The 56,746-nt window shown below is 58.8% G+C and carries 51 protein-coding genes, 1 tRNA gene and 1 pseudogene (2 of these 53 only partly in view); 24 read left to right on the forward strand and 29 right to left on the reverse strand.

What is annotated here, in order from left to right; genetic code table 11:
• The 12 genes from bamA to ROI90_RS10995 all read right to left on the reverse strand — a co-directional run.
• Positions 1-350, reverse strand: the beginning of a protein-coding gene (gene bamA / locus ROI90_RS10940) for an outer membrane protein assembly factor BamA (RefSeq protein ID WP_315998382.1). The gene continues 2,182 nt to the left of window position 1, outside the view; only the first 350 of its 2,532 coding nucleotides appear in the window; the start codon lies at positions 348-350; its stop codon lies off the left edge, out of view.
• Between the two features lie 9 nt (positions 351-359).
• Positions 360-1,106: an isoprenyl transferase gene (locus ROI90_RS10945; protein WP_315998383.1), complete on the reverse strand. Its 747-nt coding sequence runs from the start codon at positions 1,104-1,106 to the stop codon at positions 360-362.
• Between the two features lie 146 nt (positions 1,107-1,252).
• Positions 1,253-2,044, reverse strand: coding sequence for a type IX secretion system protein PorG (gene porG, locus ROI90_RS10950; RefSeq protein ID WP_315998384.1), 792 nt, complete (start codon positions 2,042-2,044; stop codon positions 1,253-1,255).
• Between the two features lie 39 nt (positions 2,045-2,083).
• Positions 2,084-2,986 (reverse strand): DUF6089 family protein, encoded by a 903-nt coding sequence (locus tag ROI90_RS10955; protein WP_315998385.1) that lies wholly within the window; start codon positions 2,984-2,986, stop codon positions 2,084-2,086.
• 125 nt (positions 2,987-3,111) lie between these two features.
• Complete coding sequence (locus ROI90_RS10960; protein WP_315998386.1) at positions 3,112-4,005, reverse strand: NAD kinase; 894 nt, start codon at positions 4,003-4,005, stop codon at positions 3,112-3,114.
• A gap of 36 nt (positions 4,006-4,041) precedes the next feature.
• On the reverse strand, positions 4,042-5,511 hold the full coding sequence (locus tag ROI90_RS10965) for a POTRA domain-containing protein (protein ID WP_315998387.1): 1,470 nt from the start codon (positions 5,509-5,511) through the stop codon (positions 4,042-4,044).
• Positions 5,512-5,524: 13 nt separating this feature from the next.
• Complete coding sequence (locus ROI90_RS10970) at positions 5,525-6,202, reverse strand: CBS domain-containing protein (RefSeq protein WP_315998388.1); 678 nt, start codon at positions 6,200-6,202, stop codon at positions 5,525-5,527.
• Between the two features lie 153 nt (positions 6,203-6,355).
• Complete coding sequence (locus ROI90_RS10975) at positions 6,356-7,135, reverse strand: alpha/beta fold hydrolase (protein WP_315998389.1); 780 nt, start codon at positions 7,133-7,135, stop codon at positions 6,356-6,358.
• Positions 7,136-7,140: 5 nt separating this feature from the next.
• Positions 7,141-7,755, reverse strand: coding sequence for an anthranilate synthase component II (locus ROI90_RS10980; protein ID WP_315998390.1), 615 nt, complete (start codon positions 7,753-7,755; stop codon positions 7,141-7,143).
• A gap of 39 nt (positions 7,756-7,794) precedes the next feature.
• Positions 7,795-8,316, reverse strand: coding sequence for a CvpA family protein (locus tag ROI90_RS10985; RefSeq protein ID WP_315998391.1), 522 nt, complete (start codon positions 8,314-8,316; stop codon positions 7,795-7,797).
• 74 nt (positions 8,317-8,390) lie between these two features.
• On the reverse strand, positions 8,391-8,855 hold the full coding sequence (locus tag ROI90_RS10990) for a GatB/YqeY domain-containing protein (protein WP_315998392.1): 465 nt from the start codon (positions 8,853-8,855) through the stop codon (positions 8,391-8,393).
• Between the two features lie 29 nt (positions 8,856-8,884).
• Positions 8,885-9,940 carry a hypothetical protein gene (locus ROI90_RS10995; protein ID WP_315998393.1) on the reverse strand — a complete coding sequence of 352 codons (1,056 nt, stop codon included), beginning with the start codon at positions 9,938-9,940 and terminating at the stop codon, positions 8,885-8,887.
• Between the two features lie 82 nt (positions 9,941-10,022).
• Here ROI90_RS10995 and ROI90_RS11000 point away from each other — a divergent pair, with 82 nt between their 5' ends.
• From ROI90_RS11000 to ROI90_RS11035, 8 genes are all read left to right on the forward strand, one after another.
• Entirely contained in the window at positions 10,023-10,736 is a 714-nt protein-coding gene (locus ROI90_RS11000) for a pyridoxine 5'-phosphate synthase (protein WP_315998486.1), read from the forward strand.
• 112 nt (positions 10,737-10,848) lie between these two features.
• A complete protein-coding gene (gene mnmH, locus ROI90_RS11005) occupies positions 10,849-11,862 on the forward strand; it encodes a tRNA 2-selenouridine(34) synthase MnmH (protein WP_315998394.1) in 1,014 nt (337 codons plus the stop codon).
• 11 nt (positions 11,863-11,873) lie between these two features.
• Positions 11,874-12,263, forward strand: a complete 390-nt coding sequence (locus ROI90_RS11010; RefSeq protein ID WP_315998395.1) for a VOC family protein — start codon at positions 11,874-11,876, stop codon at positions 12,261-12,263.
• Positions 12,264-12,300: 37 nt separating this feature from the next.
• The gene (gene selD / locus ROI90_RS11015; RefSeq protein WP_315998396.1) at positions 12,301-13,359 is read left to right on the forward strand and encodes a selenide, water dikinase SelD; all 1,059 of its coding nucleotides are present in this window, start codon (positions 12,301-12,303) and stop codon (positions 13,357-13,359) included.
• Positions 13,360-13,573: 214 nt separating this feature from the next.
• Positions 13,574-14,167, forward strand: a complete 594-nt coding sequence (locus ROI90_RS11020; protein ID WP_315998397.1) for a hypothetical protein — start codon at positions 13,574-13,576, stop codon at positions 14,165-14,167.
• A gap of 329 nt (positions 14,168-14,496) precedes the next feature.
• Positions 14,497-16,395 carry an ATP-binding protein gene (locus ROI90_RS11025; protein ID WP_315998398.1) on the forward strand — a complete coding sequence of 633 codons (1,899 nt, stop codon included), beginning with the start codon at positions 14,497-14,499 and terminating at the stop codon, positions 16,393-16,395.
• A gap of 69 nt (positions 16,396-16,464) precedes the next feature.
• Positions 16,465-17,244 (forward strand): alpha/beta fold hydrolase, encoded by a 780-nt coding sequence (locus ROI90_RS11030; protein WP_315998399.1) that lies wholly within the window; start codon positions 16,465-16,467, stop codon positions 17,242-17,244.
• A gap of 64 nt (positions 17,245-17,308) precedes the next feature.
• Complete coding sequence (locus tag ROI90_RS11035; protein WP_315998400.1) at positions 17,309-18,016, forward strand: SAM-dependent methyltransferase; 708 nt, start codon at positions 17,309-17,311, stop codon at positions 18,014-18,016.
• 75 nt (positions 18,017-18,091) lie between these two features.
• Here the strand turns inward: ROI90_RS11035 and feoB are convergent, their stop codons facing one another.
• Both feoB and ROI90_RS11045 read right to left on the reverse strand, forming a co-directional pair.
• Entirely contained in the window at positions 18,092-20,275 is a 2,184-nt protein-coding gene (gene feoB, locus ROI90_RS11040; RefSeq protein ID WP_315998401.1) for a ferrous iron transport protein B, read from the reverse strand.
• Between the two features lie 10 nt (positions 20,276-20,285).
• On the reverse strand, positions 20,286-20,504 hold the full coding sequence (locus ROI90_RS11045; RefSeq protein WP_315998402.1) for a FeoA family protein: 219 nt from the start codon (positions 20,502-20,504) through the stop codon (positions 20,286-20,288).
• 264 nt (positions 20,505-20,768) lie between these two features.
• On the opposite strand from ROI90_RS11045, the gene ROI90_RS11050 reads away from it, so the two are divergent.
• Positions 20,769-21,665, forward strand: coding sequence for a carboxypeptidase-like regulatory domain-containing protein (locus ROI90_RS11050; protein ID WP_315998403.1), 897 nt, complete (start codon positions 20,769-20,771; stop codon positions 21,663-21,665).
• A 109-nt stretch (positions 21,666-21,774) separates the two neighbouring features.
• On the opposite strand, the gene ROI90_RS11055 is transcribed toward ROI90_RS11050, so the two are convergent.
• The 3 genes from ROI90_RS11055 to ROI90_RS11065 all read right to left on the reverse strand — a co-directional run bounded on the left by ROI90_RS11055 (position 21,775) and on the right by ROI90_RS11065 (position 25,574).
• Positions 21,775-22,170 carry a GxxExxY protein gene (locus ROI90_RS11055; RefSeq protein WP_315998404.1) on the reverse strand — a complete coding sequence of 132 codons (396 nt, stop codon included), beginning with the start codon at positions 22,168-22,170 and terminating at the stop codon, positions 21,775-21,777.
• Positions 22,171-22,316: 146 nt separating this feature from the next.
• A complete protein-coding gene (locus ROI90_RS11060; protein WP_315998405.1) occupies positions 22,317-22,967 on the reverse strand; it encodes an OmpA family protein in 651 nt (216 codons plus the stop codon).
• Positions 22,968-23,069: 102 nt separating this feature from the next.
• Positions 23,070-25,574: a bifunctional UDP-N-acetylmuramoyl-tripeptide:D-alanyl-D-alanine ligase/alanine racemase gene (locus tag ROI90_RS11065; RefSeq protein WP_315998406.1), complete on the reverse strand. Its 2,505-nt coding sequence runs from the start codon at positions 25,572-25,574 to the stop codon at positions 23,070-23,072.
• A gap of 161 nt (positions 25,575-25,735) precedes the next feature.
• Between ROI90_RS11065 and ROI90_RS11070 the strand changes: the two genes are divergently transcribed.
• From ROI90_RS11070 to ROI90_RS11080, 3 genes are all read left to right on the forward strand, one after another.
• Positions 25,736-26,626, forward strand: a complete 891-nt coding sequence (locus tag ROI90_RS11070; RefSeq protein WP_315998407.1) for an EamA family transporter — start codon at positions 25,736-25,738, stop codon at positions 26,624-26,626.
• A 291-nt stretch (positions 26,627-26,917) separates the two neighbouring features.
• The gene (locus tag ROI90_RS11075; RefSeq protein ID WP_315998408.1) at positions 26,918-29,491 is read left to right on the forward strand and encodes a YfhO family protein; all 2,574 of its coding nucleotides are present in this window, start codon (positions 26,918-26,920) and stop codon (positions 29,489-29,491) included.
• Positions 29,492-29,644: 153 nt separating this feature from the next.
• Positions 29,645-30,541 (forward strand): 1-aminocyclopropane-1-carboxylate deaminase/D-cysteine desulfhydrase, encoded by an 897-nt coding sequence (locus ROI90_RS11080; protein WP_315998409.1) that lies wholly within the window; start codon positions 29,645-29,647, stop codon positions 30,539-30,541.
• A 7-nt stretch (positions 30,542-30,548) separates the two neighbouring features.
• Here ROI90_RS11080 and ROI90_RS11085 read toward each other — a convergent pair whose 3' ends face one another.
• Positions 30,549-31,757, reverse strand: a complete 1,209-nt coding sequence (locus tag ROI90_RS11085; protein ID WP_315998410.1) for a hypothetical protein — start codon at positions 31,755-31,757, stop codon at positions 30,549-30,551.
• 214 nt (positions 31,758-31,971) lie between these two features.
• On the opposite strand from ROI90_RS11085, the gene ROI90_RS11090 reads away from it, so the two are divergent.
• Together ROI90_RS11090 and ROI90_RS11095 are read left to right on the forward strand one after the other, a co-directional pair.
• Positions 31,972-32,601 carry a DUF4230 domain-containing protein gene (locus tag ROI90_RS11090; RefSeq protein WP_315998411.1) on the forward strand — a complete coding sequence of 210 codons (630 nt, stop codon included), beginning with the start codon at positions 31,972-31,974 and terminating at the stop codon, positions 32,599-32,601.
• A gap of 11 nt (positions 32,602-32,612) precedes the next feature.
• Positions 32,613-33,020 (forward strand): hypothetical protein, encoded by a 408-nt coding sequence (locus tag ROI90_RS11095; protein WP_315998412.1) that lies wholly within the window; start codon positions 32,613-32,615, stop codon positions 33,018-33,020.
• A gap of 34 nt (positions 33,021-33,054) precedes the next feature.
• Here the strand turns inward: ROI90_RS11095 and ROI90_RS11100 are convergent, their stop codons facing one another.
• Entirely contained in the window at positions 33,055-33,555 is a 501-nt protein-coding gene (locus ROI90_RS11100; protein ID WP_315998413.1) for a regulatory protein RecX, read from the reverse strand.
• Positions 33,556-33,725: 170 nt separating this feature from the next.
• On the opposite strand from ROI90_RS11100, the gene ROI90_RS11105 reads away from it, so the two are divergent.
• The gene (locus tag ROI90_RS11105) at positions 33,726-36,377 is read left to right on the forward strand and encodes a DUF5686 and carboxypeptidase regulatory-like domain-containing protein (RefSeq protein WP_315998414.1); all 2,652 of its coding nucleotides are present in this window, start codon (positions 33,726-33,728) and stop codon (positions 36,375-36,377) included.
• Positions 36,378-36,445: 68 nt separating this feature from the next.
• Here ROI90_RS11105 and ROI90_RS11110 read toward each other — a convergent pair whose 3' ends face one another.
• The 3 genes from ROI90_RS11110 to ROI90_RS11120 are packed head-to-tail and all read right to left on the reverse strand — an operon-like array spanning position 36,446 to position 38,033.
• Positions 36,446-36,727: a DUF4834 family protein gene (locus tag ROI90_RS11110; protein ID WP_315998415.1), complete on the reverse strand. Its 282-nt coding sequence runs from the start codon at positions 36,725-36,727 to the stop codon at positions 36,446-36,448.
• Between the two features lie 24 nt (positions 36,728-36,751).
• Positions 36,752-37,504: an FkbM family methyltransferase gene (locus ROI90_RS11115; protein ID WP_315998416.1), complete on the reverse strand. Its 753-nt coding sequence runs from the start codon at positions 37,502-37,504 to the stop codon at positions 36,752-36,754.
• Between the two features lie 49 nt (positions 37,505-37,553).
• Positions 37,554-38,033 carry a hypothetical protein gene (locus ROI90_RS11120; RefSeq protein WP_315998417.1) on the reverse strand — a complete coding sequence of 160 codons (480 nt, stop codon included), beginning with the start codon at positions 38,031-38,033 and terminating at the stop codon, positions 37,554-37,556.
• A gap of 138 nt (positions 38,034-38,171) precedes the next feature.
• Here ROI90_RS11120 and ROI90_RS11125 point away from each other — a divergent pair.
• Positions 38,172-38,244: transfer RNA gene (locus ROI90_RS11125), tRNA-Thr, on the forward strand.
• 119 nt (positions 38,245-38,363) lie between these two features.
• On the opposite strand, the gene ROI90_RS11130 is transcribed toward ROI90_RS11125, so the two are convergent.
• Positions 38,364-38,840 carry a hypothetical protein gene (locus ROI90_RS11130; protein WP_315998418.1) on the reverse strand — a complete coding sequence of 159 codons (477 nt, stop codon included), beginning with the start codon at positions 38,838-38,840 and terminating at the stop codon, positions 38,364-38,366.
• 234 nt (positions 38,841-39,074) lie between these two features.
• On the opposite strand from ROI90_RS11130, the gene ROI90_RS11135 reads away from it, so the two are divergent.
• Positions 39,075-39,833, forward strand: coding sequence for an SDR family NAD(P)-dependent oxidoreductase (locus ROI90_RS11135; protein WP_315998419.1), 759 nt, complete (start codon positions 39,075-39,077; stop codon positions 39,831-39,833).
• 146 nt (positions 39,834-39,979) lie between these two features.
• On the opposite strand, the gene ROI90_RS11140 is transcribed toward ROI90_RS11135, so the two are convergent.
• Positions 39,980-40,345, reverse strand: a complete 366-nt coding sequence (locus tag ROI90_RS11140) for a hypothetical protein (protein WP_315998420.1) — start codon at positions 40,343-40,345, stop codon at positions 39,980-39,982.
• A gap of 317 nt (positions 40,346-40,662) precedes the next feature.
• On the opposite strand from ROI90_RS11140, the gene ROI90_RS11145 reads away from it, so the two are divergent.
• Both ROI90_RS11145 and ROI90_RS11150 read left to right on the forward strand, forming a co-directional pair.
• Positions 40,663-41,262: a C40 family peptidase gene (locus ROI90_RS11145; RefSeq protein WP_315998421.1), complete on the forward strand. Its 600-nt coding sequence runs from the start codon at positions 40,663-40,665 to the stop codon at positions 41,260-41,262.
• Between the two features lie 355 nt (positions 41,263-41,617).
• Positions 41,618-41,779, forward strand: a pseudogene (locus tag ROI90_RS11150) (YkvA family protein); the annotation flags it as partial.
• A gap of 408 nt (positions 41,780-42,187) precedes the next feature.
• Here the strand turns inward: ROI90_RS11150 and ROI90_RS11155 are convergent.
• From ROI90_RS11155 to ROI90_RS11175, 5 genes are all read right to left on the reverse strand, one after another.
• Positions 42,188-42,460, reverse strand: a complete 273-nt coding sequence (locus ROI90_RS11155; RefSeq protein WP_315998422.1) for an acyl carrier protein — start codon at positions 42,458-42,460, stop codon at positions 42,188-42,190.
• Between the two features lie 175 nt (positions 42,461-42,635).
• Complete coding sequence (locus ROI90_RS11160; protein ID WP_315998423.1) at positions 42,636-46,115, reverse strand: efflux RND transporter permease subunit; 3,480 nt, start codon at positions 46,113-46,115, stop codon at positions 42,636-42,638.
• A gap of 31 nt (positions 46,116-46,146) precedes the next feature.
• Positions 46,147-47,271 (reverse strand): efflux RND transporter periplasmic adaptor subunit, encoded by a 1,125-nt coding sequence (locus ROI90_RS11165; RefSeq protein WP_315998424.1) that lies wholly within the window; start codon positions 47,269-47,271, stop codon positions 46,147-46,149.
• A gap of 99 nt (positions 47,272-47,370) precedes the next feature.
• The gene (locus ROI90_RS11170; RefSeq protein ID WP_315998425.1) at positions 47,371-49,062 is read right to left on the reverse strand and encodes a TolC family protein; all 1,692 of its coding nucleotides are present in this window, start codon (positions 49,060-49,062) and stop codon (positions 47,371-47,373) included.
• A gap of 24 nt (positions 49,063-49,086) precedes the next feature.
• Positions 49,087-49,701, reverse strand: coding sequence for a TetR/AcrR family transcriptional regulator (locus ROI90_RS11175; protein ID WP_315998426.1), 615 nt, complete (start codon positions 49,699-49,701; stop codon positions 49,087-49,089).
• A gap of 214 nt (positions 49,702-49,915) precedes the next feature.
• Between ROI90_RS11175 and ispF the strand changes: the two genes are divergently transcribed.
• The 5 genes from ispF to ROI90_RS11200 form a co-directional block, all read left to right on the forward strand.
• Positions 49,916-50,392 (forward strand): 2-C-methyl-D-erythritol 2,4-cyclodiphosphate synthase, encoded by a 477-nt coding sequence (gene ispF, locus ROI90_RS11180; RefSeq protein WP_315998427.1) that lies wholly within the window; start codon positions 49,916-49,918, stop codon positions 50,390-50,392.
• Positions 50,393-50,509: 117 nt separating this feature from the next.
• Complete coding sequence (locus ROI90_RS11185; RefSeq protein WP_315998428.1) at positions 50,510-52,192, forward strand: M28 family peptidase; 1,683 nt, start codon at positions 50,510-50,512, stop codon at positions 52,190-52,192.
• Positions 52,193-52,367: 175 nt separating this feature from the next.
• Positions 52,368-53,768 carry a LutB/LldF family L-lactate oxidation iron-sulfur protein gene (locus ROI90_RS11190; protein WP_315998429.1) on the forward strand — a complete coding sequence of 467 codons (1,401 nt, stop codon included), beginning with the start codon at positions 52,368-52,370 and terminating at the stop codon, positions 53,766-53,768.
• A 119-nt stretch (positions 53,769-53,887) separates the two neighbouring features.
• Positions 53,888-54,925: a hypothetical protein gene (locus tag ROI90_RS11195; RefSeq protein WP_315998430.1), complete on the forward strand. Its 1,038-nt coding sequence runs from the start codon at positions 53,888-53,890 to the stop codon at positions 54,923-54,925.
• Between the two features lie 363 nt (positions 54,926-55,288).
• Positions 55,289-56,746: the 5' portion of a T9SS type A sorting domain-containing protein gene (locus ROI90_RS11200; RefSeq protein ID WP_315998431.1), read on the forward strand. It continues 576 nt past the right edge of the window; 1,458 of the gene's 2,034 nt are visible here — the first part of the coding sequence; its start codon is at positions 55,289-55,291; its stop codon lies off the right edge, out of view.

Consider the following 56,746-nt stretch of genomic DNA (forward strand, 5'->3'; position numbering starts at 1 on the left):
CGCTCTTTCAGGTTGAAGTCCAGGAATACCCGGTCACCTTCCACGCGGGCAATGCTTACGCTCACGTCGCCCAAGATGCCTTGGTCCCACAATTTCCGAATGGCCCGTCCAATTTCCTCGCCGGGAATGGTAATTGGGTCACCTATTTTCAGCCCCGTCAAGCCAATCAGGGTATTGGGGTCCAGGTAACGTGCGCCACTGATAGTGATGCCGCCCAGCGTATAACGCTGGCCCTGCTCGCCCTCAGCTGAGGGCGCTTGAGTCTGACTAAAGGCAGCTGGAGCCGAGGCAGTACCTAACGCTAAGGCTAGTGCAGTTGCCGGAAGTAACTTGTGATAAGAAGAACGCATGTTCTGGAATTACGAAACGGTTAGCTGCTCACTGGTTTTACCGAACCGACGCTCCCGCTGCTGGTACGCCCGCAGAGCATCATAAAAATGCTCCCGCCGAAAATCCGGCCACAGCAAATCGGTAATAAACAGTTCCGTATAGGCCAACTGCCACAATAGAAAATTACTGATGCGCTGCTCGCCACTAGTACGAATCAGCAGTTCAGGATCAGGAATACCCGCCGTCGATAGAAACCCAGCCACGGTAGCCTCCGTTACCTGCTCAGGCTGTAAGCGGCCCGCAGCTACCTCTACCGCTATCCGCTTTGTGGCCTGCGTAAGGTCCCAACGGCCGCTGTAGCTGAGGGCCAGCAGCAGCGTGGTGCGGGTACCGCCTTTCGTGAGCTCAATAGCCTCCGCTAACTCCTTCTGGCAGGAAGCCGGCAAGTTTTCAATCTGCCCGATGGACTGCAGCTTGATGCCATTCTTCAGCAATGTGGGCGTTTCCTGCCGAATGGTGTGTACCAGCAGTTGCATCAGGGCCATTACTTCATGCGCCGGCCTCGACCAGTTTTCGGTGGAAAAGGCGTAAAGCGTCAAGAAGCGCACCCCTACTTCAGCGGCAACTTCCACGGTTTCCCGCACGGCCGTAATGGCACTCTGGTGACCGAAGATGCGTAAACCGCCTTTCTTCTTCGCCCAACGACCATTGCCATCCATGATGACAGCTACGTGAGCGGGTATGTTCTGAGAATCAAGTTCGGACCGGACGGCCATTAGTACCTTTTGCGTAAAGAGGCCGCAAGTTACGCAAATGGTTGCATTCCCCTCTGCCTGATAAGTGCTTGCGCTATACCGGCTAAAATACGCACCGCCCCCCAACATTTAGTATGTTGGGGGCGGTGTAAATGGAGTGGCTGCGGCTAGCGACCCTTTTTCTTCTTCCCCTGACTCTCATCGGGGCAGCGGATTTTGTAGAAAGTGTAAGAAATACTTAGCCCATTATAGAAGTACCAATCCTGGTCGTGCGGGTTACCTATACGGTCATCCTGCCCACCCGATTTTCCATCAATATGGTCTAGGTTATCAGTAAGAGTTTTGCGGGCACCAGCTTCTAGGCCAAAATTCCAGTGCGTAGATAGTGCGTATTTGAAGCCCAGCCCCATTGGAACGGATAAATTAACGATGCTGCCTTCCTTGTTTATATTGTCCTGCAGCGTTTCATTTTGTTCTGCTGTTAGTCCTTCTACTTGAATCCTCGTTTTAGGATTTGCGAAGAACCCTGCCAGACCGACGAACACATATGGTGTAAAATGAACCTTGTCTTTCCGGTTATGATAATCGTAGAAGTTGTATTCTATACCGCCGCCCAGCTCTGCTAGATTGCCCTTCATACTGGCATCCCGATATGCGGCTTGGGGCGTAATTCCCCCATTCACTCCTTTCACGTTCCGGTCGTCGGCTCGTAGCATTCCAAATAGACCACTTGCCCGCAGTGTTATCGGGGCCGAAATATCCTTGCGGTAGAAGGCAGTTACTGCGGGTCGGTTATTGCGAAATTGGTAGGAAGGCGACAGTTCTCCTTTATAAGATAAACCTCCTAACCCGATACCTATTTCACTGGTATTCTGAGCGGCGGTGACATGGGCAAAAAAAATGCTCCCTATCGACACAGAGCCGATAAGGAGCATTTGAAAGGGAAACGACTTTGTCATTAGGCTGACTGTTGAGTAAAAGACAGTCAGCTAAACTGACTATCTGAATTTGGGGTTACGAACTCGGGGGGCGAGGATGTAGTTGACAGAGATACCCAACGTAGAGTACCAGTCTTTCTCGTTGCTTTTGCCACGCATTTCACCGCCTTGTTGCGCCTCTGTATAAGTGCCGGGCAGCTCACGGGTGATGTCCCAGCCAAAGTACTTAGAAGCATCCGACTGCAAAACGTCACGGCTGGCTACATAATTGCCACTTACGTCGTCAAGATAGTCGGTAAATGTTTTACGGAAGCCCAGCTCGATACCTACGTCAAAGCTTTTGTTGAGCTTATAGCGGGCACCCGCGCCGAAGGGAATAACGAATTGAGTAAGGCTGTAGCCTTCCGATTGACCTTCCGTTCTGAGCGGCTGCAGAGCAACGTATGAGCCGGAAGACAAGTTAGTAGCATCGCTGCCAACGAGGGCTTTGGGGTTGTGGCGAATCACGCCAACACCCCCAAATAGATAAGGAACGAAGTCTGGACGCTTGATGTAATTGTTCCGGTTCTCAATCAAATCAAAGATGCCGGTTGCTGAGAATTCCAGGATATCGTTGCGGAAGTTCATGTTCCGGTTGTAGCGAAACTTAGCATCTCCATCATTCTGGTCAGCTGCTTTGGCGTCGTCGCCGGTAATACGGCCATAGGCTAGTGCGGCACGAGCCGAAATACGGGGAGCGAACCGGCGAGTAATAGACAAGCCAACGTTCGGGCGGGTGGCACCTGGCCGGAAGCTTGGAATGCTGGGCTTGGGAGTAATATCGCCAAAATAGGCCATACCGTTCAGCGTCAGGCCAACCGAGTTGTACTGCTTCCGCTTACTAAACTGCTGTGCACTTGCCTCCGACGCTACCAGCGCGAGGACTAGCAACAAGGCCAAAGTGTGAGTCAAGAGTTGCTTCATATTGAGCGAGGGTTAAAAATATCGGTCTGAAAAAGGGCGAAGTAGCGGTATGGGCACGGTCGCAGTGAGTGACAAAAGTAGAAGATGCCGGGAACTTAAAAAAGGTTTAACAGAAAACTATATACCTAAACTGGTATTCCGGACGGATTCCGTCGGTCAAGGCCCCAGTTCAACTTACTGCGCAAGGTACTCAGGAAGTTAACGTGGTTAAGTTTTACCAGGCGAGCATTAAAGTTTTCACGGCGAACAGCAATCTGAATACTGGCTTCTACTGTTTTGGAACGAGAGTCAAGGGAGAGCAAAAAATTGTTACTGCGCCCTTCAATTTCAAAGGAAATCACACTCCGATCCGATACAATAAGGGGCCGTACGTTCAGATTGTGAGGGCATACGGGAGCAATGATAAAATTGTTTGTTTGCGGGAGCATCACGGGTCCGCCGCAGCTCAGAGAGTATCCGGTGGAGCCGGTAGGCGTGGATACGATAAGACCGTCGGCCCAATAAGAATTCAAGTACTCACCATCAATGTAAGTGTGCACTACAATCATGGAGGAAGTATCGCGCTTCAAAATACTGAACTCATTGAGTCCGAAGTTAATATCTCCAAAAGTATCAGGATCGGTATCTACCCGAATCAGGCTCCGGTCTTCCAGCACGAAGTGGCCTTTAAAGAGGGCGTCTATAGCTTGGGCAATCTTATCGGGGGAAATGGTGGCTAGAAAGCCCAACCGGCCAGTGTTGATACCTAGGATGGGAATCTGCAGTGGTCCTACGTAGGTGATGGTATCCAGAAGCGTTCCGTCGCCGCCAATACTGAGTACGAAGCGTGCTCCAGCGAGAGAGTCGCCGCGCCGGAAGGTGCTTATACCTTCAGGTAGCTGAATGTGCTGGCTTAGATACTCATGAAAGGATTCCAGGATACTTATGTCCGCTTGGCGGCGAATCAAGTCATCCATCATTTCCTGCATGAAAGCAGTTTGCTGCTCATCAAAGGGCTTTCCCAGAATGGCTATTTTCATAACAAAAACATAACCTGACTACCGCGCAAGAAGGGGTCAGATGGGAAACTGGGTGCGAAAGAAGAAGCCACCCTGTTGCTCCCGATTACGGGCGTATTCCAGCGTGAATACCCAATCGTAGTACGTAACCAGGTGAAGTGCAACGCCGGCGGATGCTAACAGGCGGTTAGGGAGTTGGTTGCCGCGTAATACGGCAGGCTGCCGGACGTATCCTGCATCGACAAAGGTATTTAAATAAAACGCCAGCGGGATGCCATTAAAACGGGAGCTGCGCAAGCTGCCTACCTGCAGCTTGCCAAGGTCGAAGAGGCGGTAAGTGATGCCCTGCTGCAACAGGCCCAGGTGTGGGCCCTCTATTACGTACGCATCGTAGCCACGTACCAGCACATCATATCCAAAGGCCCGGCTATCGGGATAAGCCAAAGCCCGCGCAAAACGAAGCTGGGCAGTAGCTCCTACGCTGTAGTAGAACGGGCCACCCAAGGCGACGTAACGAGCGTAGCGGCCGCGTAACGTCAGGATACCAGGGTTGCTGTTATCCAGAAATGCGCGGTACGAAATTCCCACTTGCGCATACTGCCCTGTGAGCGGGTAGGCGAAGGTGTTGCGTTGGTTGAGGGTGCTTATAAGGCTAACTTCCATGTACTGCCGCCGGGGCCCATGCAGAAAGTACCGAGGGTTGTAATACAGTACAGAATCTGACACCTGCTCCCGATGGTAGGAAACATCAAGGGCTGTTAGGTGCTGTACTGTTCGGCGCCACCGGATACCAGCCGTGGCATACTGACGCTCAATTGGAAAACCGCTTTGTTGGCGCAGGTTACGGAGCCGATCATCTATGGTGACGTAGTCGAGGGCACGGCTACGGTAGTAGGAGTAGCCGGCCCCAAAGCCAATCCGCCGTCGGCGGCCGTACCCGGGAGCCTCATAAAAGAGCTCATACTTGCGGTTGAAGCCCAGCTGCAAATTTCCCAGCAACTGCTCATTACGGCCCCGGAAATTGCGGTGCACTACATGTACGCCATAGTCGACCCGTTTTGCCCGGTCGGAGCGGTCAAGCCAGGAGCGAAAGTTACGGTCGGCCAGGGAGAAGATGGGAATGGGAAAAATGTACCACCGCTCCTGTACACTGTATAAAATTGTCAGCTCCCCGTCTCGGCAGACAGGTTGTACCAGCACTTGGTGGAACAACTGCAGATTGTACAGACGGCGGCGGTTAGTTTCGAGGCGGCGACTTAGGCTGGCAGAGCCTAGCGTATCGCCTTCCTCAAAATCAAGCTCAGCCCGCAAGACAACTTCTTTAGTTTTATTGTTGCCGACAAACAGAATGCGGCCGACCCGCAATGTGGAGTATCCAGCGCACTGTGCCTGGATTAGGCTATCGGCTGTGGACCGGCGAACAGAGTCAGGTAGTTGCACTGCGGACACAAGCCTCCGTGGTGGCTGCGTAACCGATGCGACATGGGAAATTTCTCCCAGCCCCAGAAACAATACGGACAGTAGCACCTCCCCTACCAGCTCAAATACTCAGGTAGCGCAGCAGGGCATTATAGCGCTCCTGCTCGTCTTCACTTACTTCGCCAGTACCGCTAAACTGGGCCGTGATGGAATAACCGAACCGTTCCAGCGTGGCAATAATGCGGGTAATATTGGGCGTATTGAGCTTGAGCGTAAGACGAATGCGGTAGGGGTCGTGCTCGTCCTGGGCTACGTGGGCGCTCATAATTTTGGCGTTATTCTCCTCTACGTACCGGCTGATTTGCGTGAGTGAGTAGTCTCGCTCCTCCATAGCCAGTACAATAATCCCTTGCTGACTGGTAGCTACCGGAACCTTACCAAAGGCGGCCAGCGTGTCGCTTACGGTTACCACACCTAAGTACTCATGCTGCGCATCCAGCACTGGCACCAACTGAACTTTGTTCTGGACGGCTAGCTCAATGATGTTGTAGAAATGCTGGTCGTGCTGCACATGCACATCGGTATAGTTGAGGGCCAAGCTCCCCAGCAGGCACTCCACTCCTTCCCGGTCCAGCAGGTCCGATTCCGTTACGAGGCCCCGGTACTGACGGTCATCGAGCACGGGAAGTTGGCCCACGTGAAATTCCTCCAGCCAGCGGGCAGCCTTTTCCGTTGAGTCCGTCACCTTCAGCGGCGGAATCATTTGATTCAGTAAATCTTCGGCGAGAATGGAATTCATCGGAGAATAGGCGAAAAGCGGGACGAAGCTCGGAGGTGGGGCAATACAAGCCAGAACACCTGCAAAAGGTTTTTGGGCCACTATCTGCCTTCGTAACAAAGTAGAAGAGCGGAGAAAGCAGCCCAGAGGTTGCACCAACCGAGTCAGCACATATTACGACGTGGGTACTGAAGCGGCCGTGCGTTCCAGAAATTTAGTAAGCAACTGGTTGAACTCCCGTGGGCGCTCCATCATGGGGGCATGGCCGCAATGGTCAAGGAAGCGCAACTCTGCGCTCTGCATCAGGCGGTTGAACTCATGGGCTACTACTGGCGGGGTAATGGTATCATTGAGGCCCCACACCAGTAAAGTGGGTACTCGAATTTTGTGTAGTTCCTTGGCCAGGTTATGGCGCTGGGCTGAGCGGGCAATGCTGATAATGCGCAGACATTTGGCATTGGAGTTTGTCACGCTGAACACCTCATCCACCAGTTCCTGCGTTGCCACGGCGGGGTCATAGAAGGTATAGGCTACTCGCTCCTGCACGTAGCCGTAGTTGCCGCGCTTGGGGAAAGAGCCCCCCATGCCATCCTCAAACAAGCCGCTACTGCCCGTGAGTACCAGGCGCTGCACCCGCGTGGGGTTTTGCAGAGTGTATACCAGAGCAATATGGCCCCCCAAAGAGTTTCCCAGCACCGTACAGGGCTCTGTGAGGGCAATTTCAGCTAAAAAATCCTCCACGAAACCAACCAGGCCGGGTACGCCGGCCTTCAGTAGAGGCATGTCGTAAATGGGCAGCAGTGGAATAACTACCCGGTAGCGCAGGCTGAACTGCTGCACCACATCCTGCCAGTTGCTAAGCGCTCCGAACAGGCCGTGTAGTAGCAGCAGCACCTCACCGGTACCCTCATCCACGTACTGAAATCCATTTTTTTCCTTGATCTGCAGCTCCATCTTTGCTAGGGAATACGCCCGCCGGCCGGAGCTGGCGCGGGCTGTGCAATGATACAATTCTTGACCCAATTGCCCAGAAGTGCCAGTCCGTGGGGTGTGAGCAAGGCCTCAGGGTGGAACTGTACGCCGTGCAAAGGCAGCGTACGATGCCGTAGGGCCATTATTTCGGGGGCCGAACTGATAGTAAAGGCCAAGGGCTCCAGACAGGGCGGCAACTGCTGCAGCACCAGAGAATGGTAGCGGGTAACGGGCATACGGGCGGGCAGATTCTGCCAAAGTACGTCCGGTTGGGTCCACTCTACCTCCGATACTTTGCCATGCATAGGCCGTTGCCCCCGCTGCACCGACGCTCCAAAGAACTCACCCAAAGCCTGGTGACCCAAGCACACGCCCAGTATCGGTTTTTGTGCGTGGTACTCCGCAATAACGGCCAGTAAATTACCAGCTGTTGCCGGCGTACCGGGGCCCGGTGATAGTACCAGCGCGTCAAATGGTAGCTGGCGCAGTTCGGCCAGAGGCGCATCGTTGCGGCGAACTTCTACCTCACACCCCAGCTGCCGCAGGTAATCCAGCAGGTTGTACGTGAAAGAGTCGAAGTTATCCAGCAGCAGAATACGCATAATATTTAGTAACGAAGCTGGCAGCTAGAGTAGCCTTCTCTAAAACACCTCTCGCAGGCGGCTAAGCAGCGTGCCGGCGAAGGGCATTACGAAGGCTACGGCACTCAGAGCAAGGGGCGTAGCCTCCCGCACCACGGGCAGCACCTGCGAGTCGGCCACTAGCTGGGGAGATATCAACTGCAGGCCGGCCAACCCTACCCCGTGCAGCAGCAGGCTCAGGCCCAGTACCCACTTGAGTACCCCGCTGGCCGCACCGCCCAGGTTATCGAGCATGCCCAGCGGGGTAAGGTGCACGGCCGTTCTGATGAACCCGCTGAGCAGGTGTACTCCCCACACAATGGCAGTGAACACCAGCACGAATGATACCAGAGGCAGCAAGCCGAAAGCATCGCCTACGTAGTGGCGCACCAGCGGAATAGCATCATTCAGCAGAGCTAGCCCTCCTACTGCGCCGAGCACGAAAGCCAGCAAGGAAGCCACCTCCAGCACCAGCCCGCGCCGGTACCCCTGCACGGCCCCAATGCCCAACGGAATCAGTAAAAGGATGTCGAGGGTGGACATTGGAGAGGGAGGCGCTAAAGCGGAGGGGTGCGTGCCCGACTACTGTCCGGCACGCACCGCTTCGCTTTCAGGCCTTACAGATTGGTGTTGTTCAGCAGGTTGTTTACTGTCTGAGAGATTACTCGGCCATCGGCTAAGCCGGCCAGCTCCCGGGCTGCCACGCCCATTACTTTGCCCAGGTCGGAGGGGCCGGTAGCACCCACGCGCTGGATAATACCCACCAGCTTCTCTACCAAATCAGCCTCGGAGAGCTGCTGGGGCAGGTATTCCTCGATAATAGTCAACTCGGCCAGCTCTATTTCCTCCAGGTCGGAGCGAAACTGTTTCTGGTACATGTCGGCAGCTTCGCGGCGCTGCTTGGCGGCTTTGGTCAACAGCTTCATTTCGGCATCGGGCGTGAGGGCTGCACCGTGCTGACCTTCGGCCGTTTCGGCCAGCATAATCTGCGACTTGATGCTGCGCAGAGCCGTTAGACGCACTTTATCTTTGGCCAACATAGCCTTCTTGATATCGGCGTCGATGGTTTCTTTCAGAGCCATAGGAATGGGGGGATAATGAAGGTGCAAGATTACGGCTTATTCCCGAATACGGGGCCACCGGCCGAGTTAGGGGGCAGCGCCAGGGCTGCCAGCAAACCCGCCGCATCATCTACGTACAAAGCCAGCTCGCAGGCAGTGCGGCCCAGGCCGTAAGGGCCCGTTACGGGTTGAGGGGAGGCGCACACCAGCAGCAGATTGGGCGGCGTGAGCAGCGGCCGGGCCAGATTCAGCCGGCCCGGGGCCGGCGCCGGGGTATCGCGCAGCAGCTGGGCCGTGAGTAGCGCCGCGCGGGGCAGCCGCACCGTCCAGAAAAACCCGACCCGCACTACCAGCTCCTGGTCGGCGGTGAGCTGCACGGGCAGCAGCCGTACCGCCCGCGCGTGGGCCAGCAGCAGCAGTAACCCGTATAGGTGCAGGACCAGCGCAGCTCCGGCCACCAGCGGGTACCAGCGTACCAGCAGCAGATGAAGCGCGCCCATTTCCGCCACCGACAGCAAGGCTACCGTACCTAGGTAAGCCGTACATGCCGAGTTTTGATAATTGGTGAACACCCGGCTGCCTGCGGACACTACCGGCTGGGCCCGCCAGCTCAGCAGCGCGTAGTAAAACAGCATCAGCTCGAACACCAGCGGCACCATTGGCCGGCCAAACACCTGCCGGAAAGCGGCGGTGAGGCATTCCGCCACTTCGGGCGTGTGCGGGCGGGCGGCCTGGTAAGCTCGCTGCAGCCGCCGCAGGTTCAGCAGCGTCAGCGTAAATGTGAGAACTTCTACCGCGCCCAACGCCTGCCCGGCCCAGCGTACGTATTGCTGCTGCGGGCCCGGAATCAGCCAGTGGCCCAGCGCCACAGCCGCCACAAAAGCCGCCGCCACGGTGCTTACCGGCAGCCGGTAGGGCCGCGCTATCAGCAGGTAAAACAGCACCGGCAGCCCCACCAGCACATCGAAGCTAACGGCGGCCGGCAGCAGCGGCTTCTGTGTAAAAACCGGCTGCCGAATTATCAGCCATTCAATAAGAATAACGGCTAGCAGCAGCAGGCCAAACCCCAGCGCGGGACGAATAGAAACGGGAAATTGGGCTACCATAGCTACTTCAACTAAAATCGACCAACGCTGTTGGGGCTACGTATCTTTGACCACGTACTCACCCGTAGCGCCGTTCCAGAATATGACCAAGCTCAGCGTAAATATCAATAAAATAGCCACCCTGCGAAATGCCCGGGGCCACAATCGTCCCGACCTGCTACAAGCGGCCCGTGACTGTGAGCGGTTTGGGGCCCAGGGTATTACGGTACACCCGCGCCCCGATGAGCGCCACATCCGCTACCAGGACGTGCGCGACCTGAAAGACGTGGTAACCACCGAGCTGAACGTGGAAGGCAACCCTACCCCCGATTTTCTGGACCTGGTGCGGGAAGTGCGCCCCGAGCAGGTTACGCTGGTGCCCGATGCGCCCGACGCCATTACCTCCAACGCCGGCTGGGACACGATAAAACACCAGGACTACTTACGGGAAGTGGTGGCCGACCTCAAAGGCCTGGGCTGCCGGGTGAGCATCTTCCTCGACCCCGTGGCCGAGCTGGTGCGGGCCGCCGCTACCACCGGCACCGACCGGATTGAGCTGTACACCGAAGACTACGCCCGCCAGTACCACGCCGGTGCTGAAGCCGCCCTGCGCCCCTACCGCGAAGCCGCGCTGCTAGCCCAAGAGCTGGGCCTGGGTCTCAATGCCGGCCATGACTTGGACCTGGACAACCTGGCCTACATGCACCAGCACTTGCCGGGGCTGCAAGAGGTCAGTATCGGCCACGCCCTTATTTGTGATGCACTGTATCTGGGTCTGGAAAACACCATTCAGCTTTACCGGCGGCAGCTGAAGTGAGATGGTGAGTGGTGAAATGGTGAGGTTGACGCCCTACTTGCGCCAGATACGCCGTCAAAACATCAAACTCACCATTTCACTACTCACCATTTCACCATCTTACCCCTTTCCCGTGCCGCGTATTCCGCTTTCCGATTTTCTGCAGGGTGCTGCCGAGGTGCCCGTCTTGGACGTGCGCGCGCCCATTGAGTACGCCCACGGCCATATTCCGGGGGCGGTGAGCTTTCCGCTGTTTTCGGATGAGGAGCGGGCCCGCATCGGTACCACCTACAAGCAGATCAGCCAAGATAGGGCTGTGCTGCTGGGCCTCGATTTTTTCGGGCCGAAGATGAGCCAACTGGTGAAGCTGGCCCAGAAGGTGGCCCCGCACAAGCAAGTGCGCGTGCACTGCTGGCGGGGCGGCATGCGCTCCGGGGCAGTGCAGTGGCTGCTGGAGCTGGCCGGGTTTGAGGTGCAGCTCCTCGATAAAGGCTACAAAGACTACCGCCGGGGTGTGCTGGCCTCCCTGGAGCAGCCTCACCCCCTGTGGGTGCTGGGTGGCCTCACGGGCTCGGGCAAAACCAATGTGCTGCATCAATTAATGGCCCAGGACCAGCCGGTACTAGACCTGGAAGGCTTGGCCCACCACAAAGGCTCGGCGTTTGGCAGCCTTGGCCAACCCGAGCAACCAACCCAGGAGCAGTTTGAGAACAACCTGGCGGCGGCCCTGGAAGCGTTGCCGGTAGCTGCTTCCGCTTGGGTGGAGGACGAAAGCCGGACAATTGGGGCGGTTCACCTTTCCAGTGGTTTTTACGAACAGATGCGCCAGGCTCCGTTGCTGCTGCTGGAAATCCCGCGGGAAGTGCGGGTGCAGAAACTGGCTGAGGAGTACGGCCGCCACGACCCGGCGGCATTGGCAACTTCCATCCTGCGCATCCGGAAGCGGTTGGGCGGCTTGGCCACCCGCGAAGCCCTGGCTGCCATTGGCGACGATGATATGCCCAAAATGGTGAGCCTGGTGCTGGATTACTACGACCGGACCTACCTGCACGGGCTGGAAGGCCGACCCTTCGTGCGCGTGGCATCCCACACCTCCGATCCGGCTGAAAACGCCGCGCTGGTGCTGCGGGCCGCCCAAAATCTATAATCCGACGCCTGATGATTGCCAAGCTGCGCGTAGCCCGCCCCACCGATAATCTGCCGGCTTTGCTGCGCTTCTACCGCGACGGGCTGGGCCTCACGGAGCTGGCGGCCTTCACGGGGCATAATGGCTTCGATGGGGTAATGTTGGGCCATCCGCAGGCCCCTTACCACTTGGAGTTCACCCACCAGCCAAGCCACCCGGCAGGCCGCGCCCCAACCGCCGACAACCTGCTGGTATTCTACCTGCCCAACGCCGCCGAGTGGCAGCAAGCCGTAGACCGTATGAGAGCAGCCGGCTTTGCGCCCGTTGCCTCCTACAACCCGTACTGGGACCAGCTAGGCTGCACTTTTGAAGACCCCGACGGCTACCGTGTGGTGCTCCAACGCGCCGCCTGGGCCTTGTAGGTTTCCTGTTTTATCGTTGCTTTCCGTTTTGCTTTCTATGACCCTTCCCGACGCTTCCGCCGATATTCGCCTTACTCAATACAGCCACGGTGCGGGCTGCGGCTGCAAGATTGCGCCCAAGGTACTCGACCAGATTCTGCACACCAGTCTGCCCCAGCCCCAGCACGAGCAGCTGCTGGTAGGCAACGCCTCCCGCGACGACGCGGCCGTGTACGACATTGGGGGTGGGCAGGCCATCATCAGCACCACCGACTTTTTCATGCCCATCGTGGATGATGCCTACGACTTTGGGCGTATTGCCTCGGCCAACGCTATTTCCGACGTGTATGCCATGGGTGGGCGGCCGGTAATGGCCATTGCCGTGCTGGGCTGGCCCATTGACAAGCTGGCGCCTGAGGTGGCCCGGCGGGTAATTGAGGGCAGCCGTAGCATTTGCCAGGAGGCGGGCATTCCGCTGGCGGGCGGCCACAGCATCGACTCGCCGGAGCCTATTTTCGGGCTGGCCGTCACGGGCCTGCTCGCCATCGACAACCTGAAGCAGAACGATACGGCCACGGCCGGCTGCGAGCTGTACCTCACCAAACCCCTGGGTGTGGGTATGCTGACGACGGCCCAGAAGAAAGGTATTCTGCAGCCGGAGCACGCTCACATTGCGCCCCAGAGCATGATGCAGCTCAACAAGATTGGGACGGAGCTGGGCCAACTTCCCGGCGTGCGGGCCATGACGGACGTAACCGGCTTTGGCCTGCTGGGCCACTTGGCCGAAGTGTGCGAGGGCAGCAACCTCACGGCCGAAATCGACTTTACGAAAGTGCCCCGCCTACCCGAGGCCGAGCAGTACCGCCAGCAGAAGGCCATTCCGGGCGGCACCGTGCGCAACTGGGACTCCTACGGCCACAAAGTAGGCCCCATCACCGACGAACAGCGCGCCTGGCTCTGCGACCCGCAGACTTCCGGCGGCCTACTGGTGTGCGTGGAGCCCGGCAGCTGGGAAGCCGCGCAGGCCGTGTTCGGACAATATGGCCTAACCCTGGAGGCCTTTGGCCGGCTGCGGGAACACGCTGCCGATGAGCCCTGGATTCTGCTAACGGCCTAGGCTGCGTGGACATTTGACAAAAGACACGAAGTAGAACGTCATGCAGAGCGGAGCGAAGCATCTCGCGTGCTGACGTTGCTATACGATTCAGACGTCAGCACGCGAGATGCTCCGCTCTGCATGACGTTCTTTACCTAGTGAATGTCCACACAGTCTAGCCTCTCTTCCCGTCTCTTGTATTTTTCTCGCCAATACCCGCGCCGCTAGTTTTTGCATGAAGCTCTTTTCTGTTCTGCGCCCTCTGCTGGAAATAGCGGCGCTTGTGGGCGCACTTATTATTGGCCTGCGGCTGGTTACGGGCTTGTTCCGCCGCAAAAGCCAGGTGTACCGGCCTGGCGGGCTGCGCCAGTTCCAGCTGTTGTTCTGGCCCCTGCTGTGCCTGGGCGTGGGTTTGCCCTTCTTGGGCTCTTTCCTCTATGCTCCTACCCTTTCCACCTTCGAGCTCACGTTGCTGGTAGCCCTGGCAGCGGTGATACTCGGATTTTCTGTACCTGCTTTCCTTCTGCATCTGGCCTACTACGCCCGTAACCAGCATACCACTTTGGTTTTCGACCCCAAGCACAATCAGTTGGAAGTGTACGAGGGCGCTATCCGTATTCCGTTTGGCAAAAGTGACTTGGTACGCGTGGAGTACGTGACCTGTAAATCGGAGCAACTGTTCTGGAGCCCGTACGCCTACGTGCGGCTGCACCTGCGCTCCGGCCACGTGCTGCCCATCACCTCCCTGCTGCTGAAGCTGCCGCCGCTGGTCGAGTTCCTGCGCAGTGCCCCGTTGGAGCGTCGTCAGCGCTGGTTTTGCTGGCTCTGAGCCAGCTGCTCTTCTACCAGAGCGAGTGGACAGTTGATAAACTGTCCTGCTGGAAAGTCAGGCAGAGCAAAGCATCTCGCGTGCTGACGTTGCAAGGATAATTCAGGCAGCAGCCCGTGAAATGCTCTGCTCTGCCTGACTTTCTCTCTACGCGACTGTCCACATGGCCCAGAATGTACTTGTTGATTGTCACGCGTTTACTTACTTTTCTCCGTAGGCTGCATAAGTCGCGCAGCTCCCTATATTTGTTTGTTTACCTCGTTCCTCACTCCTGCCGCTGCCTGGCTAGCCGTGAGTGAAGCCGCTCTGCCTGTTGCTCCCCATTGCTTATGCGGCATTTTGTTCTGGTTGCCCTTCTGCTCAGCGGCCTGCTGGGAACTGCCAAAGCTTACGCGGCTACGGAGGAAACCCTCCTGCGGCAACTTCAAAGGCAGCCCGCTGATACGGTTCGGCTTCGGCTTCTGACCACAATTTGCTATCAGCTGCACGACAACGACCCCACCCGGGCTCTGCCTTACGGGGAGCAGGCCGTGGCGCTGGCCCGGCAACTGCGCTCCTACCCAGGCTTGCTACAGGCACTGCTGAATCTGGCGGGCTGCTATGCCAACCTAGCCGATGGCGCCCACGCCCTGCGGCTGCAGCAGGAGGCCCTGCTGCTGGCCCGGCAACTTCGCTCCCCCGATGCTATTACCCGCGCCTATTCCGGCATGGGCCGGGTGCAGCAGGAGCGCAATGATACGGCGGCGGCTATGCGCCACTACCAACGGGCCCTAACCTACGTGTACCAGCCCGGCGTGCAGCCCCGCACCCGGCTACTGGTGTTCGGCAACCTCGGCAGCCTCTACTTCGACCTCGGCCAGTACCCCGAAGGCCTACTTTTTACCCGCCGGGCGTTGCAGCTGGCGCGCCGCACCAACGACCAGGCTGGGGAAGCGCAGTACCTGGCCGATATGGGCTCGTTTTATACCCAGCTAAACCAGCTGGAAACGGCGGAGGGGTTACTACGCAAGGCCGTACTCTTGGCTGAAATCCAGCGGAACGAGCGTTTTACGGCCGGCAACCAGGAGCTACTGGCTACGGCCCTGCTGCTGCGCAACCAGCTGCCGGAAGCCGATAGCCTGGCCCGGCGGGCGCTACTCACGGCTCGTCGCATTCAGTATAAGGAGCGGATACTGGGGGCCTATGCGCTGCTGGCCCGAATCAGCGCCCGCCAGGGCCAGCACGAGCAGGCATATGCGTGGCAGGTTCGGCACCGCGACCTGAATGACAGCCTGAACAGCCGCTCCCGCATGCAGATGCTCACGGCCCTGCAAACTCGCTACGAAACTGCTGAAAAGGAACGTCAGATCAAGCGCCTCACCGAGCAGGAGCAGACTACGCAGCAGCGCAACCGGGCATTGTGGGGCACGGTGGCAACCCTGCTGCTGGGGCTTAGCGGCATGGCCTATTTGTACACCAAGCTGCGCCTGAGCCGCAGTGCCCTGGCCGCCAACCACCGGGTGCTGGGAGAAGCCACCCGAGAACTGCGGCAGCTAGCCGCGTCCAAAGACCGCCTGTACGCCATTGTAGCCCACGATTTGCGGGGCCCGGTTACGGCTTTTGCGGGTGTTACGGAGTTGATCGACTTCTACCTCAAAAAAGGCGACGAGGATGGTCTGCGCCGCTTGCCCACACTCGTTCGGCAGTCGGCCTACCAGCTCAACCACCTGCTGGACAACCTGTTGAATTGGGCCGTAAACCAAACTGGTGAGCTGGCCTTCCGGCCCGAGCGGCTACTGGTGCGGGAGCTGTTCCAAGATACGATACGCCTCTACGAAAATGCGGCCGAGGCCAAGCAAATCAGCCTGCATAGCCACAGCCCGGACTGCCTGGCTGTGTGGGCCGATGCGCACATGACGCAAACCATTCTTCGTAACCTGATCAGCAATGCCCTGAAGTTTACCTCCGCCGGTGGCTCTATTCACTTGCTGGCCCAAACCGATGGGGCCGGTACAGCAACGCTGTGCGTGCAGGACTCCGGCGCGGGCATGACCGCCACGCAAACGGCGGCGTTGCTTGCCTCAGGCCCCTTAATGCCGTTGCCGCGTACGGCGCGCTCCGGCACAGGGCTGGGGCTGCTACTGTGCCGGGCGTTTGCGGATCGGCAGAGCGGGGCATTATCCATCACTAGCAGTCCGGAGCAAGGCACTAAGGTGTGCCTCACGCTGCCGGCGGCCCAGCCCCGTTAGCCGCCGGCCTGCCTTGGCTGGAACCGTGGGCGGGCATTTCAATTTCGCAGGCCCCATCTTTGCGCTATTATGCTGCAACTACACTTCCGCGAAATGGGGCAGGGAGCCCCGCTGGTCATTCTGCACGGGCTGTTTGGCACCCTCGACAACTGGCAAACCCTGGCCCGGCGCTGGGCCGAAGCTGGTCACCGGGTAATTGTGGTGGATTTGCGCAACCACGGCCGCTCCCCCCACGCCCCGGAGCACACCTACGCCCTCATGGCCGAAGATGTGCGGGGCCTGTTCGACCAGCTGCAGCTGGGCCCTGATACGACCCTGATGGGCCACAGCATGGGCGGCAAGGTAGCCATGCGCTTCGCCCTCGACTACCCCGAGCGCCTGGGCAAGCTGATTGTGGTAGATATTGCCCCGCGCTTTTCCGATATGCGCCACCAGGATGCTATTGTGGCCGGATTAAACGCGGTGCCCCTGACTACTCTGGAGAGCCGTCAGCAGGCCGATGAGGCCCTGGCCCAACATATCAAGTGGCCCGATGTGCGCCAGTTTCTACTCAAAAACCTGTACCGCCGCGAGGATAACTCCTTTGCCTGGCGCCCCAACCTGGCGGCCCTCACCGCCGAAATGGACGACATTGGGGCCGAAATTACCGCTGCCCACCCGTTCCTGAAGCCCGCCTTGTTTATTCGGGGTGGCAAGTCCGATTACGTAAGTCCCGAGGATAAGCTTTACGCCATTCCGGCCCTGTTCCCGAACTCGCAGGTAGAAACAGTGGTAGATGCCGGCCACTGGATACACGCCGAGAAGCCGGAGGAAGTTTTCCGGCTGGTTACGGCCTTTCTAGGGCAGTAAGCCCCCGCTCGTTCAGGCGGGGCCAGCCGCACTTCGTTACTCTCACTTACCCAGCTTCTCTCCCGTGCCCGGTACGCTCTATCTTATTCCCACCATTCTGGCCGATGATACGGCCGCGCAGGTGCTGCCGCCCCAGGTAGCCGAACAGATTCAGGGCCTGCAGTACTTCCTGGTAGAAAACGCCCGCACGGCCCGCCGCTTTATCAAGAGCATGGCCCCCCAGCACATAATTGAGGAGTTGCGCATCAGCGTAATTGACAAGGACAGCACCGAAGCCCAGATTCAGGCAGCTCTGCAGCCCGTGGTGGCTGGCCTGAATGCGGGTGTGATTTCCGAAGCCGGCTGCCCCGGCATTGCCGACCCCGGTGCTGAGCTGGCCCGCCGCGCCCACCAACTGGGCGTGCGGGTGGTGCCCCTGGTCGGCCCTTCGTCCCTACTGCTGGCCCTCATGGCTTCAGGCATGAACGGGCAGAGCTTCGCGTTTTACGGCTACCTGCCCATTGAGCGAGGCAAACGGATGGCGACCATCAAAAAACTGGAGCAGCAGGCCCTGCAACACCACCAGACCCAACTGTTCATCGAAACGCCCTACCGCAACCTGCCCCTGCTCGAAGATTTGCTGAGTACCCTGCACCCCGGCACCCGCCTCTGCGTGGCCGCCAGCCTCACCGCCGCCAACGAGTTTATTCGCACCGATACCGTAGCAGGCTGGAAAAAGCACCCCCTGCCCGATATCCACAAGCAGCCCGCCGTTTTCCTGATAGGCCAGTAGAGTAGTTGTCAGTTGCTGGTTGTCAGTTGTTAGTTTTGAAACAGAGACAAACAACTGACAACCAGCAACTGACAACTATTTCAGTAACTGGTACACCAGCAGCGACGACACGTAGGCCAAGCCCGTCATGTAGAATAGCTGCAGCAGTGGCCAGGTCCAGCCCTTGGTTTCGCGGTAGGTGGCGGCCAGCGTGCTCATGCACTGCATGGCAAACACGTAGAACACCAGTAGCGAGAAAGCCCGGGCCGGCGTGAAAAACGGCTGCCCGTTCACGTCTTTTTCGGCGGCCAGCTTTTGCTGCACCGTTTGCTGGTCGGCATCCTGGCCCACGCTGTAAATGGTGCTCATGGTGCCTACAAACACCTCCCGGGCCGCAAACGAGGTCAGCAGGGAAATACCGATTTTCCAGTCGAAGCCTAAGGGCCGGATGGCCGGCTCCAGTACGTGCCCGAATACGCCGGCGTAAGAGTTTTCCAGGCGCTCAGAAGCTACCCGGGCCTCGGTTTGCTCCGGCGTCAGGCGTTGCGCAACGGCCTGCGTACGGGCTGCCGTTTCGGCCTGGGCTATGCGGTCAGAAGGCCCGTAGGAAGCCAGCACCCACAGCAGAATGGATATAGCCAGAATTACCTTACCCGCCTGAAAAACAAAGGCCTTCACCTTCTCCACAATGGTGATACCCACGTTTTTCCAGCGGGGCCAGCGGTACACCGGAAACTCCATGATGAAGTAGCTCCGCTCCTGGGTTTTGAGCAGCAGCTTCATGGCCCAGGCCGAGAGAATAGCCGCAAAGAAGCCCAGCAAGTACAGCCCCATCAGGGCAATGCCGCGCAGGTTGAAGATGCCCAGCACCGGCTCATCGGGTACTACCAAGCCAATGAGCACGGTGTACACCGGAATGCGGGCCGAGCACGACATCAGGGGCGTGACGAAGATGGTGATGAGCCGGTCTTTGCGGTTTTCGATGGTGCGGGCGCTCATAATGGCCGGGACGGCGCAGGCCACCCCCGAAATCAGGGGCACGATGCTCTTACCGTTCAGCCCGAAGCGCCGCATGATTCGGTCCATCATAAACGTCACGCGGGCCATGTAACCGGTTTCTTCCAGCACCGCAATAAAGGCGAAGAGCAGGGCAATCTGGGGAATGAAGATGAGCACCCCACCCAGACCTGCCAGCACGCCCTCGGTGAGCAGGTTGATCAGCGGCCCGTCGAAGTTCGTCTGGATGAGCCCGTTGATCCACGCCACTCCTTGGTCGATGAGGTCCATGGGGTAGCTGGCCCAGGCAAACACCGCCTGGAACATCAGAAACAGGATGCCAAAGAAAATCAGGTAGCCCCACACCTTGTGCGTCAGTACCCGGTCAAGGCGGTTGCTATAGGGCTCGTTTTGCTCCGTGCGCGTCACCGACACGCAGTTAAGCAGTATCTCGTTGATGCGCTGGTAGCGGCTGATGGTTTCCTGGGCCTGCTGCTCGGTGGGCTTGAAGCCGTATTGCTCCGTCAGTTCCTGAATGTAGGTTCGGTCATCAACCGACAAAAAACTGATGTGCTGGCACTGGTGGGCGTAGTGCAGCGCCAGGTAGTCGTTGTGCAGGTTGAAGTAATACCGAATCTGCCGGATCATGGGCAGCAGGTCTTCAGTGGGTTGGTAAAACTGCCCCGTAGGCGCGTCCAGCGTCTGCGCCATCACAATTTTCAGGGCCGCAATACCTACGCCCTTGCGGGCATTCATCGGGATAATGGGCACGCCCAATTCCTGCTGCAGCGCCGGAATATCAATCTGGACGCCGTGCTGCTCGGCTACGTCCATCATGTTCAGGGCCAGTACCGTAGGCAGGCCCATGTCAGCTAGCTGCGTAAAGAGTAGCAGGTTACGCCGCAGGTTGCTGGCATCCACCGTCACCACCACAAAATCGGGGTACTGGGCGCTGGTCTGGTCGTAGAACAGGTCGGTGATTACCTTCTCATCCAGGCTCTTGGGATAGAGCGAGTAGGTGCCCGGCAGGTCAATAATTTCGGCCCGGTGCTGGGAAGTCAACTGGCTGATACCCGTTTTACGGTCTACCGTGACGCCGGGGAAGTTGCCGACCTTTTGGTTGAGGCCCGTGAGCTGGTTGAACAGCGAGGATTTGCCGGAGTTGGGGTTGCCTACCAGCGCAATACGGGTAAGGGCCCCAGGATGACGCTGAGCGGCTGTTTCCAGCTGCCTGGCCGAAACACCGGCCCCGGCCCGTCCGGAAAGTAATTGCCCACCTGTCATGTATGCGTACTTATTTCAGAAGAATGGTTGCCGCCTCGCTTACCCGCAACGACAACGTATAGTCAGCCATGTCACCTACCACTAAGGTGATGGGGCAACCCAACGGAGCCCGGCTGTTCAGGCGAACCTGCGTGCCCGGAATGCAGCCCATTTCCAGCAGCTTAAGTGCCATTTCAGGGTCTTTCAGGCAACAAATAGTCCCGCTTTCTCCCAGTTGGAGGTCTTTCACGCTACGAGGAGCGGAAACGGGAGGAGTAACTAGTGGGCGTTCAGACACGGGCGGGACTATTTAGACTTACTTCAAACAAAGGTACCACCCAATTATGTTTCAGCCAACATTCGCTGAAGCACCTGTTTTTTCGGGCGGCCCTGGCAATTCGCTGATTTGTGATTATTCCGAAAAGGAATTGCACCGGTATAAATATTCAGGGAAGTATTGCTTTTCTTGCTGCATTTCATTGTAATTTTGGGATATACACTAGCTTGCTCGCATATGCTTCAACGCGTACTTTCTCTTTTTGCACTGGTTTTACTGCCAGCTTTAAGCTTTGCTCAGGATGCGAAAATGACGGGCCGCATCGTCGACGAAAAGACGAAGGAACCCATTCCGTTTGCGTCCATTGGTTTGAAAGAAGAGCAAACGGGGGCCCTTACCAACGAGTATGGCTTTTTTCAGCTAGCCATGCCCCAGAAAAACCCTCAGGACTCCCTGATTGTGAATGCGCTGGGTTATTTCCGCAAGGCAGTCCTCATCAAACCTGGCATTAAGGTGCAGGATATGATTATTGAGGTGCCCAAGCGTGCCATTGAGCTGGCCAACGTAACGGTAAAGGGCGGCAAGGTGAAAAACCTGGCTCTGGGCTCCAACTCCAATACGCCCGGCGAGGGCATGATTCAGGGGATGCCGGGCAGCCAGTACGCTTTCTTCGTGAAGAACGAGAAGGGCAAGAAGCTGGGCAACGTTCGCTCAGTGTCGTTTTACATTGGTGAAAACGGTTTCCCCCGGGAGCCGTTCCGGGTGCGCCTGTACAAGGCCGATGGCAACTACAACTCGCCCAATACCGATTTGCTGACGGAAAACATTGTGGTATCGGCCCCGAAAGGTGGCGAGTGGTACACCGTTGACCTGACGCAGTACAACATTGAAGCACCGCTGGAGGGCTTCTTTGTAGCCATGGAGTGGATTGTGAGCGGGGACAATTTCTACAGTGTCAACTTCATGGACAACTACACGCCCTACGGTCAGATTCTGCGCCCCACCTTCGAATTCAAGGAAGCCCGCACTTGGAACTACACCATTGGCCGGGGCTGGAGCCTGATTACCCTGGCCAACAACGGCATGCGCTACAACGCCATGATCCGGGCCGAAGTAGACCAGATTAAAGACTAACCACTGATTGCACGGATTTTTCGCGGATTCCGCGGATTTTGTGGACGGCTCCTGCCTTGGCAGGGGCCGTTTTCTTTTTGAGTTTTGCTTGGTATGGCTATGCGTGGGTTCAGTTAGGTGTATGATCGGGGTTGTGCAAAAATCGACGGAATTTCAGGCTGGTTTCGCCAAAATTCAGCAGCAACGCTACTTCAAGACGGTAGGCTTTCAGATAGTTTATCACTTGGGTAAAGTGACTTACCTGTAATTCACTGACAGCCTTCAGTTCCAATAAAATACTGCCAGCAACCAGCAAATCTGCCCGTCGGGTGCCAATAACAGCGCTTTTGTAATAAACCGGCAACGAAACTTCACATTGGTGTGCCAGGCCGGCTTCACTGAGCTCAACAGATAACCCACGCTGATAAATAAGCTCGGGAAAACCGTGGCCCAGTTCCCGATGTACTGCCATAGTGCAGCCGATTATCTTTTTGGTCAGCTCATTGTGCCGAATATCAACCAGCATAAGAAAGACAAATGGAGTAGTAGCAGTGGCAGTGATGATAGTGAAAACGAACTGTATCAAGGTATAAAAAGAAAACGGCCCCTGCCAGGGCAGGAGCCGTCCACAAAATCCGCGGAATCCGCGAAAAATCCGTGCAATCAGTGGTCTTATTTGATGACGGCAATTTCTACGCGGCGGTTTTGCTGGCGGCCGGCAGGAGTAGCGTTGGTGGCTACCGGTGCCGATTCGCCCATGGGCTCCAGCGTTACCTGGGTTTCAGACATCATACCGTTGCTCACCAGCCATTTCTTTACGGCGGCGGCGCGCTGGGCGCTCAACTCCCGGTTGTAGCTCTTGTCGCCGCGCGCGTCGGCAAAGCCTAATACCCGCACATCTTTGCCCCGGTAGCGGCGGGCAATGGAAGCACTGATTTCAGACAAGGCACGCGTAGCGGAAGGCTTGATTTCGGCTTTATCGGTGTCAAACAGCACTTTTTCTTCCAGGCCGTACACGTTGTAGGTATCATCACCCCGCACCGATACTTCGGGCAGGTCAATTTCCTCCAGCTTCACATCGGTCAGCTTAGCCTTGGTCATGTCCCAGGAACGCTCCACCGCATTAGCGGCTTTATCGGCAGCGGCCCCTACTTCGCCGGCGGCGGCGGTAGTGGCCTCAGCAGCCGTTTCACCTTTGCGGAACACTACGGCTGTATCGGCGGTGGCTTCCTGGGGTTGGTCTTTGTCCTCGGGTTTCTTAAGGTCGGAGCAGGAGGCCAGCAGCGTGGAAGCGGCCAGCACCGACAGGAATGTCTTACGCATGGGAAAGTAAATGTTGGGGAGAGAAAGTATGTTACGGGGCCTATATACGTAAATCCGGCCGCCCTGACTATGCGCCTCGCTATTTTAGCCTGCCATTGCTGGCTACACTTCCGCCACAAATACCCGCTTTACCCGCTCACTCACGTTGGTAAGTAGCTCGTAGGGAATGGTGCCAATGCGAGCCGCCAGTTCCGTAAGCGGCAGGCCCTGACCAAATACCGTGGCCAAGTCGCCGGCCTGGGCACCCGGAATGTGCGTCACGTCCACCATGCACATATCCATACACACATTACCCACCAGCGGGGCCCGTTGCCCTCGTATTACTACTTCCCCGGCCCCATTACCGAAGCGTCGGTCGTAGCCATCAGCGTAGCCGATAGCCAGGGTGGCAATGCGCCGCTCGTGCGTGGCGGCCTGGCCCCGGCGGCCGTAGCCTACGGTATGGCCCGCCGGCAGGGTTTTGACCTGAGAAACGGTGGTGCGCAGCGTGCTGACGGGATGCAGGGCATCCTGCTCCTGCCCGGTGGCCTCCACCCCGTACAGCCCAATACCCAAGCGCACCATGTCGTGTTGGGCTCCGGGAAAGCGCACGATGCCGGCCGAGTTGAGGGCGTGTTTGAGAATACCGTACCCCAGCGCTTGCTCAACCAGCGGCGTCATTCGTTGGAAGGCAGCCAGCTGGGCCCGGGAGAAGTCGTTGTGCTGGGCTTCATCGGCGCCAGCTAAGTGGGTGAGGGCGCTGGCCACGCGCACGTGAGCCGCATTTTCCTTCAGCAAGCGGCAGAGCTCCGGTAAGTCTTCCTCGGCAAAACCCAGGCGGCGCATGCCGGTATCGAGCTTAAGGTGAATGGCGGGCAGAGGCGCTTCCCGGGCGGCCCGCAAGTACTCCTGCAGCAGCTCGAAGGAGTAGATTTCCGGCTCTAAATGGTACTGACGCAGCTTCTGGAAGGCATCGGGGGCGGGGTTCATCACCATCAGCGGCAGGCTGATGCCGTGCTGGCGCAGGTCCACGCCCTCATCGGCGTAAGCCACGGCCAGGTAGTCGGCGCGGTGGAACTGGAGCAGGTTGGCTACCTCGGAGGAGCCGCTGCCGTAGGCGAAGGCCTTGACCATTACCATAAGCTTCACGCCGGGCTGCAGGCGGCGGCGGTAGAAGTTGAGGTTGTGCACTAAGGCATCTAAGTCTACTTCCAGCACCGTGCCGTGGATTTTCTGCTGGAAGGCGGCCACAATCCGCTCAAACCCATACCGCCGGGCCCCCTTCACCAGCAGCACTTCCTGGCGGAATTGCTCAGGTCTGAAATCAGCCAGGAAAGCGGCCGTATCGGGGTAGAAACTAGTATTTAGCCCCTGAAAAGCGGCTTGATGCTGGCTGATATCGGGTCCGATGCCGATGAGGCACTCCACGCCGTGCAGGGGCAGCAAAGCCGCCACCCGGGCGTACAACTCAGTTCCGCTCAGCCCCGATTCCAGTACATCGGAGAGGATGAGGGTGCGGCGGCCGCGACGGGTTTGGCGAGCCAACGCATCCAGGGCTAGGCGTAGGCCAGCCAGGTCGTTGTTGTAAGTATCGTCGAGGATGTAGCAGTCATTGACAGCCTGCTTCATTTCCAGACGCATAGCTACGGGCTGCAGCCGGTCGAGGCGGGCCTGAATATCGGGGGGGGCTACCTGCCGCCACAGCAGCACCACGAGGCAGTGCAGGGCGTTTTCCACGGAGGGCTCATCGGCGAAGGGCAAGGTAAAGGTGTGCTCCTGGGGCCGGGGCCGGTTGCGCTCCAAGCGCACCACGGTGCGGCCGGCGGCAGCTTCCTGCACCGTCACCAGCACATCGGCCTGGTGGGCATCGTAGAGGGGGCGGTGGCGTGTCCAGGCTACTAGGGCGGTCTGGGTGGGGTTCAGCTGCCGGCGGGCAGTGGCGTGCACCAGCTCGTGGTCGGCGCAGTAGAACAGCGTGTCTGCGCCTTCGAATAGCCGCATTTTTTCGGCGGCCTTCTCCGCTTGGGAGGCAAAGCCGGCATCGTGGGCGGTGCCCAAATTGGTGAAGATGCCTATGGTGGGCCGAATTACGTGAGCCAGCCGAGCCATTTCGCCGGGCTCCGAAATGCCGGCTTCAAATATGCCTACCGTGTGCTGGGCCGTCAGCTCCCATACGCTCAGGGGCACGCCCACCTGGGAGTTGTAGGAGCGCGGGCTTTTGCACACCAGCTCATCGGGGCTCAGCAGCTGAGCCAGCCACTCTTTCACGATGGTTTTGCCGTTGGAGCCCGTGATGCCAAATACGGGCAGGGCAAACCGCTGCCGGTGCCGGGCGGCCAGTGTCTGCAGCGCCGCCAGCGTATCGGGCACTTGCACAAAGCCAGCCCCAGGGTAAGCGGCTACGGCTACGGCATCCTGCACCACAAACTGCCGTACGCCGGCCCGGTATAGCTCCGGCAGGTAGCGGTGCCCATCGTGCTGGGGGCCGCGCAGGGCGAAGAACAGGCTGTCGGCAGGTGTTTCAACGCGGCGACTATCCAGAAGCAGCCGCTGCACGGCCGCTAGGGCAGTGGGTAGTTGCAGCAAGGTACCGCCAAGCAGCGGGGGCAGGTCAGAGAAGAATAGCATAGCGCCGCAAAGGTAGGCAGGTGAGCAAGTGCGCCGTAACAAGCTGCAACCGCCCCGCTTTGTTGTTGGCAGGCTTGGGCCAGTAGGCAGTACGATTCATACGTTTTGCCGGGGGCGTCAGTGGTGGCATACTAACTTTGCGTCCCTTTTACTTTGTGCCCTTGAAAATCTCCCGCTACCACCTGGCTGCTTTTGTTGCTTTCTTCATCTGGGGCTTTTTTCCGATACCTCTGCGCTGGCTGGCCGGCTACCCCAGCGGGCAGATTCTGTTTTTCCGGGTGCTGTTTTCCCTGGTGCTCCTCCTGCTGATTCATGGGGTGGCGCGGCGCGACACGGTGCGCCAGACGTGGCGGCAGTGGCGGGCGGCACCGGCTCCTGAGCGGCGGCGGGCTTCGGTGAGTACGGTGGTGGGCGGCTTTCTGCTCACGGCCAACTGGTTGCTGTTCATTTATGTGGTGAATCAGGTAAGCGTGCAGGCCGGCTCCTTCGCCTACCTCATCTGCCCGATTCTGACCTCTTTGCTGGGGTTTGTGGTGCTGGGAGAAAAGCTACGGCGTAACCAGTGGCTGGCTATTGGACTGGCGGCGGCCAGCTGCGCGCTACTAGGCTCCGGCGAAGTCCGGACGCTGCTAATGAGCTTGGTGGTAGCCTCCACCTATGCGGCCTACCTCATTAGCCAACGCCGCCTGCAGGGCTACGACCGACTGGTGCTGCTGACGGTGCAACTAACCTTATCGGCCCTGGTAATTCTGCCGCTGGCCCCGCTATTGGGTGCCCAGCCCTCAGCCGGCCTGCACGATGCGCATTTACTTTCCACGGTTGTGCTGCTGAGCATTGTGTTCACGGTGCTGCCGCTGTTTTTGAACCTGTACGCCCTCAACGTGCTTCCCTCGGGCGCAGTGGGCATTTTCATGTACATCAACCCGCTGCTGAGCTTTCTGCTGGCTTTTCTGTACTTCGGCGAAAAAGCTTCGGGACTGGAACTAGGGGCCTACGGGGTTATTTTTCTGTCTATTGTGCTCTACAACTGGCGGCCCGCTGCAAAGGTCTAAAAGGAAAAAGCCGATGCCCCCGCAAAACGGCGCAAGCGGTGGCTTCAGCGCCGCGCCGCTGGCATAGAAACGCGTAGGTGTGTTTGCTCGTGCGCTTTATAAGTGCCTACCACTGGTCAACCAGGAGAAGGGCGTGTGCGACTCCACATTGGGCGGGTGGCGCTAGGGAAGGAGCATTAACTCGGCCTTGGCGGTGGCTAGTAACGGTGCCGGGCACTACTTCCCGACCATCCTGCTTACCTTCGGGCTTGGGTTGATCCTCTGCCCGTAGCCGACTTTTTAGTAAGCCGAATGATTACTCCTCCCCGTCAGGCCGTGGCGCCGTGGTGGCGGCGGGTGCTGCCGCACCTGCTGGCCGTATTGTTTTTCCTGGTGCTGGCCGCCGCGTACTTCTCCCCCATCCTCTTCGATGGTAAGACGCTAGCCCAGCATGATATTGTGCAGTTTAACGGCGGGGCCCACGAGGCCGCCGAGTTCCGGGAACGAACCGGCGAGGAAGCCCTCTGGACCAACTCCATGTTCTCGGGAATGCCCACCTACCTGATCAGCACCCGCTTCCCCGGCGACCTGAGCCAGTACCTGCACAAACTGTTCACCTTGGGCCTGCCGGCGGTGGTGGCCAACCTGTTTCTGGCCCTGGTGTGCGGCTACGCGCTGTGCGTGGCCCTGGGCCTGCCGCCGCTGGTAAGCGTGGTGGGGGCCATTGCCCTGGGTTTCACCAGCTATAACCTGATTATTCTGGCTGCCGGCCACAACACCAAGAGTCTGGCCCTGGCCTACGCGCCCCTGGTGCTGGCAGGGCTTCTGGTGGCCTTCCGGCGCAATAAGTGGCTGGGTACGGCGCTGTTTGCTCTGGGTCTGGCCATGAACATCCGCTCCAACCACTTGCAAATCACCTACTACCTGCTGCTGCTGGTGCTGGTATTTGGCGTGGTAGAGCTGGTATTTGCCTTCCGCGACAAGCGTCTGCCCGACTTCCTGACCCGCACGGCTTTGCTGGCCGTGGCCGCGCTGCTGGCCGTGGGCGTGAGCTTCGGCCGCCTCTATACCACGCTGGAGTACAGCAAATACAGCATTCGGGGCAAGTCGGAGTTGAAAACGCCCGCGCCCGTGGCGCCCGGCCAGACGCCCGCTCCGGCTGAGGACGATGCCGGCTCGGGCCTGGGCAAAGATTACGCCTTCAGCTACAGCTACGGCATCGGCGAAACGGCTACGCTGCTGATTCCCAACTTCTATGGCGGGGCTTCGCAGATGAAGCTGTCTGATAACTCAGAGTCGGGTAAGGCCCTGGCGGCGGCCGGCGTGCCCCCCGCCCAGCTCTCCGATGTACTGGCCCATATGCCCACCTACTGGGGCGACCAGCCCATTACCAGCGGCCCGGTGTACGTGGGCGCGGTGGTGTTCTTCCTGTTCGTGCTGGGCCTGATGGTGGCCGACCGGCGCACCCGCATTTGGCTGCTGGTGGGTACGTTACTGTCCATCGTGCTGGCCTGGGGCAAGAACTTCGAGACGTTCAACTACCTGATGTTCGACTATTTCCCGGGCTACAACAAGTTCCGGGCAGTGAGCATGGCCCTCACCATTGCCCAACTGGCTATGCCGGTGCTGGCAGTGCTGGCCCTAGCCCGGGTGCTGCGCGGCGCCCCCTCAGCCATAGCGGCGGCTCCGGCCAGCACCCACCCCAGCCTGTCCGGCATTACCGGTAAGCCCGTAGATACGGCCGACACGGCCGACTTGAAAAAGCACGTAGTGCGTGCCTTAGCCATTACGGCGGGGCTGTGCGTACTGGCCTTCCTGGCCGGGCTGGTGTCTGACTTCGCGGCGCCCATTGACGCCCAGTTGCAGCAGCAGGGTTTCCCGCTGGAGGCATTGCGCGCCGACCGGGCCGGCTTGCTGCGCACCGACGTGTTCCGCTCCTTGTTTTTTGTGGTGGTGGCCGGCGGGCTGCTGTGGTTTTTCCTGCAGCGCAAGCTTTCGGCGGGCCTCACGGCTACGCTGGTGGGCCTGCTCACGCTGGTAGATTTGTGGGGCGTGGATAAGCGCTACCTCAACGACGGCAACTTCCAGCAGGAAACCATTGCCGAGCAGTTTGTGGCCTCCCCCGCCGATGAGCAGATCCGGCAGGACAAAGACCTGAGCTACCGGGTGTTGAACGTGCAAAACCCCTTCAACGAAGCCCAGACCTCCTACTTCCATAAGAGCATTGGCGGCTACCACGGGGCCAAGCTGCGCCGCTATCAGGATTTGATTGAGCGCCAGATTTCGGCCAACAACACCGCCGTACTCAACATGCTGAACACCCGCTACGTGATTGTACCCGGCGAGCAGGGCCAGCCTCAGCAAGTGCAGCGTAACCCTGGGGCGCTGGGCAATGCCTGGTTTGTGAGCGAGGTGCAGAAAGTACAGAATCCCGACGAGGAAATTAAGGCCCTGACCGGGTTGAACACCGCTACCACGGCCGTGGTGGACGCCTCCAAGTTTCCGCTCAGCAAAACGGCGTACTCGGCCGAAGGCTCTACTATTGCCCTCACCGATTACACACCCAACGCCCTCACCTACCGCACCAACGCGGCCCAGGACGGGCTGGTGGTTTTCTCGGAAATCTACTACGCCGACGGCTGGAAAGCCTTTATTGATGGCAAGGAAGTGCCCTACCTGCGGGCCAACTACGTGCTGCGCGCCCTCCAGGTGCCAGCCGGCAACCACACTATTGAGTTCAAGTTTGAGCCTTCCGAGTACGCCATTGGCAATACTGTTTCCCTGGTATCCTCGGTGCTGCTGATTGCCGCTATGCTGGTGGCTTTGTTCTACGCCCTCAAGCACCGTCCCGAGCCCCGCTCCGTAACCGATACACTGCTGGCGTAAAGGGCCAGTATCACTGAATCAGAACGTCATTCCGAGCTTGCCGAGGAATCTCGCGTGCTGATGTTGGGCTACTACTGCAACATCAACACGCTAGATTCCTCGGCAAGCTCGGAATGACGTTCTTCTTTGTTACACGAAGACCAACCTCCACCCATGCTTCTTCAGCCCTTACCGGAACCGGCGGCTGAGCGGGCCGGCGTACAGCTACTGCTCCTGCGCGACGACCTGACCCACCCGGAGCTACCGGGCAACAAGTGGCGTAAGCTCAAGTACAACCTGCGGGAGGCACGCCGCCAGGGCCACCATACACTGCTGACCTTCGGCGGGGCCTACTCCAACCACCTGGCGGCCGTGGCGGCGGCGGGCCGCCTGCTGGGGCTGCGCACGGTGGGCGTGGTGCGGGGCGAGGAGCTAGCCCACCGGCCGCTCAACCCCACCCTCACCCAGGCCCGGGCCGATGGCATGGAGCTGCATTTCCTGGACCGGGCCACTTACCGCCGCAAGCAGGAGCCCGAGGTAGTGGCGCAGCTACTGCAAGCAACCGGCCCGGCCTATGTGCTGCCCGAAGGCGGCTCCAACGCCCTGGCCCTGCCTGGCTGCGCCGAGCTGGTAACGGAGCTGCGGGCCCACACTGCCTTCGATTATCTGTGCGTGGCCTGCGGCACGGGCGGCACGCTGGCAGGCCTGGCCACCGGCTTGCAGGGCCCGGAACTGGCTCTGGGGTTTGCGGCGCTGAAAGGTGCGGATTTTCTCCGTCAGGATATTGACCAGCTGACGCAGGCAGCTACGGGCCGTACTTACAGCAACTGGGAGCTACACACGGCCTACCACGGCGGTGGCTACGCCCAGCTCAGCCCCGAACTCCGGCAGTTCATTCAGGAATTCCAGGCGCGCCACGGCGTCCTCCTCGACCCTGTTTATACCAGTAAAATGCTAGTGGGCGTGCTGGATTTGCTGGCACAAGGCTACTTCCGGCCGGGCAGCACGGTAGTGGCGGTACACACGGGTGGCTTACAGGCCTGGGCAGGTTTTGGGGGCGCGCCGGAGTGAGGTTAGCTTACTGCTCCGCCTGAGCTACCAGGGTGCGGGCATGCAGCCAATGCGCTACGGCCACGCCAGCCAGGGCAAACACGCAGGGCAGCACCGGCAGAAGAAACCGCACGTCCCAGTCCTCCACCGTCAGCATCACCACCAGCCCCTGCACCGCCACCACCCCGCCCAGAAACACCCGGGCCGGCAGCCAGGCCGCCCCGGCGCGCAGCCCCCGCACTGCCAGCCAGTAGCAAGGGTAAATGAACAGCACAATCAGCCCGATGTGGCCCCAGGAGTAGTAGGTTTTGACGTAGCTGAAAAAGAGTAGCCCCTTTAGCGTCGCCAGCTTAGTGAAGTACACCGGGTTGGCCAGAATGAAGTAGCCCAGCCGCAGCACCGGGGCCAAACCAGGTGGGGGCAGCCGCAACGGCTCGGTGGGCTCCACTACCCAAGGCGTGAAGCCGTAGATGATTTCGCCCCGCAGATAGGTTTCGACCAGCGTGAAGGTGAGCAGCAGCTTGTTGAGCACCCACCACCACAATGGCGTCAGCAACGCCCCGGCCAGCAGGGCCCGCCCGAAGGCCCGCCGCCCTGGTATCTGCCAGAGCCGGGCCAGGCCCGCCAGCCCCGCCGCCGCGGCCACCACAAACCCGTTGGGCCGCACAATGCCCGCCAGCAGCACCAGCAGGCCAAACACCACCCAGCGCCCCGCTGGCCCGCGCCGGGCCCGCACCAACGCCCAGAACGAGAGGATGGTCAGGCTGGCAAACAGGCTTTCGGTGAGAATGTACACGTTAAACTGCTGGGCGTCGCGCCAGCCGACGAGGGCGGCCGTAGCCAGGGCCGCAGGCCGCCAGTCGGCGGGGGTGGGCGTGAGGCGGCGCAGGGTGCGGTAGAAGGCGCGGGCGGCCAGGCCGCTCACCGCCATCTGGCCCAGCACAATGCCCCACCAGCCCGCCCCCAGCTTCAGCCAGAGGCTGATAAACAGCGGATAGCCCACGTAGCGGAGGTTATGATCGTGCTCGAAGTACCATTCCCGGGCAATGCGGGTACCGTAGGCCAGGTAACGGCCACTATCGTTGACGTAGCGCGGGCCGTGGTGCTGCACCAGCAAGGAAACCTGCACCAGCACCCACAGCCCCAGCAGCAGCCAGCCATGCCAGCGCCCCAGCCACACCAGGTAGGGGCGGGCAGCGGGTTGCAGGGCAGCGGGCAGCGGGTTGACTTTCAGCATGAACTGCAAAGGACGGCAGAAGCCGTAAAACTTTTCGCACCGCGCAGCTCAACTATGCGTATTTCATCCTCAGAGTCGCTCGGTAAAATACTGGTTTAGCCCTCTGCCACCGCACGCGGTAAGCTAGCCCACCGCATAGCGGCAGCAGGCCCACGCTGCTCCACATACCCGGTACATTCGCCACATTCTTCCCTCATTCTGCTCATTCATTCCTATGCCCTATTTGCTCCGCCGTTTGCTGCCGTTGTTGTTTCTGCTGGGGTTAGGCTGGTTTCTCTGGACGAAAGTGCGCCCGGCGCTCAGCAGCTTTGAGAATCCCCTGGACCCCGCTCCCCGCATCACCGTTACGCACAACACCGTGCTGGAGAAGGTGGAAGCCCTGGGCCGTATGGAATTGGTTCGCTACCAATTTAAGGATGTGGTGGAGTACAAAAAGAGCACCTACCGCTTCCTGCCCGATGCCAAGGTGGCCCTGATTGTGGCCGGCCACGCCGTGGGCTGCCTCGATTTGCGCAAGGTGCGCCCCCAGGATGTGGTGCTGGAAGGCGACTCCGTGCTGCGCCTGGCCCTGCCGGAGCCGGAACTCTGCGTCTGGCAGGTCGACCATTCCAAAAGCAAGGTATATAGCGTGGAAAACGGCTTTTTTCAGGATGCCGAGCTAGTAGATGCCGGCTACAAATACGCCGAAGCTAACGTGCGCACCGCCGCCCTGCAATCCGGCATTCTGGCCCAGACCACCCAAAACGCCGAACTGATTCTGCGGCCCATGCTGGAAACCATGACCGGACGCCGCGTGGTGCTTACCAAGCCCATGCCGAACCCAGTGCTACCCCAAAAACGCTAAGCCGAGCCCGTATGAAAGTGGTTGAGTATGAACGGAGCCTGCAGTGGGTGGGTCACTTGCACTGCCCCAGCTGCCAGCACGACAACATTGGCTGGCGCTCCAGCGGCATGAGTGAGGCTTTTCCGCACTTCTACTGTTCCCACTGCTCCAATGTGTACCTGAACCGGCAGGCTCAGGACCTGGTTTATTATGAAGCCACGCCCGAGCTATTGGCCCGCATTGCTGCCGCCCTGCCCGCCTGCCCCTGCGGCGGCCACTTCACGCCCACCGCCGGCCCCAAATGCGCCGCCTGCCACCACGAAATTCCCCTCGTGCGCAACGCCGTGCAGCATCTGCAGAACCCAAACATGGTGCTTTTGGATGGAGCCTGTCTTGTCCGCGACGAGGGCGAGTCGTACCGGGTGCGCATCGTGGGCTAAGTGCCGCACTGGTAGGCTCCGTGCATGGTGCGGCTTATTCCTCGTCTTGCCCGGGCTCCTTGCCTAGGTCTTCCAGGGCCATCTTGATGAGGTCCTGCTCGTAGCCTTTGCTGGTGAGGTAAAGCTGTATTTTCTGGCGGCGCTTGCCGGGGTGGCGTTCCTTTTCCTGGCGGTCTTTTTTCTCCAGCAGGTCTACCAGGTTCTGGTAGTATTCGTCGCCGTCGATTTCCTTGAGGCCTACTTTGATGCAGTAATCGGTGAGGCCTTTTTGCTTGAGCTCCTGCGTGATGCGGCGGCGTCCCCACTTCTTGCGCACGTGGCCGCGCACAAACGTCTGGGCGTAGCGCTCCTCATCCAGAAAACCCTCCCGACTTAGCCGAATCATGATTTCGCCGGCTTCGTCTTCCGTTAGGCCGTAGTCGCGCAGCTTGCTTTCCGTTTCCTTGAAATTGCGCTCTTGGTACACGCAAAATGCCAGAATTTTCTGCAGGGCCTCGGTAGGGGTATAAAACTTCTTTTTGGCGGGCTGCATCATCGGTAAAGCAGAAAAAAACAGGAAGGTAAAGAGTGGCCTTATAGGACGCAGATCAGCCAGGAAACGTTCGGGGAGGCGGCAAGCTACGGCGTTGCCCGCGTTCCGCCTACTTAACTTCATCGGCGTAGGCAACCGGCTGGCCTCGGTTTATATCTATCTTGACAACCTCTGTGGATATCTTCTCTATGTGCTACCCCTACCTGCTGCTCTGCTTTTTTCTCTTCAGCTTAAGCCAGGCCCGCGCTGGCATTGTGCGGGGGCTGGTTTCTGACTCCAAGAATACCGGACTACCCTTTGCCAACGTTGCAGTGAAGGGCACTACCACCAACACGGCCACCAACGAGCAGGGCAGCTACCAGCTGCGCCTGGCCCCTGGGCGCTATGAGCTGGTATTTCAGTACGTGGGGTTCAAGCCCCGGATGGAAACGGTGCGCGTGGCCGGCGGCGACACCGCCACGGTACTGAACGTGACGCTTACTCCTGAAAGCTACCAGCTGCGCGAAGTAGTAGTGCGCTCCACCGACAAAGACCCCGCCTACAGCATTGTGCAGCAGGCCATGCAGTGGCGGCGCTACCACCAGCGGGAGGTAGCAGCCTTCAAAGCCCGCGCCTACGTCAAAACCCTGGCCCGTTTTACCGATGTACCGGGCAAAATTCTGGGGCTGGTAAAGGTGGGCCCCGATTTTAAGCCGGGCATTTTCTACCTCTCCGAAACCGTATCGGAAATGAGCTTCCGCCAACCCAACGTGGTGCAGGAACGCATGATTTCCTCCCGCGTGAGCGGCGACACCAAAGGCATCAGCTTCAACCGGGCCAGTGCGGGCCGGGGGCTCAACTTCTACCAGAACGTACTGAAAAGCGGCTTTTCGGAGCGGGGGTTTGTGTCGCCTATTGCGGCCAATGCGCCCCTGTTCTACCGCTATGAGCTGGAGGGCAGTACCCAGCAGGGCGGCCTGCTTCTGCACAAAATCAAGGTGATGCCCCGCCGCCGCACCGACCCCGTGTTTGCAGGCCATATTTACGTGGTAGATGGCACTTGGCGGCTGCACTCCGTGAGTCTGGACCTGACTAAGGATGCCCAGCTCGACTACGTGGAAAGCCTGCACATTGAGCAGCTGTTTGCCCCCGCCCCCGGCCCCTCCGATGTATGGGTAATGCAGAGCCAGAAGGTAACGCTGGGCTTTACGGCGCTGGGCTTCAAGGGCAACGGCTATATCACGGCTATTCTCTCCAACTATAAAGTATCGCCCACCTACCCTAACCGCCCCGCCCCTACCAGCCCACTCCCGCCCGCATCTTCCGGGCCCGATGATGCACCCGTTACCCGCGAAACCGTGGCCCAGGTGAAAAAGCAGAAGCCCAAGCTGGATGGCCTGAGCCGGGCCGCGCGCCAGCAAAGCCGCCAGGCCGCCGCCCGCGACACAACCGGGCTGGGCCTGGGCAAGCTTAAGCGCGGGGAGGTGATGCTAGTGGAAAAAGGCGTGAACGAGCGGGACACCAGCTACTGGGCCAGCATCCGGCCCCTGCCCCTTACCCAGGAAGAGCAAAAAGACTATTTAGTGAAGGATAGCACGGAGGTAATCCGCAACTCCCGCCCCTACCAGGATTCCCTGGACCGCAAGCGTAATGAGCTGGGCATCGGCAAATTTCTGCTTACCGGCTATACCTACGGCAACACTTTCCGGAAGCGCCAGTGGTACGTAGCCCCGGTATTCAATATCATCAACTACAACACGGTTGAGGGCATTGTGGCTAACCCCCAGGTAACGTATACCCAGCGCACCGACGACCGAAGAACCTGGTCCGTTACGCCCAGCCTGCGCTACGGCTTCAGCAACGAGCTGCTCAGTCCTAGTGTGGCTGCCTCCTGGCAGCTACACCCCGTAAAGCTGGCCCGCCTGAGCCTGACCGCCGGCCGCACCATCGAGAATTTCGACCCCAACAGCCAGCTTACGCCCTTCATCAACTCTTATTACACCCTGTTTGAGAACCGCAACTACGCCAAGCTCTACCGCCGCGACGGGTTGGCGCTGGGCTACCAGTGGGAGCCGGTAAATGGCCTTACGGTGCAGGCTGCCAGCAGCTACTTTGTGCGGCGGGAACTCCAGAACACCACTATTAAACTGATTACCGACCGGGAAGGGCGCGCATTTACCTCCAACGTACCCGTAAACGAGGAACGGCCCGATAATACCCGATTTGGCCAAAGCAAGGCCCTGACTACGGAGCTAACGGCTTCTTTCCGGCCCGGGCAGCGCTACATTACCCGTCCCAACGGCAAGGTGAACTTAGGCTCTAAGTACCCCACGTTTCAGATTACCTGGCGGCAGGGTATTGGCGGCATACTGGGCTCCGAGGTGCGCTACACCCTGCTGGAAGCAGGTGTGCGGCACTCCGTCAGCCTCGGGCTGCTGGGCACTAGCAATTACCAAGTGCAGGCGGGCTTTTTCCCGGGCGGCAGCACCCGCCTAGCTTTCATGGATTTCCGCCACTTCAGTGGTAACCGTACCTACCTCACCGAGGATTTCGCCAAGTTTCAGCTCCTGGATTATTACCGCTACAGCACCGCCGATAAGTTTGTAGAGGTGCACTACAACCACCATTTTAATGGGTTTCTGCTCAACAAAATTCCGTTGCTGCGGCAGCTGCACTGGCAGGAAGTGGCCTCGCTCAACTACCTCACCACGCCTACCGCCAACCACTACCTGGAGCTGGGCGTGGGCATTGAGCACATCTACAAACTCCTGCGCGCCGATTTCTATACCGGCTTCCAATCGGGCAAGCGGGCTGGCACCGGCATCCGGGTAGGTTTTGGGTTTTAGGTGAAGCGCAACAGAAAAAGGTCAAAGCCCGGTTTCTGGAGCCTTGACCTTTTTCTTTCAATATGCTGCTACTTCACTTCCTCAAAGTCTACGTACTCACCGCCATTAAACTCCCTGGGCCTTGGGGGCTTTGCCCGGGGCGGTACATACTCAACCTGCACTTCACCAGTGGGAGTGTGGCTGGGCCGGGCACTGGTTTGTGAAGGGTTAGCAAACGGATTAGCTCCGTAGTGCTGGCCAAACTTCTGCGCCTGCTTTTTGAGTAGATGCTTCACTGCGAAACGCAGGACCAGCGGCAGCACGTACCGCACAAACAGCCACAGGACAATCAGAACAAGAAAAAACTTCATGGGCAGAGCGCTGGTTAAAAACGCTTAGGCAAGGGGTTGAAAGTAAAAATCGGCCGTAACGGCACTTTCCAGCTGCGCCGTAGTGCAGGGCACCAGCTCCAAACGCTCCGACAGCACAAATGGTTTGTAGCCCAGCTCGGCCAGTAAGCCAGCTACGGCCCGGCGGTTTTCCAGCCCGTTCAGCTCCGTCTGAATCAGCGGGCGGAAGCGGCGCAGGGTTTCCTGCATGTGCCGGAACACCTCATACTCGAAACCCTCTACATCACACTTCACAAAATCCAGGCGGGGCAGGTGGGCAAACAGGTCATCAGGCACCCGCATGGGCACCTCGTAGGTGCGGGCGTAGTGCTCATGCGGGTTACTTGCCGCTACTTTGGTCATGCCGTGGTGCAGCAGGCCGTTACGCTCGGGCGTGCCCATCTGCACGGTGCGGTTTTCGCCGCCCAGCGCGTAGGGCAACAGGGTGAGGTTGGCAACGCCGCTGAGGCCCACATTGTCTTTCCAGATGGCCTGAAAATCAGGTATGGGCTCCACGGCCAGCACTTGGCCCTGGGCACCCACCAGCTTCGATAAAGCCACGGAATAGTACCCCAGGTTGGCCCCAATATCTAGGCAGACAAAGCCGGGGCGCACTATCTTTTCCAAGAAAAACAGCTCCGGATACTTCTGGCGGCCCCAGCCCGAGCCAACCAGCCGCAGGTACACCCGACTCACCAGCCGGATATACCGCTCAAAACCCAGAGTCCGGACCAGCAGCTTGCGCAGTTGTTTCATCATAACGCTGCAAAGATGCCGGAAACGCCGCAAACCCAGAACCTGCGGCCGCTCAACTTTGCGGGCCGTTTGCTTCTTGCACCTTATTCAGCGCCCACGAGGTTGCGGCAGCTGCTAAACCGCCTACCAGGTACCAGGTAACCGTCATGGCTTTGGTTTGCGGAGTGCGGTTGCTGGGGGCCTTACCCAACCCCAGTGGTCCGGGCAGTAGCACGCCACCAACACCCGCCGCCAGCCCCAGGGCTGCCCCCCGCCACCACACTCCCGTTCCTGTTCCAACCAAGCTGTAATACAGCCCGTTGCTGAGGATGTCACCCGCCAAGGTGAGCTTGTAGGCCGTGGCATGGTTAGGCTGGGGTGCCCCAGCGCTGGCCAGCAGTTTCCGCAGCCCCCTCTCACCCAGCAAGTCCATGCGCGGGGCATCGTTGGGGCGAATACGGCGTACCGTTTCGTGCAGGACATTCAATACAAGGGCCCCAGCGAAACCACTGGCAACGGCTTGGGGCAGGTTACAGGAGAAGGAAGTTGCCATACAGCAAAGCGGCTTTGTTAAAGAGAAGCCCAGGAAAGGGTTTGCGTCAGTTTGGAAAAAAATACGGGAGGCAGTTGCACGTTGTTCCCGCGCCTTTCTATCTTTGCTGCCCCTAGTAGAACTGCTACCACGGAAAACGCCTGTTTAGCTCAGCTGGTAGAGCAGCTCATTCGTAATGAGCAGGTCGTTGGTTCGAGTCCAATAACAGGCTCAAAAGCCCCGTTGCTGTAAAGTAGCGGGGCTTTTTTGCGTTCATCCAAAAAAGCAGGAGCCGCCGGATATGCTCCGGCGGCTCCTGCTTTTTCATGTATGTAGTACCAACGGGTAGCCTTACAAGTCGGCGGCGTAATCGTCTTCGCCGTAGCTACGGGTAGCGCCCCGGTATACCGAGTCGCTGGATTTATTCCAGCTGCCGTCCTCGTCGCTGCTGCCGCGGTAGGTTTCGCCTTTTGGGCTGCTCTTGGCGCGCAAGGCTAGCCAGCTCAAACCGCCTACCAGCAAAGCCCCGCCAATTACCTTTTGGGTAGGCGACAGGCTATTTACCTGATCGACTGCCTTTGTGCTGAAGTCCTTGGCTTTCGAGCTAAGGTCTTTTACCTGCTGCGAGAGTTGATTTACGTCAATGTTCTTCAGCCACTGCTGCTGGTCCAGCCACGACTTCTGCTGGCCTTCTTGCTGCGAAGATTCCTGCGAAGAGCTTTCCGTGGAAGCCGAAGCGTCCGACGAGCCGTTTACTTCGCTGGCGGGGGTAAAGGTGATATGCTTATGGGCTGGGGCGCCGGGCTGATGTGATTTTTGCGTGCTCATGAGCGACGAGATTAGGTTGAGTAGAAAGGGAGATACGGGTGACCATCAGGCCATTTGCCTCCCTATTCGTGAAAAGCCGACAGAAGGTTACCACTACTTTACCGAACGCCCTGAATCTACCGGTTTCCTGCTCTTTTGCTGGTCAGGCCTTTGCTTCCAGCTCTGCTGGGCAGCCCAACCTCCCGTTCAGCTTCCCGTTAGCAGGAAACGTCTTTCATTTTTGTGCTTCTCTGTATGCCCTTCACTCCCCTACCCGACGCCAATAAACGTTTTCAGAACAAAGTATGCGTAGTTACCGGTGCCACCTCGGGTATTGGCCAGGCCGTGGCCGTGCGCATGGGCCGGGAAGGCGGGCGCGTGGCCGTACTGGGCCGCGACGCCGAGGACGGCAAAACCACGGTGCAACTCATCAAGCAGGCTGGCGGTGACGCCCTTTTCATTCGCACGGATGTAAGCAAGGATTCGCAGTTAGTACACGCCGTGGAGCGCACCCTAAAGGAGTGGGGCCGCATTGATGTGCTGGTGGACAACGCCGGTATGATGACGTTTGAACCCATCCTGAAGCTGGACCCCAAAGACTGGGACCAGCTCATGCAGGTAAACCTGCGGCCCCTGTTCCGGTTAACGCAGCTTTGCCTGCCGCACATGAAGCAGGGCAGCATTATAGCCGTCAGCTCCGTGCATGCGCAGCAAACCACTTCCAATGTAGTGCCCTACGCCACCAGCAAGGGGGCCATTGAGGCATTCGTGCGCGGCCTTAGCCAGGAGGTTCCGCACACGCACACCCGTATCAATGCCGTAGCGCCCGGCGCCGTAGATACGCCCATGCTCTGGAGCAACCCCAACGTAAAGAGCGGCAAGGAGAAAATTACCGGCCAGGTAGGAACCCCGGAAGAGTTGGCCGCTGCTATCTGCTTTGTAGCTTCTCCGGAAGCCAGCTTCATCAACGGCACCACTTTAGTAGTAGATGGCGGCCGTTTGGCAGCCCTGTAGTAAGGCGGACTTACTGTTGTAAACGCCCACTGTCATCCGGAGCGCAACGAAGGGCCTTATCCCGTTACTGCAAGTTGTAGTAGCCTGATAAGGTCCTTCGCTGCGCTCCGGATGACGTTTGTTTATATGATATCGGAACTCCAGCCTCACAATTTTACCTTCGGGGAGGGGTGTCGCTCGGCGAGGCTGGGCAGGGGTTTGCCCTGGGCGTAGAGGTGGGCGTTGAGTTCGGCCGCAGTGCGGGCTTCCACCTCAAACGGGATATTATAGTAGCCGTGCCGCATCCAGTCGCGTAGGTAGCGGGCCAGAAACCCCAGCCGCCCGTACTGCCGAAACTGCCGGATGTGCTCCATTTCGTGTGCTACCCAGTACGGGTCCTGCAGAAACTGCTCCCGGCTTACTCCACTCAAATGAATGCTGGTACCCAGTACCATAGCCACATTCTTAGCGCCCAGCTTCGTGCGAGCTAAGCGGGCGAAAGGCGAGTTTTCAACTATCCGGGGCAGTTGCATAGGAGGCAAGGAAAAAAATCGGGCGGAATGTACGGAAGGCTTCCGGCTGAGGTTGCCAGCAGCAGTAGGAATTTTCTATAGTTTAGTTGTGCCTATAGAAGAATTTCGTAGCAAAACGGTTGAAAACTGATTGAGTCCGAAATTTTGGGCTTAGCTTTAACCAATGGCCGTCGTCAACTCTTCGGCTTTCGACGACCAGAAAGGTCTTATTTACTCTCTTTTGTCATCCGGTTTTCCGGTTGCCTATCGAATACTCAACAGCACGCTTACTCCCGTTCGGCTGACCCCAGCGGGCCTTCTTCCTCCCACGACGGACAATGAAAAACAGCATTCTGTATTGCCTCGCCGCGGCCTCGATGGTCCTGTCTTTTTTCTTCGAACAAAATCCTTCCGCTACGGCTACTGCGCCGCTGGCTGTTACGCAAGAAGCCTCCCTATTAGGCGCCTTGTTTTCGGGTGAGGAGGAAACCCGCACGCTTACTGCTTCCGACTCGGTAGCATACGATAAAGTAGCTCACCGGTTGGGCATTGAAGCCAGCTACGACGCCGATAAAAACCTGTTGGAAACCGTAGTATCGTGGTTGGGCACTCCCTACCGCTACGGCAGCAATAGCAAAAGCGGCACCGACTGCTCGGGCTTTGTTACCCGCGTATTCAAAGAGGTGTACGGCATTACGCTGCAGCGCAGCTCCCGCTCCATGTTCACCAGCGTGAAGCACGTGCAGAAAGACGCCATGGAAACCGGCGACCTGGTTTTCTTCCGCCGGGGTCCGGGCCAGCCCATCTACCACGTGGGCATCTACCTCAAGGATGGCAAATTTGCTCACTCGGCCTGCGGGGGTGGCGTAATGGTAAGCTCCCTGAACCAGGCGTATTACAGCCGCAACTTCTACGCGGCGGGCCGCGTGGAGCGCTAAACGCCTCCATTTTCTACTTGGTTTTCTGAAAAGGCCCCGCTCCTCCGAACGGGGCCTTTCTGTTTTTTCCGCGACCTTCAGGCCGGAAAACCATTTTGGCCCGACAGCGGTATAGCACACCGCCGGATTACTCTATCGGTTTACCTTTCTTTCTCCCGCCGTCATGGATAAGCACAACCCCAAAGGCCAGGACATAGCCTCCTCCCCTATTTTTAAGAAGTTCGTCGGGAAAGCCGAGGAATATGTGAAGAAGCCCACGCGCATGAAGCAGCTGCTGAATGACGCGTACCAGAAAGCCAGCGACAAAAAAGACGTAGGAACCATTGCCCACGAGGCTTGGGAAACCCTGCAAACCATGCTGCGCCTGATTCGCACTTCGGTTTCGGGCGAGTACACGGGCCTGCCCACTTCCACAGTAGTGGCGGCGGTGGCCGTTACCATCTACTTCCTGAGCCCCATCGACCTGATTCCGGATTTTATTCCGGTGCTGGGCCTGCTGGACGATGTTGCCCTAGTGGCCTGGTTCAGCACGACCATCAAGGAAGAGATGGACAAGTTTTTGGAGTGGGAAAGTACCCGCCCCAGCCTGGTAACGGACTCGCGCGTAACCGAGGACAAAGCCGCGGCTAGTCCTGTATTCGCGAATGTGGATGCGCCAGCGGCCCACAACCCTACCGGCAAGAAAGCCGACGATCTGAGCAGCGCCACCGAGGTAAGCAACACCACCGACAGCAGCCGGGAGCCCAGCGCCACCGCCGAAAGCCGCCCCAGTGGCGGTGACGCCGGCGGCAACGTGCGCTAACCCATACTGACCAGACGAGAGGAAGCCCCGTGGAGGCGGCCGCACAAGCAGTGCGCCGCCCCCACGGGGCTTCATACGTATACTAAAGGCTGGTTTTGGGCTCGTCTGGCCCGGGCTGGGTACTTACGCGGCCTGCTGACGAGCGGGGGTATGCGATACTACGTACTTCACAAAATCACCGACGGTAGCCAGGGGTACTTCATCCGGAATGGTGATGTGAAAGTTGCGTTCCAGTTCCAGGATAATATCGACCACGTCCACGGTGTCGAAGCCGAATTCCCGGCTCAGGTCGGTACCGATGCGCAGGCGGCGGGCCTTGATGGCTTTGCGCTTGCTGATGATGCGCAGCACTTGCTGCTGAATGGTTTTGGGGGCGGTAGTCGTTGAGATAACCATACGAGGAACGACAGGGTACGAGAGAGAAAAAAGCGAGCAAACCAGGCTGGTACCAGCACGAGCCCGCCCGTTCGGGCGGAGGAGTATTCTGAAGGCCGAAATGGTTGCAAGCCAGGAGAGAAAAAAACAACGGCCGGGCCACCATGCGGTAGCAGCCCGGCTGTTGCGCGGCCGCTTAGTGCGTGAGCACCGGCGGCGTGGCGGCCTTCACCTCTTCGGCGTCGGCCAAGGCTTCGGGTTCGGGGGTGCCTTTCAGGCGCAGCTTCAGGCTTTCGCTCATCAGGTACATCACGGGCACTACTACCAGCGTGATGCCGGTGGCAAACACCAAGCCGAAGATGATGGTCCAGGCCAGCGGGCCCCAGAACACCACCGACTCGCCGCCGATGAAGAAGTGGGCGTGGCCGCTGGCAAACAGCTCATAAAAGTCGATGTTCAGGCCAATGGCCAGCGGAATCAGGCCCAGAGTGGCGGCTGTGGCCGTCAGGATTACCGGGTTGAGGCGGGTGCGGCCGGCCAGCACAATAGCTTCGCGCAGGGGCATACCCTGGGCCCGCAGAATATCCATGAACTCAACCAGCAGAATCCCGTTTTTCACCACGATACCGGCCAGGGCAATAATACCTACCCCAGTCATTACGATGGAGATGTTCATGCCCGTAATGGCCAGGCCCCAGAACACACCCGCAATGGAGAATAGAACTTCGGAGAGGATGATAACCGGCTTGCTGAACGAGTTGAACTGCGTTACCAGAATCAGGAAGATGAGGGCCAGCGCACCCAAACCAGCCATGGGCAGGAAGTCGGTGGTTTCCTTCTGGTCTTCCTCCGCGCCGCCCATCTTGATGGTGTAGCCGGCTGGTGTCGGGAACGACTTCAGGGCCGTGCGGATGTTGGCAACCACGTCGGGGCCGGTGTAGCCGTTAAGCACGTTGGAGCTGATGGTAATCACGCGTTTGGTGTCTTTACGCCGGATACCGCCGTAGGTGGAGCCGTAGCTCACCTGGGCAATGGACGAAATAGGCACCTGGCGCACGGCGCCGGTAGCGTCGCGGAAAGTCAGCGGGGAGTTGATGATGGCGTCCACGTCGTTGCGGTAGGGCTTGGCGTAGCGCACCTGCACGGGATACTCATCATCGGGGGTCTTGAATTTGCTGGCCTCCGAGCCGTAAATGGCTGTGCGCACTTCCAGCCCGATCTGGCCGGTGCTGATGCCTTCCCGGTTGGCGCGGGTCCGGTCGATGTTCACGGCAATTTCAGGGTTGCGGTCCTCCAAGTTGGAGCGCAGGGCTTCCACGCCGCCAATATTGAGCGAGTCAACGTAGCGGGTTACCTTCTTGCTGAGCTTGGCCAGGGTGGGGTAATCGTCGCCGATAACCTCAATGGCAATGGGCTTCTGCTGGGGCGGACCGCTGGCCTCTTGGTCGACGGAAATTTCGGCGCCGGGAATGCCCTTTACGGCCTCCCGAATCTTGTCCATATACGTGCCGGTAGTGGGGCCGGTCCGGTCGCTGAGCTCCTTAAAGGCCACCGCTACCTTACCCATGTTCGACATAGCCGTACCACTCGCCGACGAGGCGTCGCCGGGGTCACCGGCACCAATGGCCACGTTGCTGATGACGGACTCTACATCGGGATTGTTGCGGCCGATGACGCCGTAGATGCGGTTTTCCAGCACTTTGGTGATGGAGTCCGTAATTTCTACGCGGGTACCCACCGGCATTTTCAGGTAGGTATAGATGAATTTCGGGTCGCCTTTGGGGAAGAAGTCCACCTTGGGACTGCGCATGCCAATGGCGACGAATGAGCTGATAAACAGCACCACCACGCTCACCATCACGATGGCCGGGTGGTTGATGGACCAGCGCACCAGGTTGGCGTAGCCGTTCTGGAACTTGGGCAGCGCACGGGTCTGGAACCAGGCAATCATCTTCACCAGCACAAACTTGTCGAGCAGGATAAAGCCGGCCAGCGCCAGGCAGACGTTGCCGATGAAGTGCCCGATCAGGCCGCTGGTTTCGCCATCGGGGCCTACCTCGGGGGTAGCGCCCAAGGCCAGCACGTTGAACAGAATGCCCAGCAGTACCAGTACGCCCACGGCAATTTTGAGGCCTTTGCTTAGCTTGGGCTTACTGTGCAGGTCTTCCTCGAAGTGCTCCTCCCGCTCCATGAAGCTCACGGCAAACACCGGGTTCATGATGAAGGCCACCACCAGCGACGACATCAGGGTGATGATGAGCGTTACGGGCAGATAGTACATGAACGAGCCCACAATGCCGGGCCAGAACATCAACGGCACGAAGGGGGCCACAGTGGTGAGCGTACCGGCCAGTACCGGCACAAATACCTCACCCGCCGCAAATTTAGCGGCCTTTTCGGTGCTCAACTCGGGGTGCTCGTGCAGGAGGCGGTGGGTGTTTTCGATTACCACAATGGCATCATCCACCACAATACCCAGCGCCAGCAGGAAGGCGAAGAGCACAATCATGTTCAGGGAGAAGTCGAAGCCCGGAATAATCAGGAAGGCCAGGAACATCGAAATCGGCACGGACAGGCCCACGAACATGGCGTTGGTGGTGCCCATGAAGAACAGCAGGATGGCCGTTACCAGCAGGAAACCGATAACGATGGTGTTGATCAGGTCGTGCAGGGTTACGCGGGTGTCGTTGGAGCTGTCACCGGTGATGGTAACTTTTAGCTCCTTGGGCAGCGTTTTCTCGGCATCACTCACCAGCGCCTTGATTTTGTCGGAGGCGTCAATCAGGTTTTCGCCCTGGCGCTTTACCACGTTCAGGGTAATGGCGGGCTTACCATCGAGGCGAGCATACGACTCCCGGTCTTTGAAGCCATCCACTACGGTAGCAATATCACCGAGGCGCACGGCGGCGCCGTTGAGGTTCTTCACCTGGATGTCGGCAATGTCCTCGGCGCGCACGTACTGGCCAGCCACACGCACGGCCCGCTTCTGGGAGCCCACGTCCACGGAGCCGCCCGAAATGGTCACGTTTTCACGGGCAATGGCGTTGCTGATGTCGGAGAAGCTTAGGCGCGAAGCCCGCAGCTTGTTCAGATCCACATCCACGTTAACCTGCTGGTCGAGGGCCCCCACAATGTCCACGCGGGTAATTTCGGGCAGGGCCTCAATCTTGTCCTGGAAGTCGTCGGCGTACTTTTTCAGCTGTACGGCGGGCAGGTTGCCACTCAGGTTCACGAACATGATGGGCTGCTCCGAGATGTTTACCTCGTTTACCGTGGGCGGCGAAGGCAAATCGTTGGGCAGCTCGGGCGCGGCCTTGTCCACGGCGTCCTTGATGAGCTGCTTGGCATACTGCACGTCTACGCCCGAGTTGAACTCGATATCAACGATACAATAATCCTGGTTGGAGGTGGAGTTGATTTTCTTGACCCCGTTGATGCTTTTCAGCTCCTTTTCGAGCTGGCGCGTCACCAGGTTCTCAATATCCGCCGGAGAGGTACCGGGGTAAATGGTGGCCACGATGATGCGCGGAATAACGATGTCGGGGAATTTCTCCTTGCCCAGCTTGATGTAGGCAAAAATCCCCGCCACGCACAGCAGCACCGTGATGATGTAGATGCTGGTTTTATTATTAATCGACCAACTGGTCGGCCCAAACTCTTTCTCTAGATCCTGCATGTTGTTGGGTTTTTGGCGGTTGGGGCTACGCTTACAGCGTTACCAGTTGGCCTTCGTTCAGGGTCTGATAACCGGCGGAAATCACCTGGTCGCCGGCCTGGAGGCCGCTGGTTACTTCCACCTTGCCGTTGTAAGTCTGGCCGGTCTGGATGACGCGCTTGGCGGCTACTTTTTTACCACCCTTCTCATTCACTACCAGCACGTAGCTGTTCTGCTCATCCTTCTGCACCAAATCCACGGGCAGCACGGTAGCGTTCTGCCGGTCGTAGTTCTGGATGCGCACATTGGCCACCATGTTGGGGCGCAGCTGGCCCGCCTTGCTGCCGCTCAGGCGTAGCTCCGTAGTAAAGGTGCGGCTGGTGGGGTTGATGGTGCTGGATACCACGCGCACGGTGGCGGGCAACTCCTCCCCGCCCAGGTCCGGAATGGTTACCAGGGCCCGGTCGCCGGCTTTGATGCGGGAAGCGTAGGCTTCGGATACATCGGCCAGAATTTTACCGCTGCCGCTGCTGCTGATCAGCTTCACCACCGGCGCGCCGGGGGCTACGGTTTCGCCAATCTTGGGCAATACATCATCCACGGTACCCGAGAAGGGAGCCACCACGCTGTAGAGGGCGCGCTGCTGGTTGAGGGCTGCCAGGTTGCGCTGCAGGGCCTGGTAGTTGTTTTTGGCTTGCAGGTACTGGATTTCGGTGCCAATCTGCTGTTTCCAGAGGCGGTCCTGCTTTTCGTATACCACGCGGGCTAGGTCCATGCGGGTGCGCAGCTCGGCAATGCTGGCGTCGAGTACGGAGGCATCCACGGTGGCCAGGGTCTGGCCCTTGCTTACCCGGTCGCCGCGCTGCACGCGCAGACTGGTGAGGGTACCGGCGGCGCGGGCCGCTACGTTGGCGTTCTGGTCGAAGTCGACACGGCCCTGCAGCTCCAGGTAGCTCTTGAAGCTTTCGGGGGCTACTTTGATAACCGATACGGGCGTGGTCTGGGCAGCGGCACCCTCGGCCTTGGCGCCGGTTTTGGCTTCCAGCTCGGCAATTTTTGCCTGGTTGGCGGCCTGTTCTTTTTTCAGCTCAGCCAGTTGGGCGTTGGGGTCTTTGTCGCCGCCGCAGGCGGTCAGCAGGCCCAACGTTAGGATAAAGGCGGAAGTAGCGTATTTCATCTTGAGGAGAAGCTAGGAGCTAAGGAGGTAGGAGCTAGATTTATGGGGTTGGCAGCTGGGTCAGAAGCTTCTAGCTCCTAGCTTCTGACGTCTAGCTTCTTATTTTTTGGCTTGGTTGTACAACTCGCCGGTGGCTTTGTCCCGATCTACTTTGGCTACCAGCACGTCGTAAATGGCGGCGTAGTAGTTGGTTTGGGCTTCACGCAGGCTGGTTTCGGCCGTTACCACTTCCAGGTTGGAGCCGACGCCCTCCTGAAACTTGATGCGCGACACCCGGGCCACATCGGCGGCCAGGTCGAGGTTGGCTTTCTGGTTATCCAGCACGTCCAGGGCATTCACCAGGGTGGTGCGGCTCTGGGCATCCTGCAGGTCGATGCTCTGGCGCAGGGTTTCGAAGCCCCGCTCGATGGTTTGCTGGGCAATGCGGGCCTGCTGCACCTGGTACTTGCGACGGAAGCCATCAAACACCGGAATCTGCAGGCTCAGGCCGTAGTTGCCAAAGCCAAACCAGTTCTGGTTGGGGAAGCCGTTGGCCGCCCGGGAGTCAGGCCCCCGGAAGGCAAACAGGTCACCCTTGGTCTGGCCCGAGCCCGAGAAGCCGTACGCTGCCGTGAACAGCAGGCGGGGGTAGGCCCCGGCCCGGCGGTTGGCCAGGTCCAGTCCGGCCAGGGCCTGCTGGGTTTCCAGCGTGCTGAACTCGATGCGGTTGTTGTAGTTGAAGGCGGCAGCCAGTTGGCCGGTGCGCGCCCCGCTGAGAGCCGTTTGCTGATCTTGCTGGCGCTGTGCATCGGTGCTGCCGGAGGTGGGAGCCGTGCCGGTGGGCACACCGCCCAGGCCCGTTACGCCGCCGCCGTTAGTAGCACTGGCCACGCCCAGGCGCTGGCGCAGGGCCCCAGCATCCACCACGGCTGCGCCGAGCGAATCGGAAAGCTGAATGTCCTGGTTTTGGGGTAAACCCATCTGGAATTTCAGCAGGGCCACGCTCAGCTCGGTAAGGCGCTGGGCTTTTTGCTGCTCTACCAGCAGGTTGTTACGCTGCACTTGCAGGCGCTGCACGTCCAGCTTCTCGGCAAAGCCGGCCTTAAAGGTTTCGTTGGTTTGGTACAGTACCGTATCAAGGCGCTGCAGGTTGCGGGCCAGCAACGACAAGCGGGCCCGGGCTACCAGCGTGCTGTAATAGGCCTTGCTTACCTGCTCCACCACGTCAATTTCGGCCTGTTGGGTTTGCTTCTTGGCCAGGTCCTCGTACACCTTGGCGGCCCGTAGGCCAATGAGGTAGGAACCATCAAAGAGCAGCTGCGACACGGAGGCGCTGGCGTTGCCGGCGTTACGTAAGCCAAAAGCCAGGGCCTGGGGCGGCACGGGCTCTGAGGGCAGCGCTACCGTACCCAGATTTACTGTTTGCCCACTTTGCACGGCGGCAATATCCGCCGGGGTAAGGGTGGTGGCCGAGCCTCCGCCCGCAAACGCCCCGAAATCAACCAGCGACTTTTGCAGCTTGAAGTTATCGGCCACGTTGGCGGCCACGTTCACCTGCGGCAGACCGGCGGCTTTAATTTCGCCCACCCGCGCCTTGGCAGTTTGCTCGTTCAGGCGCGTGGAAAGCAGCGTCGACTTATTCTTGACGGCGTAGTCGATGGCCTGCTGCAGGCTCAGGGGCATCAGTCCGGCGGCCGCGGAGGTGGCCAGCGCCGGCTGCTGAGCCGGGGCCGTCTGCGCCAGGGCGGTGCCGGCGGGGGCCAGCAGGCCCGGCCCGGCAGCCAGCAACATAACGCGGAGGTTGTTTTTCATATCAGGGAAAGCAGGTGATGAAGCTTATTCTTCTTCCGTCACGTGACGGTACTCGTTTAGTAGTTTGTGGCCTTTCAGGGACACCACGCCCAGCAGGAAATGCTCGTTGCAGGCCATCTGTACCCGCATCTGGTCGAACTGGGCCGGGGGGTATACATCGGGGTTGAACAGAATATCTATCTGGGCTAGGCGCAGGCGCGAAAGCACCTCTATGTCGAGGTCGGCGCGGTAGAGACCCTCCTGCACGCCCCGGCGCAGGTTGGCCTGAATCTGCTGCAGAATGAACCCGCTCTTGTGCTCGTGAAACAGACCCCAGGCGGCGGGATAGTACTTGCGCAGGTCGTGGATGGCGTTGGGGTTGATGTTGGCGAACTGACGCTTGGCCCAGTCCATCATCTGCACCATCTCATCCACGGCGTTGCGCGCATGCCCGATGATGCCCTCACACTCGCCCTGTACCCCATTGAGGTGGTTGCCAATGACGGCCGAGACAATCTGGTCCTTGTTTTCAAACCACTTGTAGAGCGTCTTCTTGGAGATGCCCAGGTGGGTGGCAATGTCGTCCATCGACACGCTCTTAATCCCGTTGCGGGTGAAGAGGCCAATGGCAGCTTGCAGAATTCGGTCTTTGATTTCCATGACTACGGCAGCAAAGGTACTATGGAAACTTTTAACGATTCCTTAGTTTCCATTAATTTTTTGCTATCCTTTTCCATGCGGGCCGACTTCTTCCCCGCTACTGACGCACGCGGCCAGTTTTTACTTTACCCGTGGGGCATTTTTTTCCCGGCCCGCAACGGCGCGGTTCCCGTACCTTGCCACTCAATTCTGTTTCCCTTCGCCTCGAACCCCTATGAAAATCCGGACTGGCTTCGGCTACGACGTTCATCAACTGCAGGAAGGCCTGCCCTTCTGGCTCGGCGGCATTCAGGTGCCCCATACCCACGGTGCCCTGGGCCACTCCGATGCCGACGTGCTCATTCACGTCATCTGCGACGCGCTGCTGGGCGCGGCCAACCTGCGCGACATTGGCTTTCACTTTCCCGACACCGACCCGCAGTACAAGGGCATTGACAGCAAGCGGCTGCTGAAGGAAGTGGTGCGCCTGCTCACGGAACGCGGCTACACCATCAGCAACATCGACTCCACCGTTTGCCTGGAAGCCCCCAAAGTCAACCCCCATATTGCCGAAATGCAGCGCGTGCTGGCCGAGGTGATGGGCATTGAAGCCGACGACATCAGCATTAAGGCTACCACCACCGAAAAGCTGGGCTTTGTGGGCCGCCGCGAAGGCGTGGCCGCTTACGCCGCGGTGCTGATTACCAAGTAGCAGCCTGCTGCCGGGCCGCAGCGCAAAGCAAAGCTTCGTGCTACGGCTCCCGCTGAATGCAGCCTTTTGCCACCGCTTCGTCTTTAGCCGAACTCCACCCCTACCGTTTTACTCTGTATGAACAAAACTTCCCTGCTCACCTGGCTGCTGGCCGCGGGCGTAGCTACCGCCGCAGTGGCTCAGGCTCCCGAAAAAATCAAGGTTAAAACCAAGCGCAAAGCCAAAACCGAGGTAACCGCCACACCGGTAATGGAAACGGCTGCTCCGGCCCCTGCCACTGACTTGCCCCAGGGCTACGCCGAAACCATCACCCAGGCCGACCTGCGCCAGCACCTGACCGTATTGGCCTCGGATGCTTACGAGGGCCGCGAAACTGGCGAAAAAGGCCAGAAAATGGCCGCCGACTACATTGCCAAGCAGTTTGCCGACCTGGGCCTGAAAGGTCCGGTTACCGGCTCCGACAACCCCTACCTGCAGCACTTTACCATGGTACGCAGCTCCTGGGCCGATGGAGCCACCATGAAAATCGGGCCGACTAGCTACAAATGGCTCACGGATTTCTATGCTCTCGGCGGCAATGGTTTCCAGCAGGAAACCAACGTGCAGCCCGTATTTGCGGGCTACGGCATTGAGCAGGACGGCTACTCCGACTACGCGGCTATGGGCGACGTGAAAGGCAAAGACCTCTTGATTTTGCTGGGTGAGCCCCAGACCGACAAGGGCACTGCCCTGCTGGGCAAGGATGGCCAGAACAGCAAGTGGGGCCAGGACTACCGGGCCAAGCTCACGCTGGCCGCCCAGAAAGGTGCCCGCTCGGTCATCTTCGTGGATTTCAATCCCAACAGCAACTTCGAGAAGCTGGCCGCCCGCATGACGCCCTACATCAGCCGGCCCAGCATTGCCTTCAAGGAAGCCTCCCAGACTACCCGTCCCACGGCCTACTTCGTGAGTCCGGCGCTGGGCTACAAGCTGCTGGGCACCACGGCCCCCGCCGTTACCAAGTACACGGCCGGCGTAAGCAAGGCCGCCAAACCCACGGCCAGCCCCTTCAAAGTGGCTAAAGTGCTGGTGAAAGCCCCCAAGAAAACCGAGGACTTCACCACCGAAAACGTGCTGGGCTACTTGGAAGGCACCGACAAAAAAGATGAAATCATGGTGTTGTCGGCGCACTACGACCACATCGGCATCATCAACGGCGAGGTGCACAACGGCGCCGATGACGACGGCTCCGGCACCGTAACGGTGCTGGAAATGGCCCAGGCCTTCGTAAAAGCCAAAGCCGAGGGCCATGGCCCCCGCCGCAGCATTCTGTTCCTGACGGTAACGGGCGAGGAAAAGGGTCTGCTGGGCTCGGAGTACTACACCGACCACCCCATTTTCCCGCTGGCCAGCACCGTAGTAGACCTGAACACCGACATGGTGGGCCGCACCGACAAAGACCACGAGGGCAAGGGCGACTACGTGTACGTTATTGGTTCCGACAAGCTTAGTTCCGAGTTGCACACCATTCTGCAGGCCCAGAACGAGAAGTACACCAAGATGGACCTGGACTTCCGCTTCAACGACCCGGAAGACCCCAACCGCTTCTACTACCGCTCCGACCACTACAACTTCGCCAAGCACCGCATTCCGGTAGCCTTCTTCTTCAACGGCGTGCACGATGACTACCACGGCGCCGGCGACGAAGTAGAGAAAATCGAGTTTCCGAAGATGGAAAAGCGCGCCCGCCTGGTGTTCTACACTGCCTGGGACCTAGCCAACCGTGACCAGCGCATCGTGGTGGACTCGAACAAGAAGTAAGATTGCTGTCATTCCGAGCGGAGCGAGGCATCTGAGTTAGCCACCAGAAGGCATACCCAGATTCCTTGCTCCACTCGGAATAACAAGAGCCCTCCCCAAATATAAAACCCGCTGAACCCAATGAGGGCCGGCGGGTTTTTATATTTGCTAAGAACCCGTTGTACGCTGTGCTGCCATGAACCCGACGATACCCACGCCCGCCCCCAAAAAATCGGCCCAGTTTCTGGTTGACTCCGACCGTAAGGCTTTCGACCTGGAGCACCGGCGCAAAATTCGGTTCAACATTGGCAAGTACAACGCGGCCGTACAGACAGGTATGGGCTTTTACCAGGACCACGAGTTGGCCCGGGACCGAGCCTCCTACCTCAAAACCCAGGTTATCAACCGCCTGGATGAATATTTGCTACAATTCGAGGAGAAGTTCACGGCCCGGGGCGGCAAGGTTATCTGGGCCCAGAACGCGGAGGAGGCTTTGTTTGAAGTGGGCAAGATTATGGAGCGCCGCCAGGCCCGCACCGTGGTGAAGGCCAAGAGCATGACCACCGAGGAAATTCACCTCAACAAGTACCTGGAAAAGCGTGGTATTGAGTCGGTAGAAACGGATTTGGGTGAGTTCATTGTGCAGTTGAACGGGGAGCGGCCCTACCACATCGTCACGCCGGCCATGCACCTGAGCAAGCTCGATATTGCCGACATTTTCGTGAAGCACCTGGGCATTGAGTACACCGACGACGCCCAGAAACTGGTGCTCACGGCCCGTCACCTGCTGCGCAACAAGTACACGGCGGCCGAGGTGGGCATCACCGGCGGCAACTTCCTCATTGCCGATACCGGGGCCGTGTGCGTGACCGAAAACGAAGGCAACGCCCGCCTTTCGGCCACCTTCCCCAAAACCCACATTGCCATTGTGGGCATTGAGAAGGTGATTCCGAGGCTGCAGGACCTGGATTTGTTCTGGCCCTTGCTCAGCACCAGCGGCACCGGCCAGCAGGTAACGGTGTATAACACCATTTACACTGGCCCTCGCCAGCCCCTGGAAAAGGACGGACCCGAGGAAATGTTCGTGATTCTGCTGGATAACGGCCGCACCAACCTGCTGGCCCAGCCCGACAAGCGCGAGGCCCTGAACTGCATCCGCTGCGGAGCCTGCCTGAACGTGTGCCCGGTGTATAAGAACATTGGCGGCCACACCTACGAGGCTACCTATTCCGGCCCCATCGGCTCCGTGATTACGCCCCACCTCTCGGGCATGGCCGAAAACAAGCACCTGAGCTATGCCAGCAGCCTGTGCGGGGCATGCACTTCGGTATGCCCCGTCCGAATCCCGATTCACAACATCCTGCTCAAAAACCGCCAGCAAAGCGTGCAGGAAGGTCACACTGACAAGGAAGAACGGCGGGCTGTTGGCCTATGGCTTTACGGTATGAAGCACCGATGGGTGTGGGATTTGGCCCCCGCCACCGGCAAAAACTGGGTACTCAGCCGCCTGCTGGGCGAAGTAGGCTGGAACAAGCGCCGCGACGCCGTGCAGGTAGCCCCTAAAACGTTCCGCCAGCTCTGGAAGGAGCGCAAGTAACGCTTAAGACGTAGCCCGGCTAATACAACCAGCTTGCCAGCCGCTTGCTGCCGGCCAACCCTGGCTGCCACCTAGTAGTACAAGCATGGCGGCACTGCAGCCGCGCGTGGTTGCTGTATATGCTTGATGTAGTATTTCGGGCGCTGGCTTTTATAGCGGGCGTTTACTTGGTGGCCGATACGGTGCTGGCCGCTATCCGCTCGTTTGTGCTACCGCGCAGTGACTCGGCGTGGCTGAATACGGCCGTGTTTCGGCTGGTGCGCTGGGTATTTGAGAATGCCGCCCGCCTGGGCCGCTCATATGAGCAGCGTGACCGAATTCTGGCGTTGTACGCGCCCGTGGGGTTGGTTATGCTGCCTATTGCTTGGCTCACGATGGTTAGCCTGGGCTACACCGCCATTTTCTGGGGCTTGGGAGAAGGAGACCTGGAGCGCTGCTTCCGCATCAGCAACAGTTCTCTGCTCACACTAGGCTCCGAGGACCCCAGCCACGACGTACTGCCCACGGCAATGTCGTATTCCGAGGCCACGCTGGGCCTGCTGCTGCTCACCCTGCTCATTTCCTACCTCCCCACCATGTACCAGGCCTTCTCCAGGCGGGAGCTGACGGTGGCGCGGCTGGAACTGCGGGCCGGCATTAAGGCCTCAGCCGTGAAGCTGCTGCTGTGGCTGCACGGCTCCGGTACTTTACAGAACGATGGTACTCAGTGGCGCGAGTGGGAGGAGTGGTTTGTGGAAATAGAGGAAACCCACACCTCCTTGCCCATTATGGCGTTTTTCCGCTCACCACAGCCCGGCCGCTCCTGGATTACGGCCGCCGACATCATTCTGGATACGGCCGCCATGATCAGCAGTACCGTGAACCACCCCCGCGACGCCCACCTGGAGCTGTGCTTTAAAGCCGGCTGCGTGTCACTTAACCGCGTGTCGCGCTACTTCAAGTACGATGCCGGCGCTGAAGAATCGGCGGGCAAGGCCCCGGCCGCGCCCAGCCGCGCCGATTTTCAGAGTGCCTACCAGCAATTCCAGGCGGCTGGGCTGCCCCTACACGATGAATCCGTAGCCTGGGAGCAGTATCAGGAGCTACGCAGCCGCTACGCCGGGGCCATTGCCTACTTGGCTCGCCTCATCATGGCCCCGGTCATCGAGCCCATCTAAATACCCCATCAGCTTCTGGCCACACTTGCTCTGAAGCTCAGGCTTCTGGCCTTGGCATGGCCCCAGCTTTACTTTGATTGATGAGGCGCTGAAATAGCTATGACCGAAAGCCTGCCTGGTTCAGTTTACCTGCTTCCTGCTTTCGTCCAAATAGAAATGTTTATTTGCCTAGTAGCTTACTGTAGAGCTTGGGAAAGATCTATTTGAGGGTGCTTTATATATAATTTTTCAAATTTAATATTGATTTATTTTACCAGTAGTACTTCAACTTTTCCGGTACACCTGCGTTAAGCGCCCCAACTGTGTTCAACATGGGACAGTGACCTAGTTGATTTTCTGCGTTTTTGCCTTCGTTTTACTTATATGGCTACATTCATCTACCAATTTGGGAATAGTACTTCCCGGCGGCTGGGAGCATTGCTGCTTTTCCTCCTGTTATCGGCTCCCGCTTGGGCTGGCTCCGGCTTCTATAAGAACTTTGTAGTTCTCAACTCCGGCCGGGGCAATGTGTATTATGATACGGAGCTGACCGACACCAGCAACCCCAATTTTGGGGGTAGCTTAGGGTCATTCGACCGTACTACCGGCCAGTTGTTGCTGAATGGCGCGGAAGCCAACACGTTTGAAAACAACGGCGACGATATTCAGGCTACCCGCCTCTACTACCGCCTTTACCGCCAGAGCACGGCGGCAGCCGGCTTTCAGTCGATTGAGCTGGGCTTCCGGGCTCGGGGCGTAGATGGCAACCCCACCAATGAAAAGTGGGATGTACTCACTGCTAACCTTGATTTGTTGGCTCGCACTAATGGCAACGGCACTTACGTGCTGGATGTATACTTTGAGGGTAGCGGCGTGAACAACGGGGATGGATACCAAGTATATGACAGCCGGGGGGGGCAAAATTACCGCGCCACCTTCACAGTAACCGGGGCCACGCCCGCCAACACCACCTGGACGGGCAGCCAGGGCACCAACTGGTTTAATGACAATAACTGGACGGCCGGCGTACCCACGGCCATAACCGACGCCCTGATTCCGGTAGGCCCCATCAACTTTCCGGATATTACCGCTGGCATCGCACAAACCCGTAACCTCACCGTAGCCGGTACCGATCCTACGAACCGCGCCGTGCTGCGCCTGACGGAGGGCGAGCTGCAGGTATTCGGCAATTTTTCTAACCCAGCTTCAGGATATGAGCAGAGCGGCGGCTTTTTTGTATTAGCCCGCACCGGCGACCAGCAGTTTGATGGTGACGTATTTTTCAACGTCCGCGTGGAGGGTGGCGGTATGAAAACGCTGACCAACACGGCCAGCATTGTGGGTCGGCTTACGTTTGTCAGCGGTATTCTACAAACCTCCGTCAACGACCCGAACGTTTTCAATATCAACTTGTTTGCTAACGCCCGCATTGAGAACGAAACGGAAAGCAGCTTCCTGCTGGGCGTGGTACAGACCAACCGGCTAGTGACCTTAGGCGCAACTCAGGACTTTGGCAACATAGGCTTTACGCTGACCACCACCGGCCGCGCCGCCGGCCAGACCCTGGCCTCCCGCCTTACGGGCCTGACTTTTTCGGGAGCTGGTAGCAGCCGGAGCGTGCAGCGCCAGTTCAACCTTGTGCCCGATGTGAACGGGGGGCTGAATGCTACCCTCGTCTTCCGCTACCTCGACCGTGAGCTGAACGGCATTCCGGAGGCAGATCTGGTACTGTTTCAGTCGCAGAACAGTGGAGCTACCTGGGGGTTTGTGGGCAAGGACGGGCAGGAGCAGAATGCCAATGACATAACCAAAGCCGGAGTGGATCGGCTGAGTTTCTTCACG

This window comes from Hymenobacter endophyticus, from assembly GCF_032464715.1.
GTDB lineage: Bacteria > Bacteroidota > Bacteroidia > Cytophagales > Hymenobacteraceae > Hymenobacter > Hymenobacter endophyticus.

What these genes read in the sequence shown, in the direction of transcription:
- ROI90_RS10945 (WP_315998383.1), bottom strand. Translation starts at nt 1,106, where the DNA reads ATGGCCGTCCGGTCCGAACTTGATTCTCAGAACATACCCGCTCACGTA.
- porG (WP_315998384.1), bottom strand. Translation starts at nt 2,044, where the DNA reads ATGACAAAGTCGTTTCCCTTTCAAATGCTCCTTATCGGCTCTGTGTCG.
- ROI90_RS10955 (WP_315998385.1), bottom strand. Translation starts at nt 2,986, where the DNA reads ATGAAGCAACTCTTGACTCACACTTTGGCCTTGTTGCTAGTCCTCGCG.
- ROI90_RS10960 (WP_315998386.1), bottom strand. Translation starts at nt 4,005, where the DNA reads ATGAAAATAGCCATTCTGGGAAAGCCCTTTGATGAGCAGCAAACTGCT.
- ROI90_RS10970 (WP_315998388.1), bottom strand. Translation starts at nt 6,202, where the DNA reads ATGAATTCCATTCTCGCCGAAGATTTACTGAATCAAATGATTCCGCCG.
- ROI90_RS10975 (WP_315998389.1), bottom strand. Translation starts at nt 7,135, where the DNA reads ATGGAGCTGCAGATCAAGGAAAAAAATGGATTTCAGTACGTGGATGAG.
- ROI90_RS10980 (WP_315998390.1), bottom strand. Translation starts at nt 7,755, where the DNA reads ATGCGTATTCTGCTGCTGGATAACTTCGACTCTTTCACGTACAACCTG.
- ROI90_RS10985 (WP_315998391.1), bottom strand. Translation starts at nt 8,316, where the DNA reads ATGTCCACCCTCGACATCCTTTTACTGATTCCGTTGGGCATTGGGGCC.
- ROI90_RS10990 (WP_315998392.1), bottom strand. Translation starts at nt 8,855, where the DNA reads ATGGCTCTGAAAGAAACCATCGACGCCGATATCAAGAAGGCTATGTTG.
- ROI90_RS10995 (WP_315998393.1), bottom strand. Translation starts at nt 9,940, where the DNA reads ATGGTAGCCCAATTTCCCGTTTCTATTCGTCCCGCGCTGGGGTTTGGC.
- ROI90_RS11000 (WP_315998486.1), top strand. Translation starts at nt 10,023, where the DNA reads ATGACCAAGCTCAGCGTAAATATCAATAAAATAGCCACCCTGCGAAAT.
- ROI90_RS11010 (WP_315998395.1), top strand. Translation starts at nt 11,874, where the DNA reads ATGATTGCCAAGCTGCGCGTAGCCCGCCCCACCGATAATCTGCCGGCT.
- selD (WP_315998396.1), top strand. Translation starts at nt 12,301, where the DNA reads ATGACCCTTCCCGACGCTTCCGCCGATATTCGCCTTACTCAATACAGC.
- ROI90_RS11020 (WP_315998397.1), top strand. Translation starts at nt 13,574, where the DNA reads ATGAAGCTCTTTTCTGTTCTGCGCCCTCTGCTGGAAATAGCGGCGCTT.
- ROI90_RS11025 (WP_315998398.1), top strand. Translation starts at nt 14,497, where the DNA reads ATGCGGCATTTTGTTCTGGTTGCCCTTCTGCTCAGCGGCCTGCTGGGA.
- ROI90_RS11030 (WP_315998399.1), top strand. Translation starts at nt 16,465, where the DNA reads ATGCTGCAACTACACTTCCGCGAAATGGGGCAGGGAGCCCCGCTGGTC.
- feoB (WP_315998401.1), bottom strand. Translation starts at nt 20,275, where the DNA reads ATGACAGGTGGGCAATTACTTTCCGGACGGGCCGGGGCCGGTGTTTCG.
- ROI90_RS11050 (WP_315998403.1), top strand. Translation starts at nt 20,769, where the DNA reads ATGCTTCAACGCGTACTTTCTCTTTTTGCACTGGTTTTACTGCCAGCT.
- ROI90_RS11055 (WP_315998404.1), bottom strand. Translation starts at nt 22,170, where the DNA reads ATGCTGGTTGATATTCGGCACAATGAGCTGACCAAAAAGATAATCGGC.
- ROI90_RS11060 (WP_315998405.1), bottom strand. Translation starts at nt 22,967, where the DNA reads ATGCGTAAGACATTCCTGTCGGTGCTGGCCGCTTCCACGCTGCTGGCC.
- ROI90_RS11065 (WP_315998406.1), bottom strand. Translation starts at nt 25,574, where the DNA reads ATGCTATTCTTCTCTGACCTGCCCCCGCTGCTTGGCGGTACCTTGCTG.
- ROI90_RS11075 (WP_315998408.1), top strand. Translation starts at nt 26,918, where the DNA reads ATGATTACTCCTCCCCGTCAGGCCGTGGCGCCGTGGTGGCGGCGGGTG.
- ROI90_RS11080 (WP_315998409.1), top strand. Translation starts at nt 29,645, where the DNA reads ATGCTTCTTCAGCCCTTACCGGAACCGGCGGCTGAGCGGGCCGGCGTA.
- ROI90_RS11085 (WP_315998410.1), bottom strand. Translation starts at nt 31,757, where the DNA reads ATGCTGAAAGTCAACCCGCTGCCCGCTGCCCTGCAACCCGCTGCCCGC.
- ROI90_RS11090 (WP_315998411.1), top strand. Translation starts at nt 31,972, where the DNA reads ATGCCCTATTTGCTCCGCCGTTTGCTGCCGTTGTTGTTTCTGCTGGGG.
- ROI90_RS11095 (WP_315998412.1), top strand. Translation starts at nt 32,613, where the DNA reads ATGAAAGTGGTTGAGTATGAACGGAGCCTGCAGTGGGTGGGTCACTTG.
- ROI90_RS11100 (WP_315998413.1), bottom strand. Translation starts at nt 33,555, where the DNA reads ATGATGCAGCCCGCCAAAAAGAAGTTTTATACCCCTACCGAGGCCCTG.
- ROI90_RS11110 (WP_315998415.1), bottom strand. Translation starts at nt 36,727, where the DNA reads ATGAAGTTTTTTCTTGTTCTGATTGTCCTGTGGCTGTTTGTGCGGTAC.
- ROI90_RS11115 (WP_315998416.1), bottom strand. Translation starts at nt 37,504, where the DNA reads ATGATGAAACAACTGCGCAAGCTGCTGGTCCGGACTCTGGGTTTTGAG.
- ROI90_RS11120 (WP_315998417.1), bottom strand. Translation starts at nt 38,033, where the DNA reads ATGGCAACTTCCTTCTCCTGTAACCTGCCCCAAGCCGTTGCCAGTGGT.
- ROI90_RS11130 (WP_315998418.1), bottom strand. Translation starts at nt 38,840, where the DNA reads ATGAGCACGCAAAAATCACATCAGCCCGGCGCCCCAGCCCATAAGCAT.
- ROI90_RS11135 (WP_315998419.1), top strand. Translation starts at nt 39,075, where the DNA reads ATGCCCTTCACTCCCCTACCCGACGCCAATAAACGTTTTCAGAACAAA.
- ROI90_RS11140 (WP_315998420.1), bottom strand. Translation starts at nt 40,345, where the DNA reads ATGCAACTGCCCCGGATAGTTGAAAACTCGCCTTTCGCCCGCTTAGCT.
- ROI90_RS11145 (WP_315998421.1), top strand. Translation starts at nt 40,663, where the DNA reads ATGAAAAACAGCATTCTGTATTGCCTCGCCGCGGCCTCGATGGTCCTG.
- ROI90_RS11155 (WP_315998422.1), bottom strand. Translation starts at nt 42,460, where the DNA reads ATGGTTATCTCAACGACTACCGCCCCCAAAACCATTCAGCAGCAAGTG.
- ROI90_RS11160 (WP_315998423.1), bottom strand. Translation starts at nt 46,115, where the DNA reads ATGCAGGATCTAGAGAAAGAGTTTGGGCCGACCAGTTGGTCGATTAAT.
- ROI90_RS11165 (WP_315998424.1), bottom strand. Translation starts at nt 47,271, where the DNA reads ATGAAATACGCTACTTCCGCCTTTATCCTAACGTTGGGCCTGCTGACC.
- ROI90_RS11170 (WP_315998425.1), bottom strand. Translation starts at nt 49,062, where the DNA reads ATGAAAAACAACCTCCGCGTTATGTTGCTGGCTGCCGGGCCGGGCCTG.
- ROI90_RS11175 (WP_315998426.1), bottom strand. Translation starts at nt 49,701, where the DNA reads ATGGAAATCAAAGACCGAATTCTGCAAGCTGCCATTGGCCTCTTCACC.
- ispF (WP_315998427.1), top strand. Translation starts at nt 49,916, where the DNA reads ATGAAAATCCGGACTGGCTTCGGCTACGACGTTCATCAACTGCAGGAA.
- ROI90_RS11185 (WP_315998428.1), top strand. Translation starts at nt 50,510, where the DNA reads ATGAACAAAACTTCCCTGCTCACCTGGCTGCTGGCCGCGGGCGTAGCT.
- ROI90_RS11190 (WP_315998429.1), top strand. Translation starts at nt 52,368, where the DNA reads ATGAACCCGACGATACCCACGCCCGCCCCCAAAAAATCGGCCCAGTTT.
- ROI90_RS11195 (WP_315998430.1), top strand. Translation starts at nt 53,888, where the DNA reads ATGCTTGATGTAGTATTTCGGGCGCTGGCTTTTATAGCGGGCGTTTAC.